The organism is Litchfieldella anticariensis FP35 = DSM 16096 (genome assembly GCF_000409775.1).
GTDB lineage: Bacteria > Pseudomonadota > Gammaproteobacteria > Pseudomonadales > Halomonadaceae > Litchfieldella > Litchfieldella anticariensis.
In genome coordinates, this window is the sequence record NZ_KE332377.1 from 1423390 (window position 1) to 1465349 (window position 41960).

The 41960-nt window shown below is 58.0% G+C and carries 42 protein-coding genes (1 of these 42 running past the window's edge); 22 read left to right on the forward strand and 20 right to left on the reverse strand.

What is annotated here, in order from left to right; translation table 11 throughout:
- Positions 1 to 833 carry the final stretch of an ATP-binding protein gene (locus L861_RS06580; protein ID WP_016415796.1) on the forward strand. The gene continues 2398 nt to the left of window position 1, outside the view, so the window shows 833 of its 3231 coding nt (coding positions 2399–3231); its start codon lies beyond the left edge, outside the window; the stop codon is at positions 831 to 833.
- A gap of 58 nt (positions 834 to 891) precedes the next feature.
- On the opposite strand, the gene L861_RS06585 is transcribed toward L861_RS06580, so the two are convergent.
- A complete protein-coding gene (locus L861_RS06585; protein WP_081645777.1) occupies positions 892 to 2553 on the reverse strand; it encodes an NAD(P)-binding protein in 1662 nt (553 codons plus the stop codon).
- Between the two features lie 328 nt (positions 2554 to 2881).
- On the opposite strand from L861_RS06585, the gene L861_RS06590 reads away from it, so the two are divergent.
- The 4 genes from L861_RS06590 (at position 2882) to L861_RS06605 (ending at position 5547) form a co-directional block, all read left to right on the forward strand.
- A complete protein-coding gene (locus tag L861_RS06590; RefSeq protein ID WP_016415798.1) occupies positions 2882 to 3547 on the forward strand; it encodes a hypothetical protein in 666 nt (221 codons plus the stop codon).
- Positions 3548 to 3566: 19 nt separating this feature from the next.
- Complete coding sequence (locus tag L861_RS06595; protein ID WP_016415799.1) at positions 3567 to 3809, forward strand: hypothetical protein; 243 nt, start codon at positions 3567 to 3569, stop codon at positions 3807 to 3809.
- A 78-nt stretch (positions 3810 to 3887) separates the two neighbouring features.
- Entirely contained in the window at positions 3888 to 4607 is a 720-nt protein-coding gene (locus L861_RS06600; protein ID WP_016415800.1) for a hypothetical protein, read from the forward strand.
- Between the two features lie 31 nt (positions 4608 to 4638).
- Positions 4639 to 5547, forward strand: a complete 909-nt coding sequence (locus L861_RS06605) for a complex I NDUFA9 subunit family protein (protein ID WP_016415801.1) — start codon at positions 4639 to 4641, stop codon at positions 5545 to 5547.
- A 4-nt stretch (positions 5548 to 5551) separates the two neighbouring features.
- Here L861_RS06605 and L861_RS06610 read toward each other — a convergent pair whose 3' ends face one another.
- On the reverse strand, positions 5552 to 6235 hold the full coding sequence (locus L861_RS06610; protein ID WP_016415802.1) for a TetR/AcrR family transcriptional regulator: 684 nt from the start codon (positions 6233 to 6235) through the stop codon (positions 5552 to 5554).
- 184 nt (positions 6236 to 6419) lie between these two features.
- Between L861_RS06610 and L861_RS06615 the strand changes: the two genes are divergently transcribed.
- Complete coding sequence (locus L861_RS06615; protein WP_016415803.1) at positions 6420 to 7454, forward strand: TAXI family TRAP transporter solute-binding subunit; 1035 nt, start codon at positions 6420 to 6422, stop codon at positions 7452 to 7454.
- A gap of 47 nt (positions 7455 to 7501) precedes the next feature.
- Here L861_RS06615 and L861_RS06620 read toward each other — a convergent pair whose 3' ends face one another.
- The gene (locus L861_RS06620; RefSeq protein WP_016415804.1) at positions 7502 to 7843 is read right to left on the reverse strand and encodes a zinc ribbon domain-containing protein YjdM; all 342 of its coding nucleotides are present in this window, start codon (positions 7841 to 7843) and stop codon (positions 7502 to 7504) included.
- A gap of 143 nt (positions 7844 to 7986) precedes the next feature.
- Between L861_RS06620 and L861_RS06625 the strand changes: the two genes are divergently transcribed.
- Positions 7987 to 8190: a putative motility protein gene (locus L861_RS06625; protein ID WP_016415805.1), complete on the forward strand. Its 204-nt coding sequence runs from the start codon at positions 7987 to 7989 to the stop codon at positions 8188 to 8190.
- 40 nt (positions 8191 to 8230) lie between these two features.
- Here L861_RS06625 and L861_RS06630 read toward each other — a convergent pair whose 3' ends face one another.
- From L861_RS06630 to L861_RS06665, 8 genes are all read right to left on the reverse strand, one after another.
- Complete coding sequence (locus tag L861_RS06630; RefSeq protein ID WP_016415806.1) at positions 8231 to 9136, reverse strand: ribose-phosphate diphosphokinase; 906 nt, start codon at positions 9134 to 9136, stop codon at positions 8231 to 8233.
- A gap of 154 nt (positions 9137 to 9290) precedes the next feature.
- Positions 9291 to 10574, reverse strand: coding sequence for a M24 family metallopeptidase (locus tag L861_RS06635; RefSeq protein WP_016415807.1), 1284 nt, complete (start codon positions 10572 to 10574; stop codon positions 9291 to 9293).
- 9 nt (positions 10575 to 10583) lie between these two features.
- Positions 10584 to 11453, reverse strand: a complete 870-nt coding sequence (locus L861_RS06640; RefSeq protein ID WP_016415808.1) for a HalD/BesD family halogenase — start codon at positions 11451 to 11453, stop codon at positions 10584 to 10586.
- Positions 11454 to 11564: 111 nt separating this feature from the next.
- Positions 11565 to 12284: an ABC transporter ATP-binding protein gene (locus tag L861_RS06645; RefSeq protein WP_016415809.1), complete on the reverse strand. Its 720-nt coding sequence runs from the start codon at positions 12282 to 12284 to the stop codon at positions 11565 to 11567.
- Positions 12281 to 13027, reverse strand: coding sequence for an ABC transporter ATP-binding protein (locus tag L861_RS06650; protein ID WP_016415810.1), 747 nt, complete (start codon positions 13025 to 13027; stop codon positions 12281 to 12283). The genes L861_RS06645 and L861_RS06650 overlap by 4 nt, the downstream gene beginning before the upstream one ends.
- A gap of 12 nt (positions 13028 to 13039) precedes the next feature.
- Positions 13040 to 14011, reverse strand: a complete 972-nt coding sequence (locus L861_RS06655) for a branched-chain amino acid ABC transporter permease (protein WP_021029130.1) — start codon at positions 14009 to 14011, stop codon at positions 13040 to 13042.
- Entirely contained in the window at positions 14001 to 14873 is an 873-nt protein-coding gene (locus tag L861_RS06660) for a branched-chain amino acid ABC transporter permease (protein ID WP_016415812.1), read from the reverse strand. Before L861_RS06660 ends, L861_RS06655 begins: the two co-directional genes overlap by 11 nt.
- Positions 14874 to 14947: 74 nt before the next feature.
- Complete coding sequence (locus L861_RS06665; RefSeq protein WP_016415813.1) at positions 14948 to 16201, reverse strand: amino acid ABC transporter substrate-binding protein; 1254 nt, start codon at positions 16199 to 16201, stop codon at positions 14948 to 14950.
- Positions 16202 to 16379: 178 nt separating this feature from the next.
- Here L861_RS06665 and L861_RS06670 point away from each other — a divergent pair, with 178 nt between their 5' ends.
- The 5 genes from L861_RS06670 (at position 16380) to L861_RS06690 (ending at position 21951) form a co-directional block, all read left to right on the forward strand.
- Complete coding sequence (locus L861_RS06670) at positions 16380 to 17264, forward strand: LysR family transcriptional regulator (protein WP_016415814.1); 885 nt, start codon at positions 16380 to 16382, stop codon at positions 17262 to 17264.
- Positions 17265 to 17325: 61 nt separating this feature from the next.
- Positions 17326 to 17763: a DUF488 domain-containing protein gene (locus L861_RS06675; RefSeq protein WP_016415815.1), complete on the forward strand. Its 438-nt coding sequence runs from the start codon at positions 17326 to 17328 to the stop codon at positions 17761 to 17763.
- A gap of 144 nt (positions 17764 to 17907) precedes the next feature.
- Complete coding sequence (locus L861_RS06680; RefSeq protein ID WP_016415816.1) at positions 17908 to 19707, forward strand: assimilatory sulfite reductase (NADPH) flavoprotein subunit; 1800 nt, start codon at positions 17908 to 17910, stop codon at positions 19705 to 19707.
- 15 nt (positions 19708 to 19722) lie between these two features.
- The gene (locus L861_RS06685; protein WP_016415817.1) at positions 19723 to 21441 is read left to right on the forward strand and encodes an NADPH-dependent assimilatory sulfite reductase hemoprotein subunit; all 1719 of its coding nucleotides are present in this window, start codon (positions 19723 to 19725) and stop codon (positions 21439 to 21441) included.
- A 45-nt stretch (positions 21442 to 21486) separates the two neighbouring features.
- Positions 21487 to 21951, forward strand: coding sequence for a flavodoxin family protein (locus L861_RS06690; RefSeq protein ID WP_016415818.1), 465 nt, complete (start codon positions 21487 to 21489; stop codon positions 21949 to 21951).
- Between the two features lie 56 nt (positions 21952 to 22007).
- On the opposite strand, the gene fadA is transcribed toward L861_RS06690, so the two are convergent.
- Both fadA and fadB read right to left on the reverse strand, forming a co-directional pair.
- On the reverse strand, positions 22008 to 23186 hold the full coding sequence (gene fadA / locus L861_RS06695) for an acetyl-CoA C-acyltransferase FadA (RefSeq protein WP_016415819.1): 1179 nt from the start codon (positions 23184 to 23186) through the stop codon (positions 22008 to 22010).
- A gap of 28 nt (positions 23187 to 23214) precedes the next feature.
- Positions 23215 to 25365: a fatty acid oxidation complex subunit alpha FadB gene (gene fadB, locus L861_RS06700; protein ID WP_016415820.1), complete on the reverse strand. Its 2151-nt coding sequence runs from the start codon at positions 25363 to 25365 to the stop codon at positions 23215 to 23217.
- A gap of 241 nt (positions 25366 to 25606) precedes the next feature.
- Between fadB and L861_RS06705 the strand changes: the two genes are divergently transcribed.
- Together L861_RS06705 and slyA are read left to right on the forward strand one after the other, a co-directional pair.
- Positions 25607 to 26830: a DUF5924 family protein gene (locus L861_RS06705; protein ID WP_021029131.1), complete on the forward strand. Its 1224-nt coding sequence runs from the start codon at positions 25607 to 25609 to the stop codon at positions 26828 to 26830.
- Between the two features lie 73 nt (positions 26831 to 26903).
- The gene (gene slyA / locus L861_RS06710) at positions 26904 to 27353 is read left to right on the forward strand and encodes a transcriptional regulator SlyA (protein ID WP_027947823.1); all 450 of its coding nucleotides are present in this window, start codon (positions 26904 to 26906) and stop codon (positions 27351 to 27353) included.
- Positions 27354 to 27361: 8 nt separating this feature from the next.
- Here the strand turns inward: slyA and L861_RS06715 are convergent, their stop codons facing one another.
- Complete coding sequence (locus L861_RS06715) at positions 27362 to 27904, reverse strand: hypothetical protein (RefSeq protein ID WP_016415823.1); 543 nt, start codon at positions 27902 to 27904, stop codon at positions 27362 to 27364.
- A gap of 119 nt (positions 27905 to 28023) precedes the next feature.
- On the opposite strand from L861_RS06715, the gene L861_RS06720 reads away from it, so the two are divergent.
- A complete protein-coding gene (locus tag L861_RS06720) occupies positions 28024 to 28482 on the forward strand; it encodes a universal stress protein (protein WP_016415824.1) in 459 nt (152 codons plus the stop codon).
- A 56-nt stretch (positions 28483 to 28538) separates the two neighbouring features.
- Here the strand turns inward: L861_RS06720 and L861_RS06725 are convergent, their stop codons facing one another.
- The gene (locus L861_RS06725) at positions 28539 to 30467 is read right to left on the reverse strand and encodes an ATP-binding cassette domain-containing protein (RefSeq protein ID WP_027947822.1); all 1929 of its coding nucleotides are present in this window, start codon (positions 30465 to 30467) and stop codon (positions 28539 to 28541) included.
- Positions 30468 to 30570: 103 nt separating this feature from the next.
- On the opposite strand from L861_RS06725, the gene L861_RS06730 reads away from it, so the two are divergent.
- Together L861_RS06730 and L861_RS06735 are read left to right on the forward strand one after the other, a co-directional pair.
- Positions 30571 to 31449, forward strand: a complete 879-nt coding sequence (locus L861_RS06730) for a TatD family hydrolase (protein ID WP_016415826.1) — start codon at positions 30571 to 30573, stop codon at positions 31447 to 31449.
- A 1-nt stretch (position 31450) separates the two neighbouring features.
- The gene (locus L861_RS06735) at positions 31451 to 31930 is read left to right on the forward strand and encodes a hypothetical protein (RefSeq protein ID WP_016415827.1); all 480 of its coding nucleotides are present in this window, start codon (positions 31451 to 31453) and stop codon (positions 31928 to 31930) included.
- A gap of 21 nt (positions 31931 to 31951) precedes the next feature.
- On the opposite strand, the gene L861_RS06740 is transcribed toward L861_RS06735, so the two are convergent.
- The gene (locus L861_RS06740) at positions 31952 to 33379 is read right to left on the reverse strand and encodes an FAD-binding oxidoreductase (protein ID WP_201766408.1); all 1428 of its coding nucleotides are present in this window, start codon (positions 33377 to 33379) and stop codon (positions 31952 to 31954) included.
- A gap of 219 nt (positions 33380 to 33598) precedes the next feature.
- Between L861_RS06740 and L861_RS06745 the strand changes: the two genes are divergently transcribed.
- Complete coding sequence (locus tag L861_RS06745) at positions 33599 to 35650, forward strand: BTAD domain-containing putative transcriptional regulator (RefSeq protein ID WP_016415829.1); 2052 nt, start codon at positions 33599 to 33601, stop codon at positions 35648 to 35650.
- A gap of 12 nt (positions 35651 to 35662) precedes the next feature.
- Here L861_RS06745 and L861_RS06750 read toward each other — a convergent pair whose 3' ends face one another.
- On the reverse strand, positions 35663 to 36220 hold the full coding sequence (locus tag L861_RS06750) for an elongation factor P hydroxylase (RefSeq protein ID WP_016415830.1): 558 nt from the start codon (positions 36218 to 36220) through the stop codon (positions 35663 to 35665).
- 164 nt (positions 36221 to 36384) lie between these two features.
- Between L861_RS06750 and L861_RS06755 the strand changes: the two genes are divergently transcribed.
- From L861_RS06755 to L861_RS06765, 3 genes are all read left to right on the forward strand, one after another.
- Positions 36385 to 37833, forward strand: coding sequence for an MATE family efflux transporter (locus L861_RS06755; RefSeq protein WP_021029132.1), 1449 nt, complete (start codon positions 36385 to 36387; stop codon positions 37831 to 37833).
- The gene (locus L861_RS06760) at positions 37805 to 38908 is read left to right on the forward strand and encodes a DUF3080 family protein (RefSeq protein WP_016415832.1); all 1104 of its coding nucleotides are present in this window, start codon (positions 37805 to 37807) and stop codon (positions 38906 to 38908) included. Before L861_RS06755 ends, L861_RS06760 begins: the two co-directional genes overlap by 29 nt.
- Before the next feature lie 68 nt (positions 38909 to 38976).
- A complete protein-coding gene (locus tag L861_RS06765; protein ID WP_016415833.1) occupies positions 38977 to 39666 on the forward strand; it encodes a hypothetical protein in 690 nt (229 codons plus the stop codon).
- A 27-nt stretch (positions 39667 to 39693) separates the two neighbouring features.
- Here L861_RS06765 and tusA read toward each other — a convergent pair whose 3' ends face one another.
- Positions 39694 to 39945 carry a sulfurtransferase TusA gene (gene tusA, locus L861_RS06770; RefSeq protein ID WP_016415834.1) on the reverse strand — a complete coding sequence of 84 codons (252 nt, stop codon included), beginning with the start codon at positions 39943 to 39945 and terminating at the stop codon, positions 39694 to 39696.
- A 55-nt stretch (positions 39946 to 40000) separates the two neighbouring features.
- On the opposite strand from tusA, the gene L861_RS06775 reads away from it, so the two are divergent.
- The gene (locus L861_RS06775; protein WP_016415835.1) at positions 40001 to 40285 is read left to right on the forward strand and encodes an antibiotic biosynthesis monooxygenase family protein; all 285 of its coding nucleotides are present in this window, start codon (positions 40001 to 40003) and stop codon (positions 40283 to 40285) included.
- Between the two features lie 6 nt (positions 40286 to 40291).
- Here the strand turns inward: L861_RS06775 and rlmM are convergent, their stop codons facing one another.
- Both rlmM and L861_RS06785 read right to left on the reverse strand, forming a co-directional pair.
- On the reverse strand, positions 40292 to 41356 hold the full coding sequence (rlmM, locus tag L861_RS06780) for a 23S rRNA (cytidine(2498)-2'-O)-methyltransferase RlmM (protein ID WP_016415836.1): 1065 nt from the start codon (positions 41354 to 41356) through the stop codon (positions 40292 to 40294).
- Between the two features lie 48 nt (positions 41357 to 41404).
- A complete protein-coding gene (locus L861_RS06785; protein ID WP_016415837.1) occupies positions 41405 to 41833 on the reverse strand; it encodes a DUF2721 domain-containing protein in 429 nt (142 codons plus the stop codon).
- Positions 41834 to 41960: the final 127 nt, after the last annotated feature.

Sequence of the window (41960 nt, forward strand, 5' to 3'; positions counted from 1 at the left end):
AAGGCCATATGCTCAGTGCCCACCGGGTCTTCGAGCGCTGCGTGGCACTCTGCCGGCAACATGGTCATGCCGACCTGGAGGCCTCCAACTTGTTCATGCTGGGAACGGTGCGCATCTATACCAACGATACTCAGGCAGCCCTGGAAGATACCCTAGTAGCTACCGAGCTGGGTGAGCGAGTCGGGAACCGTCGAGCCGAAATCGTGGCTCGCCTGACAGCTGGTTGGATCCTGCTGTCACAAGCACGCCCCGAGGCAGCATCACAGCATGTCGAGACCGGCCTGGAGCTGGCACGAGGCATGGGAGCCAATCGCTTCGAGGCATTCCTGCTGGAAAGCCAGGCACGTCTCAAATTGGTCGAGGGGCAGTTCGACGTCGCGCGCAATCTCATCCGCACCGCCTGGCAGATAGTCGAACGCCACCACCTGCACCACTTCATTGGCCCTTGGGTTCTGGGTACTCTGGCCCTGCTCGAGGAGCGCGAGAGTGAGCGGCAAGTCGCCCTCGAAAAGGGGTGGACACTACTCGATCGCGGTTGTGTGGGGCATAACGCCTATCGCTTTCTGATCACTGCCGCGGAGACCTGTCTAGTCCATGGTCAAGGGCCGGAAGCACGGCGATTCGCACAACGTCTGCGTGATTTTGTGGCCTCGGAGCCTTGTGCCTGGGCTCAGCATCATATCGAACTGATAGAACGCCATGCCGCTTGGCTGGTCTCCTCTTCGGGGGAGGATCACCGTCATCTATTGCAACAATGGCGAAAAGGTGTCGATCAAGGACTGACACTGGTCATGCCTCGGTTGGCCATGGAGCATTATGGAAGAATGGCATGAATGCCCGCATGGACATTCATGCCATCATCAAATACGCCCCTTCCAGGCATGCAGAGTGTCACTCAGTGCCCAGCAACCAGCGGCTAAGGCGTTCCGATTGCTCCAAGCACTGTTCCTGAAGGCCAGCACCACACGTCCAGCCACCGGCAAACAGTAACGGCCAGGGCGCCTCTCCCTCCCGATACGAGTGCGCGACATCGGCATTGTAGCGATCGATGTCGCGCTGGGCCTGGATACAACCAGCATCAAGCACATTGTGCTTGAAATAGGTCCATGCCTTGCGATGCAGGGCATCATCGAGTTCCGGCAATTCGCTCTTGTAGCCCGAGTTGTGAATGCCTTCCTGCATCTGCGTGCGAGTCGACTCAGGCAAGCGGTCGAGCATCTCCCGAGAAAGCCGGTCGGCGTCCAATACCTTGTCGAGCATGTCCTGCTTGGGGATGCTGTTGAGATCGTTCACCAATGAGACAAAATACTGGGGCAGCCCAGCACTGTCATAGGCAGGATTGTCCGGATCGTTCTGGTGCAGGTTGGCTACGTAGTCGATTCGGTAAGGGAAGAAGGTATCGCCGGGGTCGCGAATCTCGATGTTGTAGGTTCGCCAGATATTCTTGTTGAGTGGCAACCGGCTGGAAGCGGTATGGCAGACAGAGTAGCTGCGCGTATAACGCACCGAACCCAGAATGCTATCCAAGCGCTGTCTTATCGGTGCAAGGGTATCGCTCAATGTTACGATCCGACGCGCATCGTCGGCATGGGTGGCCATAATCACCAGATCGAAAGACGCCGACCAGCCATAGTCATCATGCAGCGTCGCCTTGCCGGGCTCGATACGCACATGCACATCGGCATTACGACGAATCGTCACCGACGGTTTCGAGCTGTCGGCCTCGACCAGATGCGCCGCCAGGGCTTCGAGCCAGCGTTGAGAGCCATACTCGAAGTAGCGTCGCCGAGGCTCACCACCCCCCTCTTGGATGCGGTAATACTGGAACGGGGCTTCCAGTGGCATGTCGCCAGGTCCTTGGTCGTCAGTGAAATACATGGCCGCGATGCGTGGGTAGTAGATCAGCGTTCTCACCGATTGCACCCGATCCGATAGTGCAGGGTCACCCCAGTCGATGGCGATTCCCAGCTCGCGAGCTGCCGCTTCCAGCATTTCACGTGGCTTGGCCACGCAGTCATCGAAATAAGCCGCCACCGTATAACTTGGCGAAATGCTATCAAGCAGATCCAGAGCGGCACGATGCACGACCTGGATCAACGGTGCCAATCGGCCGTGATCGACATGATCCAGACTGAAGGCTGGGTCGGATACCCCTTGTCGGAGATAGGTGTCATCGGTCAACGAGATACGGCCATCGCGCGTGAAGTAGCTCTCGGTATCCTGCAGAGGCTTCATATGCTCCAGATAGCCGATCTCGCGCATGACCGCCTCGAGTCTTTTGTAGGTAGTCAGGTTGACGTCGTTGACGCCCAGGTCCGCCCAGCGAAGATAGGGGACATCGACTCCCTGCTCCATGCGCCGCATGCCCAGGTCGACTACCACCGTCTCGGCATTTCCACCCAGTGACGCCTTGCGCTCGAAAAGCGTGATCTCCAGTTTCTGCGCAGCATTCTCGCCATGCTTCTTCAGACCCTCCTTCTGAAGGTAATAGGCCATCGACAGTCCTGATACCCCTGCACCTATGATTGCCACCCTGATAGGTATGTGACTCATGATCTTTCTCCCTGATATGGGTTCTCATGCCATATGGGCAGCGTTTGTCATTGGCCATGACCTGGCAAGCACAAAGCGAAAGATGATACCGAACTGATCCCTCCACTTAGGGAGGCCCAGTCTATGCAGGCAGGAAAGAAGCACTTGCTGTGACGTCCGAACTCTTTTCTGGATACCGTTCTGATCCCCTTCCTCCCTGACCCACGATGATCCGTTTCTGATGCGGAAACATGACGTTACTAATGCTGAAGTATGAATACCGATCGGATCGCCGACGGTGAGTATTCCCAGCTCCAGTCAGGAGCGATGTCATCAGGAGGTATTCGTCATGTCCACGCAATACAAGATCGATATTTCGATGAACAGCGACACCATCGACAAGCTCAAGAATGGTGGTTTCGCCCTCTACGGATTCAAGGCTGTGAAAACCGCCAGCCAGGGTGGGGCTCCCCTGGTATGGTTCCAATCCACCTCATTTCTCAGCCAGACAGAGATTACCTGGGAAGAACAGTACCAGGCCTACATCTCGACCGACGAGATCATTGCCAATGGCAAGATCCAGGCCAGTGCGAGCGCTGATATCGACCTGGAGCAGACAATGAACGTCAGTCAGAACGGCACCGTCGATGTCTATCAGGAAGGCACGCCGCACGCTATTTCGATCCTCAATCGAGGCAAAGCTCCCTGGACCTGCGGTATCTCACAGCAGACCGGCGGCAGCACCAAACCAATGTGTGCATTCCCGCTGTACGGCAACAATCTCGACGTGATCGCGCCAATCGAGAGGGTGCTGCTGATGTTCGCCAGCAACACCATCAATACCGGTACGGTCATCTACAAGGCTTACAGCTCCGGCGTACTCGTGGACCTGACCTCGTCGCAATCGCGCTCGGTGAAGTTCGATATCAATGAGGGCTGGGACTGGGGCGGTCAATCCTGGGCCAAGTCGGTACAAGCGCAAGAATCCTTGGTCCCGCTACTCATTTCATCGTAATCACATAGGAGGGTTCGTCATGCCAGAAGTCAGAATTGCTCCTGGAGCCGTACATGTCTTCCCCACAGGGCAACTGGATGAAAACCTGGAACTCGAGAACCGCCATAATGTCGCCGGTCCCGTCATGTACCAGATTGCCGTCCGTCCAGTGGTGACGATCAACATGACGCCTGACGAGGAATATCAGGTACAAGGGGTCAACGGCCAGCAATTGACCGTCACCAATAATCTACCCAATAGCCTCTATTGCCGTTGGGGCTAAAAGAGACAACGTCCATAGTAGTCGATTCGAAATGACAGGCGCCCGATCTGGGCGCCTGACTCAGCGGCGGAAACTGTCATGAGCACATCCTACCTGGAAATCATTCTCTCCGATGACACCCTAACCAAGCTCAAGTCGAGCGGTTACTCGCTCTATCTGTTTCTTCCCGTCATGAGTTCCAACAAGAGTGGCGTGCCTCTCGTATGGGAATGCCGACAGGATTATCTCGGCAATACGAAAGTCCCGATTCCCAGTCAGAACATTGGCTACATTTCCACCGATATCATCGACAAGAACCAGACTATCTCCATTGGCAGCCAGATTTCCGTTGCTTGTGGCCAGACCCTCTTGGTCAGTCCTGCGGGAACGCTATCCGCGCAAGCGAATGAACTGCCCGGAATCTATTTCACTAGTGCTTCGGCTTCACCACGTTATAGCTGTGGCCTGGCCAAGCAAGGCTCAAAAGGAGCCGTACCTTATTGTGCGTTCGATCTCTATGCGGCATTGACGGTCGCTTGTATTCCCATCAACGCTACCTTTGCATTCTTTGCCACCTCGATTTACGACGCTGGCACCTATCTCGAAACATCATTAGGTCAGGGTATCTATCTTGAAATGCCCCCCGGAGGCACTACCGCCGCCACCTTCGACCTGGATGATGGCTGGCACGCCATGACAGCTGAGCAGTCCTCGACTATCGTGCCGCAAGGGACCAAGCTGGTAGACATCCTGATCCAGCGCCCTCAGCACAACAAGCCCCTCCAACTAGCTTCGTCACACTCTCCCAGACCCAAGTAGCAGGGAGACCAGCAGCAAGGAGGTTGATGGCATGCTCAACCAGACGGTGGCGGTGTTCGGCGGTACCGGTTTCCTGGGTCGCACGATCGTGCGCGAACTGGTGCAGGCAGGAAATCACGTACGTATCGCCACACGACACCCGCACCTTCCTGCCGAAGTGGCCTCCAACAACAGTGTCGAGCTTGTGAACGTCGATATTCGAGACGAGGATAGTGTCGCCCGCGCTCTTGCCGGTACCAGTGCCGCCGTCAATGCCGTGGGCCTTTATACCGAACCAAGCCGTAACGAGACGTTCGACATCATTCACACCCAGGGTGCCGAGCGCGTCGCTCGACACTCGCGGGAAGCCGGACTCCATCACTTGGTACATATCTCAGGTATTGGTGCGAATGCCGATTCTCCCTCGAACTACATTCGTGCTCGCGCGCATGGTGAGCAGCGGGTGCACGAAGCGTTCCCCTCCGCTATCATCCTTCGCCCCAGCGTGTTGTTCGGCCCTAACGATGCCTTTCTCGGCGCACTGGTCATGCTCTCTCGTTTTCCAATAGTGCCTTTGTTCGGCCGGGGCGATACCCGTCTCCAACCAGTCTACGTGGCTGACGTGGCGCGTGCCGTATCTCGCCTACTGAACGATGACATCACGCTCGATACCCGCCTCTTCGAACTGGGCGGTGCTGGCATCTATCGTTACCGCGAGATCGTCGAGATGACCTTGATGTATCTGGGACGTCGCCGACCGTTACTCAGCGTGCCTTACCCTGTCTGGCTGACGCTCGCCAGGCTGACAGCCTGGCTGCCCTCGCCTCCCTTGACGGAAAACCAGGTCATGCTCATGCAGAAAGACAACGTAGTGGGCTCACATGTCGGCACCTTCGACGATCTGGACATCACCCCGCGTTCGCTTGAGGAAATGCTACCTTCATGCCTTGATTCCGCATGATCCTTCAGGGTTTGTCGGTAATGATCTGCGACGTTTCGTGATCTGCCGCGCCCTGCCTCCGATCAAGACACCTCCCCCAAACCCAGCGCATCAGACGGTCGCCACGCTTCAGGCGCTTGGCAAGGAAATGTCGTGTGTCCTGCTGCCGAGGCGTATCGTCTCGTGACCAGATTCGCAGGGTATCGAGAAACAAAGCAGTCAACCCGACCTCCTCCATCCGTGCCCGACGAGTGCCATAGGGAGCCTCGAGCCTGGCAGCCTCACGAAGCCACTGAATGGTGCGCGAGAGATCGAAGATCATTGGCCCCCAGGTATGCAAGTGAGGCAAATGGGCCTTGGTACGCAGCATCTGGACGGTAACCCGACGATGGGCTGCCAAAGCATCGAACCAGGCAAGCATGCAGTATTCGATGCGCTCCCTGGCGCGCCAGGTATCGAAGTCATCGGGCTTGTCAGCGAGCATCGCCCGCCACCCCCGCAAGAACCAGACATTGGCCACGGCATCGAGATCGCGATAGTGATCGAGGACGGTGGTAGCGGGAATATCGAGCTGGGCGGCCACTTCGGTCAATCTGACGGCATCCCAGCCATACTCATCGGCTTGCTGTAACGTGGCTTCGAGAATGCGATCGGCGAGCGGCTCGAAATGTCCGGCGCCATCGTGGCGGTACACGGGCGTCATGGCCATGGTCTTCCCTCCGAGTATCGCTTGATCCTGATTGGCTTGCTTCTGCTACTACCTTAGGCGTTGTCTGTCCTGCCGACGAGGGGCACGCCTCGATTCCTCCTTCGATCGTGGTCAACCGGGCTATGCTATAACCAAATATGAGTAACCAACGTTAGAGAGCCCCGCCACTCCCCCGGGAGGTATCATGACAAGTGGAAACGAAGCCAAGAATACTCACTCCACTCACGATTGGCGTCTGGCACCGATGCTGGGGGGATGGCTTTCCACCGCTCTGCTGATGTCACTGACAGCGACTGCCAACGATCATGTGGTCATCGCTACGGCAAGTACGAGCGGTGTCTACCACGTCACGGGGCGAGCCATCTGCCACCTGATGGACACTGCCTGTGAACCTCGCCCCTCGCCCGGCTCCTTTGCCAATCTCGAGGCCATACGCAAAGGTGAAGTCCCCATTGCGCTAGCCCAATCCGACTTGCAGTATTATGCCGTCGAGGGCATTGAAGGCTTTGCCGACGCTGGGCCGGACGAGTCGTTGAGAGCCCTGTTCTCGGTTCACAGCGAACCCTTTACCGTCGTCGTGCGCCGCGATGCCGGTATCGCCGATATCAACGATCTGCGCGGCAGGGCCGTCAACATCGGCAACCCTGGCTCAGGGCAACGTGGCACGATGCAAAGATTGATGGATGCCAAGGGATGGTCGCTAAGTGACTTCTCCCCGCTCAATGAGTTGCCTGCCGATCAGCAGTCACTGGAGCTATGCCATGGCCGAATCGAAGCCATGGTCTATACGGTGGGGCACCCGAATTCATCCATCGAACAGGCCATCCGGCTCTGCAGTGCCACTCTCATCGATGTAACCGGCCCTGAAATCGATACGCTGATAAGTGAATCGCCCTACTACACCAGCGCCTCGATCCCTGAAGGACTTTATGGTGACAACGTTCCCGGCGTGAAAACCTTCGGCGTACGTGCTACCGTGGTCGCCTCCGAGAACACCGATCCCGACTTGGTTTACCGCGTGGTCGCTGCTGTCTTCGATAACTTCGACGACTTCCAATCCCTCCACCCGGCCTTCTCTGTGTTGACACCAGAGCAGATGATCCACGAAGGACTATCCGCCCCCCTGCATGAAGGCGCGCTGCGTTACTACATGGAGCGGGGCTGGGCCGAAGAGGAGGAATCCTTGGAGGAAGAGACGTCGGAGCAAGAGGAAGGCTAGCGAGAATGGCGGACCACTGGCCCGCCACTTGAAAGGCAGGGTGCCAGTCAGGCTTTTTTGACGAACTCGGACTTGAGTTTCATGGCTCCGATACCATCGATCTTGCAGTCGATGTCATGGTCGCCATCCACCAGCCGTATATTCTTGACCTTGGTGCCGACCTTGACCACCAGCGACGACCCCTTGACCTTGAGATCCTTGATCACCGTAACGCTATCGCCATCGACAAGCGTATTGCCATTGGCATCACGAATGACCGCCTCACCTTCGTGCGTATCGTTACCCGCATCCTTCGACCATTCATGACCGCACTCGGGGCACACGAACTGGATACCGTCATCGTAGGTATAGGTGGAAGCACATGCCGGGCAGTTAGGCAGATCGCTCATGGGACAGAGTCCTGTGGCTGGAAACGGAAGGCAGCAAGCCTACACCGCATCAACCATTGGCACCACCTCACGACCAGGCTTTGCACTTCTTTCCCCTGGCTGGTAGGTTTGTTTCACTGATACATGAATAAGGAAGATCAAATATGGATCCAGCCGTCAATAGTGCAGTCAGTGCATCACTGGTCATGCAACAGGCGCAGACCCTCCAACAAGCTCAGATGCAAATCTTCAGGGAAGCCCTGGACACCCAACAGACCCAGGTCAACGCCCTGATGGAATCGGCAACCACCCAGTCGCGCCTAGCCAGCGAGGGCAACGTGGGCACGCAGATCAATACCTACGCCTGATCGACCCTCTCAGCCCGGCTTTATGCCGGGCTGAGCGTTCTCATGACAGCTCGGCCAGTACCTGGCCCAGCGCGTCAGCAAGCAGTGGCGCCATGGCTATGGCATTGCTGGGATGGACGATGCAGTCAGTACTCCACACCTCACCGATCCCGGCGCTCTTGATCACTTCCATGGCCTCGCCGGCAAATAATGCATGAGTGATGGCAACATCTACCGAGCTGGCCCCAGCGACGAGGAGCTGTTCAGCGGCCCGGGCGAGAGTGTGACCGGAACTTGCCACGTCATCCATCAGCACGACATGGCGGCCGGAAACGTCAATACCGGGCAATTCGATTTCCACTTGCGTGTCACCATGGCGTACTTTGCGACACACACCGTGGTCGAGACCGGTAACGGCGGCTGCATGTTCTACCCACTGGGCGGATTCAGCATCCGGCCCTATCAACAAGGCATTGTGGCGCTTCCTGGCGATTAGTTCGGCCAACCGCAGGGCACCGGAAAGTGCAATGGCATATTCAGTGGGGATCGCCTCTTCCAGACGATCGATACGATGCAGATGCGGGTCCACGGTAATCACGGCATCGAATAACTCGCCGAGAAATCCACCGACGATCGACTGGCTGACGATCTCACCAGGATGAAAAGCGATGTCCTGACGCATGTAGGCCAAGTACGGCGCTACCAGTATCAGCCGCTTTATACCCTGCTGCCGGGCATGACGAGCAATCAGCAACAGCTCCACCAGCTTGTCGTTGGGTCGGTCGAGGCTGCGATAGATCACCAGTGTCGATGGGATACGTGTTGATTCGTGGAACGGCAGCGTAAGGCGCAGTTCCTGGTCAGGGAAACGGTGATACTCGACCTGGGCGGTGTCGAGTGCAGCCACCTCGGCCAAGCGCTGGGCGGGCGCGGTCTCATCGTCAAAATGAAGCAGAACGGTCGTCATCTTTCTCACCACAGCTATCCATGCAGGGTGAGCCGGCACGGATGCCGGCTCCGTGTCACTAGAGTGACAGATGACTCCATCCTAGCAGTGTCCCGGAAAGGCGTCATTTGATTGAACGCAAGACTACGCGTGAATGGCCAGTTCGCGCGAGAGTCTACAGCTCACGCCCCAACAGGGCTTCGTTGAACGGGTAGCGCGAGAGCTTCTCGATATCGGTGTCGGTGACCAGCACTTCCTCTTCCAGTTTGACACCATCGGCGGCGCCAACCTCACCGATATAGCTTTCCACCGACATTACCATGCCCGGCTCCAATACGCCGTCCTTGGAGAAGCGATCGAAGTCCATGTGGTGCGCGATCAGTGGCGTCTCGCCGTGCATGCCCACGCCGTGGATGATCGAGGGATAGCGGCGGTCGAGGAACCGTTCGGGAATCTTCCAGGCCTTTTCAGCGATCTCGCGATAGCTCATACCAGGCGCGAGGATCGCCATGTTGTGATGTACCTGTTCATACGCCATCCGGTAGAGGCTCTGCTGATAGCCGCTAGGCTTGCCGGGGCCGACATGAAAGGTGCGCGAGAAGTCAGAGTAGTAACCGTGACAACCGATGGTATCGGTGTCGAGCGCGACCAGTTCGCCGGGACGAATCACTCGATCGCTGGCCTCATGGAACCAGGGGTTGGTACGCGGTCCGGAGGACAACAGCCGGGTTTCGATGAACTCGCCACCTTGCCGAATCACCTCACCGTAGAGAATGGCAAACAACTCATTCTCGCTGAGGCCGGGTTTGATCGCAGCCTCCACCTCGGCCACGGCGGCTTCGCTGCCTGCCATCGACTGGGCCAGACAGGCAATCTCCTCTGGGCTTTTAATCCGGCGGCAATGCAGGGTGTCCTGCATGCAATCGAACACCTCTAGCCCTTGGGCTTCCAGGGCACGGGCCAGGTTGAGCGCGCAGCGATCGAGTCCTACCTTCTTGTTGCCCTTGCCATGGGCTTCGACCAGCTCAGCGATTTCCACGCCAAAAGGGTCACTCGAGAGGTTATCGCGCTGGTTGACCGCCGACCACACCACTTTGGAGGTGCGCGCTTCATCGATGGTCTCGAGCCAGGTCGAGACATGAGCGCTGCCCGGATACTCGAACAGGATCACCGGTCCGTCCAACGGCACGTAGAGATAACGCGTGGAGTTGCGCAAAAAGTAGCCGAACATGTTGCGCGAGCCAGTGGCATAGCGCTGGTTGTAAGGGTCGAACAGTACCACCGCGGCATAGCCCTGCTCGGCCATCATTGCACGTAGCCGGGCCAGACGTCCGGCGCGCAATTGCCTGGGGTCGAAGGCAGTGGGAATGCTATCGCCGTTGCCGATGGGCGCCGAGGGTACCACCGGGATCTTGTCGGGCTCGGCGTCGGAGAGGATGTCGAAATCTACGATGCTCATGGGAATCCTTCAGTCCTGGAGATTGTCGCTTCGCCGCAGCCCTTCCTTCAGCAATTGCTCATGGATGGGTGCCATGCGGCCGAAGATACGCAGAGCACGCTCGGGGCGACCGATGAAACCTGGTTCCTTGGTGTAGGCAAAGATCACGGTATGGCGCTCCTTGTCTCCCTTCACTGGGGTTACTCGGTGCAACGAATAGCGCCCGAAAAAGATCTGCAAGTCGCCTGGCTCCAGGTCCAACGACTTGATCCGTGAACGGTCGCCATCGATGACGCGCTCGACCTCGGCATAGTTCTCTCCCTCGGGACTACGGATACCGGGTACGTATTCGAAGCACCCTCCGCCATGGGAGCGACGGGTCATCATGGTGACGATGAACTCGTTGGTATCGTAATGCCACGGGTGCTGACATCCTTCGCGCAGCACGTTGATTACCAGGCCGGCCAGCGGATCGGCGTATTCGTGAATCTCCTCCATCCCCACCACACGGGCAATGAAACGCTGGAACTCGCCATTTTCGTAAACCTGGCGAATGATAGTGTCACCTCCGATGCGGTCACCGGCGACGAAACCGTTGGTACGATCGGCGAAACGGTTCTTGGGATGCGAGGCAGGAAGGTTTGGGTCGGCATCACTGTTGTAGGGATTGGTCTCGGTCTGGTTATAGTGAGCTTCCGGGGATAGCCGCTCGGTCTCGCGCTCGAGTCGGCCCAGGGCATGTTCGGGGATGAATCGCTTGAGCACTACGCAACCACCCTCGGCGAGTTGTCGGCGACAGTCCTCGATCAAGCGTTGCCCAGTGCCGCCATCCAGGTCATGTAATGGGTAGCTTTCCAGGTCAATGAGCCCCTGCAGCGAGGTGATATGCTTGGCATGCATCGTCTTCGCTCCTAGCTAAGGAGACACTGATTGTCGAGAATGTATGGTCAGCGTAGTGAGCGAAGGACGATAATAGAAATGAATGGTTAAGATGACATGAATTGCAGGCACTCATTGATCGCCACCCATGTACAGCGACATGAGGTGTCGATCGTCCTGGATATCAGCAGCGGTCCCGGCGAACTTCTGGTGCCCTCCGGCCAGAATATAGAGACGGTCGGCAATGGGTAGCGCCTCGCGGATATTCTGTTCGATCATGACCACACCGATACCACGCTCACGCAACCCTTTCACCCGGGTCATGGTTTCACTGACAAGGGCTGGGGACAGGCCCGCGGAAGGCTCGTCCAGCAGCACAAAGGCAGGATTCGGTACCAAGGCTCGGGCGATGGCGACCATCATCTGCTCACCGCCCGACAGCGACCCAGCTGCGACATGACGTCGGCGCTGCAGGCTTGGATAATCGCCAATCAGAGTTTCGATGCGATCCTCCACCCAGGACGTGTCGCGCAAGGAGTAGCCCCCCATGCGCAGGTTCTCCATCACCGTGAAACGCGGGAAAACGCCACCGCCCTGGGGCATCATCACGATACCCCGGCGCACCACCTCATGCACCGCCAGACCGGTAAGCTCGCGATCCCCCAGGTACAGCCGCCCACTCCAGGCGGGCAGCAGTCCGGCGATGGCCTTGATCACCGTCGATTTGCCACTGCCGTTGGGGCCGAACACACAGGTGACCTCCTCCGAGCGTGCCGCCATCGACACCCCGTGGACGATTTCCTGCTTGCCATAGCCGGTCACCAGGTCTGTGACACGTAATTCCGTACTCATACCTGCCGCCCCAGATAGGCCTTCTGCACCTCGATGTTATCGGCAATCTCATCGAAGCTGCCCTCGGCGACGACCTGCCCCGCATCCATCACCACGATGCGATCGCAGATCTCGCGGACCATCTCCATGTCATGTTCGATCACCAGGAAGGTGGCACCGCTATCGCGTACCCGACGAATCGCTTCCAGCATGATGCGGCGGATATTCGGGTGGACGCCGGCGGTGGCCTCATCGAGCAGAATGACGCTCGGGTCGCGCATGCATACCCGCCCGAACTCCAAGAGTTTCTGCTGCCCACCGGACAACTCCGAGGCCAGGTTATCCGCCACATGGGAGATCTCCAACATCTCCATGGTTTCCTTGGCCCGGTGCGGCGCTCGCTTCCAGTCACCACTCTCGACGGCGGCCGCCATCAGGTTGTCATGCACGCTGATATTGTCGAACAACGAGGGAATCTGAAAGGTCCGGGCCAGTCCGGCACGCGCGATACGCCATGCCGGCTGACCGGTCACCTCTTTGCCATCGAGCCAGACCCGCCCCTCATCCATGGGCAGCATGCCGGCGATCAGATTGAACAGGGTTGACTTGCCGCTGCCATTGGGGCCGATGACGCCCACCACCTCTCGCGATGCCACCTCGAGGTCGACGCCAGCCACGGCGGTGACACCGCCGAAGTTCTTGACCAGCCCCTCGAGAACCAGCGGCGAACGGCTTATCGTCTGACGTGCGGTGTCAGCATGCATGGCATCCCCTCTTTATAGTTTGCGCAACAAGCGCCCCATCAGCCCACCACCCCGCCGACCGCCCGGCAACAGGCTGATCAGGCCGTTGGGAAGAAACAGCACGATCATGGCGATGATCAGCCCGAGGATCGGCAGGTAGATGGTGGTATCGCCAAGCTCGGACCAGATATAGCGATTGATCAGCCACAATACGGTGGCACCGAGTGCCGGCCCCCAGACCGTACCGAGGCCACCCAGCAGGACCATGACCACCATCTGGTCGGTAATTTCCGGCCCCATCACCGAGCGAGGATCGATGAAGGTGACCCAATAAGCGTAAATGCTGCCGAACAGCGAGGTAATGCCGGCGGACAGCGCGAAAGCCTGCACCTTGACCAGAGTGGTGTGTATACCCATGGCCTCGGCGGCGGGCTCGTGGTCCCGAAGCGCCTTGAGCCGAAAACCGAAGCGGGTCCGCTCAAGCAGATACCAGGTACCGAGATAGGCCAGCAGGGCGACGACAAGCATGGTGTAGTAGAAGAAGAACTCATTGAGATAGGCCGGCAGGGAGAGGCCAGCGGTGCCTCCGGTAATGTCGAGTATGATGGCCACCTGCATCAGCATCTCGGCGAATGCCCAGGTGGCGATGGCGAAGTAGGCGCCACGCAGGCGCATGGTCGGCCCGCCAATGGCCGCGGCGACACCAACGGCAACGAGAATCCCCAAGGGTAGTGTGGCAAGGAAGGGTATCCCCAGGTCTCGTTGCATGAGGATGCCAGTCACATAGGCACCGATGCCGAAAAAGGCGGAATGGCCGAAGCTGATATAACCAGCGTAGCCACCCACGATATTCCAGGCGCAAGCCAGCCCCGCCCACATCAGCACGCCGGTGACGATACGCAAAGAATAGGGATCGACGAATCCTGGCAATACGGCCAGTATGACCAACCCCACGAACGAGGCGAGGACGCCTGAGAACCGAGACCGGCTAAGCTTAGATACCACGCTGGAGAATCCCCTTTGGTGAGATGAGCAGGACCAGATAGAGGGTCGCGAAGACCACCAGCAACGAGTAGCGGGTTCCCACGTAGGTCCCCACCAAAGATTCCACCAGCCCCAGGACCAGGCCGGCCACGAGCACGCCTCCCACCGATCCCAGCCCGGCAAGCACCGCCACGAAGAAAGCAAACAACGTGTAGCGCACCCCGACTTCGGGATTCACCGAATAGATGGTGGCCAGCAGCACCCCTGCCGATGCCGTGATGCCGGTGTAGATGCCGTAGACATAGGCCGAGACGCGTTTGACATCGACTCCCATCAGCCCGGCGTGATCCCGGTTTTGCGCAACCGCCCGCACTGCCAGCCCAAAGCGGGTGCGATACAGCAGCACAAATAGTCCCAAGCCCAACAGCAATGCCATGCCGAAGGCCGACAGCCGCAACAACGGAACAGTCACCGGGCCGAGCGAGAACGAGGCGCCAGACAACACCGAGCCGACACTGCGGCTGTCGAAGGACCACAGCCAAAGTGCACCGCCACGCATCATGATGAAGATGCCGAAAGTGAAGGCCAGGGCCATGAGATCGGGACGCGCATAACGGCTGGTTCGCACATGGTAGATCAGCGGACCAAGTGCACAGCCGATCAGGGTGAAGAGCGCGAAAACGAAGAACACGCTGATGAAGGGGTCGATGCCCAGCAGACGACTAGCCCAGTAGGCAGCATAACCGCCCAGCATCACCCACCCGCCAACGGCAAAGTCGATGACGTGTAGCACACCGAAGGTCAGTTGAAACCCCACCGTCAGACAGATGAGGATGCCGCCGATCAGAATGCCGTTCAGCAGCGCCTGGAGTAGTACGTCCATCTATCGCCCTCCCCCGGGATGGCCGGCCCACCACCCGGGAAATTCGCTGGGTAGAGGGCCGGGTATGTCATCGATCAGGAGAAGGCGGGCAGCGGATAGACCAGCTCCGTCTGCGCCGCATCGCTTGGGGCCACGGGTACGACGCGTCCCTCGGTGATCTGGATGACCACCGGTACGGGCTGGATATTGTTGTGGTAATGATTGCCTTCCCGCTCGAAGGCGACCGGCCCGTAGAAGGTCTCGATATCCGTCTCCTCCAGCGCCTCCACCAACTCCAGACGCGCCTGCCGATCCCAGACCGGCGGCTTGCCGAGTCGCCGAGCGGCATCTTGCAGCACCAGGCCACTGGCCGAACAGGCCGCCTCGGTGTAGTCAGGATGGCTTCCCCAGCGGGAGTGAGACAGCTCGTCATAATCGCTGGCCGTGCCGAAAAGATCGTCACGGTAAGGCAGGTTTGGCGTCCACACGGAGATGCCAAGAACGCCATTGGCGTCGGCACCCAGTTGATCGGCGAAAGCCGCCGCAGTGACGCCGTAGTGCATGAGGATCGCCTTGGGCCGGAAATTCAGCGATTTGGCGGTATTGATGAAGTTGATCAACACCTCTTCGTGCCCTCCCACCGCCACGAGATCGGGATTGTCGGACTTGAGATTGGAAACGATCGGCGTCAGATCGGCATTGGCCGGGAACAGCTCGAAACGCGTCAGCTCGAGGCCAGCATTGTTCACGCCGTTGCGAAAGCCCTCGGCAGTCTCCTTGGAGAAAGGCTCATCGACACCGACCACACCTACCGAAGCAGCCCCAGTGGCTTCGGCAATGACACCGATGGAGCTGCCCGCCGTGTGATCCACGGCAGGGATCATGCCGAAATTGAATTGCGGTTTTTCCAGCCAGACGTTTGGCGATTCCGCCGACCCCGAGATCATCGGTACACCGTACTTGGCACAGATAGGCTGCACGGCCAACGTCACCCCGGATGTGTAGGGGCCGAATAGAACGCTGACCTCATCGCGAATGATCAAGCGCTCGGCAGCATCGGCTCCTGAAGCGGGACGCGACTGGGCATCGCCATAGAACATCTCCACCCGGTAGCGATCGCCATTGATCTCCACCCCGCCCAGCTTGTTGATTTCTTCCGCCCACAGGTCATAGCCACGCCGGGTGAGGTTACCACCGAAGCGGTTCTCCCCTGACAACGAGGTCACCACACCACAGCGAATGGTAGGTTCCTGTGCGTGAACGTGAATGGCCGGTGCACCGAAGGTCAGCGCTCCTAATCCATAGGCAGAACCCTTGAGGAAGCGCCTGCGAGAGATCTTGTCAGTCATGCCAACCTCCCCGAAAAGTCACGATTGTCTTTGTTTTGGTCACACGGGAGATGCCGGAACACGTGTTCTGAACAACATAGCAGAGATTGAATTTAGGGACGGTGGACAAAACAATCGACCCAGTTTGATAATCAGAACAAATGATTAGAGCAAAATCCATTTCAGGAGCTCATGAATCATGGATACCGATCTACTGCGAGCCTTCGTTACCGTGGCTGAGTGTGAGGGTTTCAGTGCCGCCGGTAAGGTTCTACACCGTACCCAGTCCGCGATCAGCCTGCAGATCAAACGACTGGAAGACCAGATGGGCGAGAGCCTGTTCGAACGCACCAGCCGTAGTGTGGTGCTGACGGCAGCGGGCGGTCGTTTGCTGCCCTATGCGCGGCATATCCTCAAGCTACAGGGCGAAGCCAAGCGAGTCATGGGCGCTGATCGCCAGAGTGAGTTGATCCGCCTGGGGACCTCGGAAGAGCAGGCCAGTACCTATTTGCCGGAATTGTTGCCCTATTTCGCCGAACGCTTCCCTACGGTAAGGCTGGAAGTGATCTGCAATATTAGCACTGCCTTGGTCCACGATTTTCAGGAAGGCCTGCTTGATGCAGTGCTGGCAATTCGCCACATGCCGACCCAGTCAGGCCAGCTTCTGGGCCGTGAGCCGTTGGTGTGGGTGGTCGCCACCGATAAATCACCTCTCGACTGGGAGACCTTGCCACTGGCGTTGAATCCCGAAGGCTGCATTTTCCGTGCCCATGCCTTCGCCGCCCTGGGACGAGCGGATCGAGGTTGGGACGTGCGCTATTCCAGCCAGTCCCCCACCGGGATCAACCTGCCGGTTCAAGCCGGTCTGGCATTGACGGTAAAAACACCACGCAGCGTGCCGGAAGGCTGTCGCATCGTCAGTGAAGATGAAGGACTGCCACCGCTGGGCCATGTAGAGATCGAAATGCACCGCGCCCCCGGGCACTCGAGCGAGGCCTTCACGACATTCTGCAATGCCTTGGAAACGATCGTCACCGGTACCAAATCGCTGGAATGTGTAGAATACGTTGTCAAAGAATCATAAATTTGTCTCTGGCTCGGTACGATCCAGCGAAAAGTGTATGGCCCAGCGAAGAGTATGACGCATGGCTTATGATATCCAACTCAAGCGTGTCTATAGCGAAGCAAGTGACGATGATGGTGCACGGGTGTTGGTCGATCGCTTGTGGCCGCGTGGAAAGCGACGCGAGACACTGGCATTGAGTGATTGGTACCGCGATGCCTCTCCTTCGAATACCCTGCGCCGCGACTGGCACCAGGGCAATATCAGCCGTCCGGTATTCGTCCGCCGCTATCGCTGGGAAATGGCCGATGCCAAGGACTGTCTGATTCCGCTGATGCGTCTGGCCCGCCAGGGGCGCCTGACGCTGCTTTCGGCAACCCGCGACCTGGAAGAGTCGCATCTTCCGATCCTGCGCGAAGCGATCCTCGAGGCACTGGCTGAAGAAGACCGCCAGGCTAATGGCCGCGACGTCAGTTCGCCACCTTGTTATGCCGAGCGTTTCGAGGATTCCAATAAATAACCCAAAGGAATATAAGAAGCGTTATATATAATTTTTATTTCTTTTTCGGACCCCCTAGCCTATACGCCATGTAGGTAGAGTGAATCACGCGACTCAGCTGAACGACTGCGGCTTGTCGTGTTTTTGTCGCGAGAGGAGACCTAGATGGCCCGAGGTTCCCTGCTCGACACCAATAGTCCTCTGAGTGCCGAACAGGCCAAGCGACTCAACGATGCACTGGAAGGACTCGACGCCCACCAGTTGACCTGGCTAAGCGGCTATCTTGCTGCTCTGGGAGCACACCAAGGGGAGATAGCCACCGCGCCTGTGCAACCCGAGGCGGCGGAAATCGTTGTGCTCTATGGCAGTCAGACTGGCAACGCTGAAGGTGTTGCTGAACTGGCCAGCGATCGCGCCAAAGCCAGAGGCTTCAATGTCCGTCTACTCGATATGGCCGATGCCGGCAAGAAAGCGTTCAAGGAACCGCGCAACCTGATGGTGGTGGTCAGTACCCAGGGCGATGGCGATCCACCCGACACCGCGGAAAGCTTCCATGAGCTGATGCACGGCCGCAAGGCACCCAAGCTGGATGACCGGACACGCTTTGCAGTGCTTGCTCTCGGCGACTCCAGCTACGAGCACTTCTGCCAAACCGGCAAGGAATTCGATGCACGTTTCGAGGCCTTGGGTGCCCAACGCATTCATGATCGCATCGACTGCGACGTCGACTACGAAGAGGATGCCGAACAGTGGATCGAGTCGGTACTCGACCGCTATGCCGAATTCAGCGATACGATAAGCCATGCCAGCCAAGGCTCGGCGGTGGCGGTGCCCAATGCCGCTCCCCAGACGAGCTACTCGAAGAAGCACCCCTTCCATGCCGAAGTGCTCGACTCGATCGTGCTCAATGGGCGCGGTTCCGACAAAGAGACGCATCATATCGAGCTATCATTAGAAGGCTCCGGGTTGAGCTTCGAGCCGGGCGACGCCATCGGTGTCGTACCACAGAACGATCCCGCCTATGTCGACGAACTGCTCGACAAGCTAAGCTTGGACGCCGAAGCCCCCCTGGGTGAGGATCGAAGCCTGCGCGATGCCCTGCTCACGGAGTTCGAGGTCACTACCTTGACCCGTCCATTCCTCGAACACTGGACCGAGGTGTCGGATGCTGCCGAGCTGCGCCGATTGATGGACCAGGAGCCGCGTGACGAGCTGCGCGACTGGGTCGAGGGTCGCCATATCATTGACGTGATAGAACATTTTCCGGTGAAGAAGATCGATGCCCACACCTTCACCCAAGCATTGCGCAAGCTACCGCCCCGCCTTTACTCCATTGCCTCGAGCTACGAGGCGGCAGCTGATGAAGTACACCTGACGGTAGGCATCGTACGATACGAAGCCCATGGTCGTGCGCGCGGTGGGGTGGCGACGACCTATCTCGCCGATCGCGTGCAGCCGGGGGACACGGTGCCAATCTACGTCGACCGCAACAAGAACTTCAAGCTGCCACATGACGATGACACGCCAATCATCATGGTCGGTCCGGGAACCGGTATCGCCCCTTTCCGAGCCTTCCTGCAGGAGCGCGAGGAGCGTGGCGCCAAAGGTCGCAACTGGCTGTTCTTCGGCGACCGCCGCTTCCGCTGCGACTTTCTCTATCAGGCTGAAATGCTGCAATGGCGCAAACAGGGTCTATTAACCCATCTGGAGGTAGCGTTCTCTCGCGATCAACAGGAGAAGATCTACGTTCAACACCGCATGCGTGAACACGCCGCCGAACTTTATGCCTGGTTGCAAGAAGGAGCGCACTTCTATGTCTGTGGCGATGGCGAACGCATGGCGGCGGATGTACATGGTGCCCTGCTCGATGTAATCCGTTCAGAAGGAAAGTTTGGTGAAGAAGGCGCCAAGGAGTATTTGCGCGAACTGCAACAAGCCAAGCGTTACCAACGCGACGTGTATTGAGTCGGAGGTATCAGCATGGGCGATATTATCCAGAAGCTTCGCGATATCTCATTCGATGAGTTGCATTCTAACGAACGCCTGAAGGTAGAAAGCGATTACCTGCGCGGCACTCTGGAACAGAGCATGGCTGATCGCGCCAGCGGTGGCGTCAGCGAAGATGATACTCAGTTGACCAAGTTCCACGGCTTCTATCAGCAGGACGATCGCGACCTACGCAGCGAACGGCGTCACCAGAAACTCGAGCCGCTGTATTCGTTCATGGTCCGGTTAAGAATACCCGGCGGTCTGCTGTCGCCGCGACAGTGGTTGAGCCTGGACGATATCGCGACTCGCTATGCCAATGACACACTGCGCATCACAACGCGCCAGACGTTCCAGTACCACGGGGTGCTCAAGGAGAACTTGCGCGCACACCTCAGGGTCATCAACGACGCGATGCTAGACACCATCGCCGCCTGCGGCGATGTTAACCGTAACGTGATCTGCACCGCCAACGCACACCGCTCGAAAGTCCATCATCAGGTCTTCGAACTGGCACATGAGATCAGTGCCCAGTTGATGCCCCGCTCACGCGCCTATCACGAGATCTTTCTCGGTGAGGAGCGTGTCGCAGGCGGCGAGGAGGAGCAGGAACCGCTCTATACCAAGCATTACCTGCCGCGCAAGTTCAAGATCGCACTGGCCATTCCACCCGATAATGACGTCGATGTGTTCGCGCACGATATCGGCTTCATCGCTGATAGCGAAGGAGGCGAGTTACGCGGTTTCAGTGTGTGCATAGGCGGCGGCATGGGCATGACCCACGGCGAACCGGCCACCTTCCCGCGGCTGAGTGATGTGGTCGGTTTCTGCACGCCGGATCAGGTCATCGAGGTTGCCGAAGCCATCATGCTGGTGCAGCGCGATCATGGCGATCGCCACGATCGCAAGCATGCACGCACCAAATACACGATCGAGGATCACGGTGTCGAGTGGTTCCGCGAAGAGGTCGAGCGGCGCCTGGGATATGCCTTCGGCGAGCCACACGAGTTCCATTTCGACAGCAACGGCGACCGCTACGGATGGTATCAGGGCGACGACGGCGCCTGGAACTACGGTTTGTTTATAGAGAACGGTCGCATCGCCGACTTCGACAACGGCATGAAGCTGCTCTCCGGCATGCGCGAAATTGTCCGCATCCATGAAGGCGACATCGCCCTGACCACCAATCAGAACCTGATCATCACCGGTGTTGCCGACGACAAGCGTGACGAGATCGAGGCTCTGATCGACAAGTACTGCATGTCCAAGGATGTTTCAGCACTGCGCCGCGAGTCGATGGCCTGTGTCGCCTTCCCTACCTGTGGACTGGCCATGGCGGAAAGCGAGCGCTATCTACCGTCGCTGATCGACAAGCTGGAGCAGGCGATGTGCAAGGCTGGCCTGGCCGACGATGCCATCGTGGTGCGCATAACCGGCTGCCCCAATGGTTGTGCCCGTCCCTACCTGGCCGAGATCGGCTTCGTAGGCAAGGCACTGGGGCGCTACAACCTCTATCTCGGCGGCAGCTTTACCGGTGAACGGCTCAACAAGCTGTATCGTGAGAACATCGACGAAGCCACGATCATGAAAGAGCTCACCCCGCTGCTCAAGCACTATGCCAAGGAGCGTGACGAGGGTGAGCACTTCGGCGACTTCGTGATTCGCCAGGGAGTGATCAAGGAGACCACCGCAGGGCGCAATTTCCATGACTAGACACTGGGAATTTCAAACGGCATCGACACCTGGCACCATAAGCGCATGAACAAGCGACTTCTGATCGTGGCCCATGCGCCCTCGCCCAATACCCTGAAGCTGCGCGAGGCCGCCGCGCGCGGTGCCCACCACCCGGATATCGAGGCCGTCGACGTCACAGTCAAAGCGCCATTGGACGCAGGGCCAAATGATATCCGCGCCTGCGACGCCATCCTGCTCGGCACCACCGAGAACCTCGGCTATATGAGCGGAGCGCTGAAAGACTTCTTCGACCGCAGCTACTATCCGGTCCTGGAAGAGAAACAGGGTCTACCCTGCGCGCTATACATCCGCGCCGGCCGCGATGGCACCGGTACCCGTCGTGCGGTGGAGAGCATCGTCACCGGCCTGCGCTGGCACTGGGTCCAGGAGCCATTGACGCTGCGTGGTGAATGGCAAGAAGCGTTCGTCGATCAGGTCGAAGAGCTGGGGATGTACATGGCGGCGGCCTTGGATAGCGGCGTGATCTAAATGCAAAACGGCACCCGATGTGGATGCCGTTTCAGTTCCAGGTGAGAGTGCCCGACTTACTTGAGGCGCTCGAAAACCGTCGCTACCCCCTGCCCCATACCAATACACATGGTGGCCAGACCCAGGGTGGTATCCTGCTGCTGCATCACGTTGAGCAGCGTGGTGCAGATGCGCGCTCCGGAGCAGCCCAACGGATGGCCAAGAGCGATGGCGCCGCCATTGAGGTTGACCTTCTCATCCAAGGCATCAAGAAAGCCGAGATCCTTGAGCACTGGAATCGACTGGGCGGCGAAGGCCTCGTTGAGCTCCACGGTTTGAATGTCACCTGAAGCCAAGCCTGCGGCCTTGAGCGCTTGCTTGGTAGCCGGTACTGGGCCATAGCCCATGATCGAGGCGTCACAGCCAGCCACCCCGGTGGAGACGACCTTGGCAATCGGCTCGACACCCAGTGCCCGGGCGCGTTCGTAGCTCATCACCGCCATGCCGGCGGCCCCTACGGAGAGCGCCGAGGAAGTGCCCGCGGTCACCGTACCACCGCGAGGATCGAATGCCGGCTTGAGCTCGGCCATCTTTTCCAGGCTGGCATCGGCACGCACCACTTCGTCATGCTCGACCAACACACGGAAGCCACGGTCGTCATGTCCTTCGACTCCCACGATCTCGTTGTCGAAATAGCCCTGTTCATTGGCGGCATAGGCACGCTGGTGCGAGCGTACCCCGAACTTGTCCTGCTCCTCGCGGGACACGCCGTGCATCTTGCCCAGCAACTCAGCGGTCAGCCCCATCATCATCGCCGCCTTGGCGGCATACTTGCTGGCCGCCGGGTTGACATCGACACCATGGGTCATGGGTACATGTTCCATGTGCTCGACGCCACCGATGATGTAGAAGTCGCCCATCCCGGCCTTGATGTTGGCAGCGGCAATGTGCAACGCGGTCATTGACGAACCACACAGGCGATTCACGGTCTGGGCCGGCACGCTACGCGGAATACCTGTCATGATCGCTGCATTGCGGGCGATGTTCATCGCCTGTTCCAGGGTCTGGTTGACACAACCCCAGATCACGTCATCGACCTCGTTGGGATCGAGATTGGCATTGCGATCGAACAATGCCTGCATCACCGATGCCGACAGGTTCTCGGCACGCACATTGCGAAAAGCACCATTCTTGGCCTTGGCCATGGCGGTCCGTACCCCGTCGACCACCACGATATCTCTCGGATTCAAACTCATCTGCTGACTCTCCTTAACACGTGGTGATTCAGGCGTAGAAACACTCGCCGGCCTTGGCCATCTGGCGCAGCTTGTCAGTGGGCGCGTAGAGCGGTCCCAATTCGTCAGCGAGGCGATCCGCCAAGTCGACGAATTCGGCAACGCCCGTGGCATCGATGTAGCGCAGCGCTCCACCGCGGAACGGCGGGAAGCCAATGCCATAGATCATTGCCATGTCGGCCTCGGCAGGACTATCGACGATGCCATCCTCGAGACAACGCACGGTCTCCAAGCACAGCGGTACCATCATTCGAGCAATGATCTCCTCGTCGGAGAAATCCTGTTCCTTTGCGACCACACTCTTGACCAGCTCGTAGGCTTGGTCATCGCTGACCTTCTTCGGCTTTCCTTTCTTGTCTTCCTCGTAGGCATAGAAGCCCTTGCCGTTCTTCTGTCCCAGGCGATCGTTGTCGGCCATTACCTGGATGGCGGTCTTATCTTCGCGAGCCATACGCTCGGGAAAGCCCTCAGCCATTACTTCATTGGCATGTACCGCGGTATCCATGCCAACAACATCAAGTAGATAGGCAGGCCCCATCGGCCAACCGAACCGCTCCATCACCTTGTCGACACGCTGGAAGTCGGCGCCATGCTCAATCAGCAAGCTAAAGCCACCGAAATAGGGGAACAAGACGCGGTTGACCAGGAATCCGGGGCAATCGTTGACCACAATCGGTGTCTTGCCCATGGCGCGGGCATAAGCCACGGTAGCCCCGACCGCAGCATCACTGGTCTTCTCTCCGCGGATGACCTCGACCAGCGGCATGCGGTGCACTGGATTGAAGAAGTGCATGCCGCAGAAGTTCTCGGGACGTTTGAGATTCTGCGCCAAGCGGTTGATCGAGATGGTCGAGGTGTTGGAGGTCAGAATGGTGTCCTCGCCAACCATCTCTTCTACTTCGGTGAGCACTGCATCCTTGACCTTGGGATTCTCGACCACCGCCTCGACCACCAGGTCGACGTGACCGAAATCACCGTAGGAAAGCGTGGGACGGATATTCGAAAGGCGCTCCGCCATTTCTCCGGTATCCAGCTTGCCGCGCTCGACCTGCTTGGCAAACAGTTTGCGCGCCTCTTTGAGACCGAGTTCCAACGCCTCCTCCTTGATGTCCTTCATCAAGATCGGCGTGCCCTTCGAGGCGCTCTGATAGGCGATACCGCCCCCCATGATGCCAGCCCCCAGCACTGCGGCCTGGGTGACGTTGCTGGCTTGCTTTTCGTAACGGCTGGCTTTCTTCTTGACTACCTGATCATTGAGGAACAGCCCCACCAGATTGAAGCAGACATCCGTCTTGGCCATCTGGGCGAAGGCCTTGGCTTCGATGGCCTGAGCACGCTCGCGCCCTTCGCCTGCCCCCCTCTGAATGACCTTGATGGCTTCGATGGGCGCCGGGTAGTGCGGACCAGCCTTACCCGCCACATAGCCTTTGGCAGTTTCGAAGGCCATCATCTGTTCGATGGGGTTGAGGTGTAACGGCCCCATTTTCTCTTCGCGTCGTCTCTGATAATCCAGTTCGCCGGCATTGGCCCGTGTCAGGATATCGAGCGCAGCAGCTTCAAGTTGGTCGCCCGGCACCACGACATCCACAGCCCCCATCTTCAGAGCATCTTGCGCCTTGTTCTCGCTACCGCCAGCGATCCATTCCACGGCGTTGTCGGCACCGATCAAGCGCGGCAAGCGAACGCAACCACCCCAACCTGGCACGATCCCCAGTTTGGTCTCGGGCAGGCCGATACGCGCCTTGTCGCTCATCACCCGGAAATCAGTGGTCAACGTCACTTCGCAACCGCCCCCCAATGCCAAGCCATTGATGGCAGACACCGTCGGGAACGGAAGGTCTTCGATGGCATTGAAGATGGCGTGGACCTTCTGGTTCATCTCGATCAGAAAATCTTCCCCCTTATCGAACAGACCATGGAACTCCGTGATATCGGCACCAACGATGAACACCTCCTTGGCACTGGCAATGATCAGCCCCTTGATACCGTTCTCGTCCTGCAGCGCCTTGACCGCTTCATCCAGTTCCCCGACCACGCTGCTGGAGAGCTTGTTGATGGACTCATCCTTCAAGTCGAAGGTGAGCGTCGCGATACCATCGCCATTGGTCGCCACCGAGATGGCATTGCCTTGATAGATCATCCACGAATCTCCACACAGGGTTGGACGTTGGAGGATTGCCAATTTTCATACGGCCGTTTGATTGCCAGATAGCTTGGTCTACCTTACCCGCGGCGTCAAGCCCACCCGCTTTAGTCGAACGTCGAAGGATATCGTCGATAGCATATGGCGACACTCGGTGTCGCTCTTCCACGACTCCCTGTGCTCGCGTTCACTTGTTAGGATGCGCATTCTCGCTACCCTTCAGAGATAGCTCCGCAATATGACGAAGCCTTCATCTTCGCCGTCCTCCGATGTTCTCACCGAAGAGACTCTCAACGCAGAGACTCACGGCGATCGACCTCGTTCCCCCCGACTGTGGGCACTGCAATGCCTGGCTGCACGGCTAGTAGAGCGCATCCGCCCTTACATGTGGGTTTGGCCTCCGATTGCCTTCGGTACCGGGGTGGCAAGTTTTTTCCTGGTCGACCGTCAGCAAGGACTTGGGGCCATCCTGGCGCTGGGCATGCTGCTGACCTGGGTACTGCTGCTCTCTGAAAGCCTGATTGGACGTCTTCTGGCACAACGGGGTTATAGCACCTTGCCGCGCGGGGTAACGACCTTCATCGCTCAGATGGTTCATCAGGAAACGTTGTTCTTCTGTCTGCCTTTCCTGCTCGCGACCACGGTGTGGACCAGTGGCCAGGCATTGTTCACGCTGCTGATCGCGGCCCTGGCGTTGCTCTCGATACTCGACCCGCTCTACTTCAAGCTCGCCGAGCGCCATCGTTGGGTATATTTTGCTTTCCACGCCCAATGCGTATTCGTCGTGATACTGGTTACCCTGCCGGTCATGTTGCACCTGACCACCAGCGAGAGCTTGCGCTATGCCGTGCTGACCATGGCCATTTTCAGCCTGCCTAGCCTGCTGCATTTGGTCAGGCCTCAGCGGCTCAGGAGTTGGTTGATGATGTTCGGCCTGTTGGCCTTGCTGGCCAGTCTGGCCTGGGCTGGCCGAACTTGGGTGCCCCCAGCCAATCTATGGATCAACGGAAGCGCTCTCTCGCCGCAATTCGATACCCGGACCCGTACGCCGCAAGGCAGTGTCTTGTTGCAAGCCAATGCATTGCATCGCACCGGCCTATATGCCTATACGGCCATTCGCGCCCCACGCGGCTTAGACGAGAAGATCTATCATGAGTGGCGCCATGAAGGAGAACTAGTGGACCGCATCCCCCTTGTCATTCATGGTGGACGAGAGGAGGGGTATCGCGCTTGGACTCACAAGCAAAATTTCCCGGAGGCACCTGGCGGCCGTTGGCGCATCGATGTCATGACGGCTTCCGGTCAACGCATTGGAGTGATGCGATTCACCGTCGCTGAAAAGGCCGGTGCAGCGGCGGTTGCCAATGGTACTATTTCCCCGCCACCTGGCTTGCCAGGGCTGGATATACGGCGGCTAATCCCGAGTCAGTCACCCGATCAACGAACGAAAGATAGGGAATGAGTCAAAACAGGCGCTTGCAATACACGGGGAGGGTTCGGACAATCCTGTCATCAGCCTGCAAATGCGAAATGCCATGCATCAGAATATCGGTTTCAAGTTGTCTCGCCTGCCACGCCTGTGGCGAGCAATACTCGACAAGCGTCTGGCTCCCCTCGAGTTGACCCAGACACGCTGGATCACGCTCTATCACCTGTGGCAACTAGGTGATGGCCAGGCTCAATGTGATCTGGCTCGTGCCATCGGTGTGGAAGCGCCATCTCTGGTACGCACCCTGGATCAACTTGCGGAGCAAGGATTGATCGAACGCTGCCCCTGTGATCATGACCGTCGAAGCAAGCGTATCGTTCTGACGCCGCAGGCCACGCCGCTTCTCCAACACATCGATGCCGTGGTCACCCAGGCCCGGCAGGAAATGCTTGCCGGACTAAGTGACGAGGATATCGCCAAGCTCGACGAATTGCTGACACGCATTGAACAAAATGGTCTAGAAATCCAAGCCCGCGAGGATGTGGACACTGAATGACCAGGTCATCAACGCTGAGTGTCGTCGGGGTCTCCAACTCTGAGTTGCCGTAACGTAGGCCGATCCGGGCGTCCTTCCAGTGCACCACGGAGAAACGCGAAATCATCCAGATACCGAGCGAAATGATCTCCGCCCTGGGATTCGCCCCACCAAAGTGTCAGCGCTTCGCGATCGGACTCGACCACCACGGCGTCCTGCGGCAATCGCGCCAGCAATTCACTCAGGCGTTGGTCGACATCCGGAGGCAGGGGACGCAGAGGTTCGATACGCCAGCGCCAACCAGGCTGGAATTCCTTGAGGCTCTCGCCAGTCTCCTCATTTCTCACCAGCAAGAATCGAGGCCCTGACCGCTGTGGCGAATATGGCCATCGGTAGCATGGCATGAGTGTCGACACATTGTGCAACGGAGGCTTTTCCAGCTTGACTCTGACGCCAGCATTGACGGCAGTATCACGCAGTTTTCCTAGACGCCGTTGGGATGCACTGGGGCGCAGCCACATCATCGGCGAGATAACCAGCAGCATCAGGCCAATGATAATCAACCACTTCATGGATATCCCTCCGGGTATTGGAAACAGACGCTAAAACGTTGATATAGATCGTTGTCGTGATACGTAAGCCGGCCTAGAGTGGAGACATCCACTAGTTAACTTGATGCCGGGGGCCTCCCATGAGCAACGAATACCGCCATATCCTGGTCGCTGTCGATCTGACCAAGGATTCCCACAAAGTACTGGAGCGTGCGCTGCCCATCGCCGAGCGCAACCATGCCAAGCTCTCGATCATGCATACGCTGGAACCCTTGGGCTTCGCCTATGGAGGCGATATTCCCATGGATCTGACCAGCATTCAGGACCAACTCGACGACCATGCCAAGCAACGCCTGGCCGAGATCGCCGATCCCCATAATGTATCTCGCGAGAACCAGCATGTTGTGGTGGGCATGCCAGATACCGAGATCCACCGCTTTGCCGAGGAGCATGATGTCGACCTGATCGTGGTCGGCTCTCATGGCCGCCATGGTTTTGCCCTGCTGCTAGGCTCCACGTCCACTGGTGTATTACACGGCGCGCAATGCGATGTGCTGGCGGTACGCGTCGGCAAGGATGGCGAGGAGAGCGACGAGTAACGCCACTTTTCCATGGTTCCACTTGGGAAGCGTTGAATCATGGGTCAACGCTTCCCTCATTCCCCCGCCGCCATGGACTCTAACTCCATCCAACGCTCCATGGCCGCGTCGAGTTCCGCTTGCTTGGCACTCATTGCCTCCAGCGTCGCTGTGACCTTGTCAGCATCCTGCTGATAGAAAGCCGGATCGCTCACCATAGCTTCAAAGTCAGCGACTTCGGCCTCCAGTATTTCAATTGTCGCTGGCAGATGATCCAATTCACGCTGCAACTTATAGGATAACTTGACTGGCTTGGTACGTCTTTCCTGATCCGACGCCGCAGGCTTCCTTTCGGGGGATAAGATTGCCGTCTTGGCCTGACCGGACACCTGGCGCGCGTCGAATTCCCAGGGCGCCGGAGGCAGCTTTCCGCCTTGGCGTAGCCAGTCCTGATAACCGCCAACGTATTCGCGCACTCTCCCCTCACCCTCGAAAGCCAGTACACCGGTGACCACGTTATCCATGAAGGCACGATCGTGGGATACCAATAGCAAGGTGCCGTCGAAATTCAGCAACAGTTCCTCGAGTAACTCGAGGGTCTCGATGTCCAGGTCGTTGGTCGGTTCGTCGAGTACCAATACGTTAGCCGGCTGAGTGAACAACTTCGCCAACAGCAAGCGATTGGACTCCCCTCCTGACAACGCCTTGACAGGCTGACGCGCGCGCTCGGGAGTAAACAGGAAGTCCTGCAGATAACTAATGACATGCTTGTCCTTGCCACCTACCGTCACGCGATCGCTTCCTTGCGCCACGTTGTCGTAGACGGTTTTCTCCGGCTCGAGGCCAGCACGAAGCTGGTCGAAATAGGCCACCCGTAGATTGGTTCCCAGCCTGACCTTGCCTTCGGTAGGGGTAAGCTCCCCCAATAGGATCTTGAGCAGAGTGGTTTTACCAGCACCGTTACGACCGATCAGGCCGATTCGATCACCACGCTGAATTTCCAAACTCAAATCACGGATCACCCAATCGTCACCAAAGCGTTGACTGACCTCGGAGAGTTCCACCACTCGCTTGCCACTGCGCTCACCACTATCGACAGCCAGATTCGCTCTACCCTGGCGCTCACGACGCTGGCTGCGTTCGGCACGCATCTTTTGTAGCGCGCGGACTCGCCCTTCATTGCGGGTTCGTCGGGCTTTGATTCCCTGACGAATCCAGGCCTCTTCCTGGGCGAGTTTCTTGTCGAACTCGGAGTTCTCGCGAGCTTCGATTTCGAGTTCGTGGGTTTTCTGCTCCTGATACTTATCATAGTCACCCGGATAGCGTCCCAAGCGTCCACGATCAAGTTCCAGTATGGCGGTAGCCAGACGCGACAGGAATGCACGGTCGTGAGTAATGAACAACACCGCTCCATTGAACGCCAGCAGCTGCTCCTCGAGCCAGGTGATGGTATCGATATCCAGATGGTTGGTTGGCTCATCGAGCAACAGCAAGTCGGGTTCAGCCACCAAGGCACGAGCCAGTGCCACACGGCGGCGCCACCCACCGGAAAGCGACTCCATGGGATCGTCGGCGGGCAATCCCAGACGCGTGAGGATGGTGTCGATACGTTGATGGAATGACCAACCATCAATGGCTTCCAATTGGGTCTGCAGACGTTCCATGCGCTGCATGTCGGGTTCTACGGCCTGCACCAGATGGTGATACTCGGCGAGCAGCGCTCCGGCCTCGGGTAATCCGCCGGCCACCACATCGAAAATGGTCTCGCCCGACGCTGTGGGTAAATCCTGCTCCAATACGCCGATCTTCAACCCTGGTGCACGCCAGATACTCCCACCATCGGCTTGTACCTCTCCGGCCACTAGTTTGAGCAACGTCGACTTGCCGGTGCCGTTACGCCCCACCAGCGCCAAGCGCTCACCCTTTTCCAGTACCAGATCGGCACCATCGAGCAGCACATGCGGGCCATAGGCCAATTGCAACTGTTCCAGACGTAACAAGGTCACGCTCATACCTCACACAAACCGTCGAAAGCCCCTAGTGTAACGCATGGCCGAGCCTAGGTGGCCTTGGGTACAATAGGCAAATTCTTCGGACAGGAGCCCCATCTTGACCACCAATCCGACCGCGACCTTCGACGATGCGCTTCCCGAGGCACTGCGGTTTCATTCGCCAGCACCCTTGGTGGATATCGGCGCCAACCTGACACATGAGAGCTTCGCTCGCGACCTGGAGGCAGTCATCCAGCGTGCAAGGGCAGCCAATGTCACCACCATGATCCTCACCGGCACCGACCAAGCTCATGCCGAGCAAGCCGTATCACTCGCACATCGCTATCCAGACCTGTACGCCACGGCTGGAATACACCCTCATGACGCCAGTCAGTGGAATGCAGGGCTCGAGCGTGCCATGCGCGACCTGCATCAAGAGCCCAAGGTAGTCGCCGTTGGCGAATGCGGACTGGACTTCAATCGTAATTTCTCCTCCCCAGCCGATCAGGAGCGCGCTTTCGAAGCACAGCTAGGCTTGGCCGTGGAATCAGGACTGCCATTGTTCATTCACGAACGCGATGCCGGCCGGCGGATGTTGGAAATCCTCCGAGCCTGGCGCGACGACATCGAACAAGCGGTCATTCACTGTTTCACTGGTGATCGAGAGACATTGTACGGCTATCTGGATCTCGACCTGCATATCGGCCTTACCGGCTGGTTATGCGATGAAAGGCGTGGCCATCATCTACGCGAGCGAGTCGGCGAAATCCCGCTGTCACGGCTAATGGTGGAAACCGATTGTCCATACCTGCTACCACGAAATTTGCCTGCCAAACTCAAGGGAAGACGCCACGAACCGGCGCTGCTGCCCTGGATCGTGCGTGAGATCGCCCATTGGCGTGGCATCACCGAGACCGAACTTGCCACCGCCACCACGGCTACAGCTCGCGCCTTCTTCCGCTTGCCTGCCACCGTTTACCTTGCCGAGGACTCCTGACATGGCCGACTTTCCTGGCTTCATCGCTATAGAAACCGGAGAGGATGGTGGACTGCCGCTCGCCATCGCCTGGGCACTGTCTGATGGGCGGATCAAGCATACCCTGATTCAGCCGGACAGCGACTGGCTCGACAATGAGCTGGTTTCACTGGGCGATTACAGTCTGGAGGAGCTCGATAGCTTAGGGGTGAGCCCACTCGACGTGATCCGGGAGCTTGAGAACGATCATTTTAGCGACACCCTCTACACGGCAGGCGTGAGCGATGACGAAGCCGCTCTTTGCCGGCTGTTCGATGTTTTCGGTCTCGATCCCTTCGTCGAACTGGCGCCGGCCGATTCCCTCTACCCTGATCTGTCTCCCGGCGACTGGTCGCGCGCTCGCGGGGAATTGTTCGGCGAATTGGGACTGGAACCGTTACGACCGGAACAGGAAGTGCAGGTGATGCTGATGCTGCATCAACGGCTCAGCGGGGATGCCTGATACCAGGTTCCCCGCCCTGCCTCATACCATGTTGTGACTGGATGGCACGATATTCTGGTTCAAGCGGAACAGGTTCGTCGGATCGTATCGAGTCTTGATCTCAGCCAGTCGATCATAGTTCTGCCGGTAATTGGCATGCACCCGATCGGCGTCATCACTGGACATGAAGTTCACATATCCCCCCTCCTCGGAATAAGGCTGAAGCGCTTGGGAGTAGGCACGCCCCCAGGCAATGTTTCGCTCGCTGTCAGTGGGATCCGGCCAGCTCGGGCCAAGCACGGTCGCAAAAGACGCATCCCGATAGGCAAACGCTGTGGCGTCGGGCGCGACGCGCTGACATGCCCCATCAATGGGAAACAGCAGCGTCGCGCTTTGGGGGCATGGGATCCTAGCGCCATAGTCGATATGCACGTCGATCGCCTCATTGGAAAGATGCCGGGTGAAACGGCCCTTCCAATAGTGATAGAGCCCGGCTGGTAGCAATTCATCGAACAGGGTATTGATTACCGGATACGGCATGCGTTGGACATACTGTCCCAGAACGGGGCCGAGTTGGCTGAGCCGCTCGCGTATTGCCTCGTCCTCGCCCCCTGGGCCGCTCCAGCAAGTCAGCACCACGACTACCGGCTGACCATGCCATGATTCGGGCAAAAACGGCAGCGGTGGACCAAGCGTGATGCCAAGAAGCGCCCCCAGTGCTTCGGGAGCCTCGGCAATCAAGGCCCGATAACGGCGAATGACCTCTGCATCGAGCGGATAGAAGGTCGGCCCGCCGAGGATATCGGCCACGTCATACAGGCGGTATTCGAACGACGTGACCACACCGAAGTTGCCGCCGCCGCCGCGGATGGCCCAGAACAGGTCCTCGTTGTAACTTTCGCTACACGTCAGGAAGCGGCCATCGGCCGTGATTACGTCAGCCGATAGAAGGTTGTCACAAGACAGCCCACAACTTCGCGCTAGATAACCAAGACCACCTCCAAGGGTCAGACCGGCGATACCGGTGGTGGAGACAATCCCACCGGTCGTCGCCATGCCAAAGGCGGCGGTGGCATGATTGAGGTCAGCCCAGGTACAGCCACCCTCAGCACGAACACTATGACGTTCTGGATCGACCCGGATACCACGCATCCTTTCCAGAGAAAGCACCAGACCGCCATCACAGGTTCCGAAGCCGGGAACGCTATGACCACCACCTCGAACCGACAGCAGAAGATTGTGCTGTCTCGCAAAGGCCACGCAGGACATCACATCCGCGACGTCGGAAGCCTGGACGATCAGCGCTGGGCGACGATCATGGATCGCATTGTAGACCTGGCGAGCCGCGTCGTATTGGGCGTCTGCCGGGAGAATCAGTTCTCCGTGTAAACGCTCTCCAAGTGACCGAATCATGTCAGCGGTGAATAGACGCTCTTCGCTAGATTCCGTTTGTTTCCTCATCTCTGTCATGGCTATGTCCTCATCGTTGATGCTCACCATTGCCCAGTCGCGTCAGTCACTCATGTGACCGATCCCTGCATGGGTTCAGCGGATTGGCTGAAGACGGGATTTGGGTTTTCTACTTAGAGATAGCCGGTGGTCGTCCCAGAGGCGTGACACAGATGTGACATTCGGTATTTAGCAGTACGTGGCATCACCGCATAGGCTGTATTCAGGAGGTACACTGACATGACGCTCCTGCACATCTCGCTGTTGGGTGAGTTCGCCTGCCATACCGCCGAAGGACAGCCACTCGCCTTCCCAACCCGCAAGGTCGATGCATTGCTTGCCTATTTGGCGGCGAGCCCGTTTCGGCGGCATCCACGTAGCCTGCTGGCGGGATTACTGTGGGAAGACATGTCAGAATCCCGAGCGCGCACCAATCTTCGCCAGACACTATCGCGCCTGCAGCACACGTTTCCGGAAGGAATACGGGGAAGCCTGATTGTCAACGCGCAGGAAGTGGGACTAAAAATAAGCGCTGCCGAGGTGGACCTCGAGGCGTTCGAGCGACTGCTCGCTGGTGGCACCCCCGAGACCCTGGAACGTGCACTTGCGCTGTATCGCGGCCCTTTCCTGGAGGGTATGGCCGAGTGCAGTGACGCCTTCGAAGACTGGCTGATGGCACAACGCCGAAGACTGGACGAGCAATTGCAACAACTGATGCATCGACTGCTCGATCATTATGTGCTCACCGGCGCCATCGATCCCGGGATCCAGCTTGCCTTGAGGCTGCTGGAGAATGACCCTTTGGATGAAGGGGTTCAACGTACCCTTATTCGCCTCTATCTCTACCAGGACCGGATCGGGGCAGCACTCGAGCAGTATCGATGTTGTAGAGAGCGGCTCGCCGACGAACTTGGCATCGCTCCGGCCCCAGAGACCGAACGACTGAAAGATGAATTGCTGGCACTCTTGCCTCGCTACCCTGGCGATGAGAACGACTTGCCACGCGAGAGTGACGATTTGCCTGAGTGTCCCCAGGTAATCGAAGCCGCTGCCACTGCTCGAACCCGCCGCCGATTGGAGTCTTCCGGCCGCCCTTCACTCGCTGTCCTGGCCTTCGTACCACTAGAAGATGCCAATCTCCATCATCACCTCGGTGACGGACTGGCGGAAGACATCGCGACCGAACTTGGCCGCTTCCGAGAACTCGATGTGATCGCCCCGTCGAGTGCTTTGGTATACCGCCATACCCACGCTACACCAGAGCAAGTCGGTAGCGAACTCGGCGTGGACTATATCCTCGAGGGACACCTGCGATGCCAGGGGGAACGTCTGCGACTCACCGCACGACTGCTGACCACATCACGCGCGCATCAAGTCTGGGCTGAGCGCTATGATTGCCAGCTCAATGAACTCTTCGAGGTTCAGGACGATATGGTCTGCCATATCGTCGGCAGCCTAGCCGGGCGGATCGAGGACGATCGTCTGGCACAAGCCCGCCGGAAACCGCCCCAGGACTGGCAAGTCTACGATCTTTGGTTGCGCGGTTGGCATGCCTTGCGTCGCTCCAACCTACCGGACATCCGCGAGGCACGGCGCTATTTCCAGCAGGCACTCGCCAGGGATCCGCAGTTTGCCCGAGCTTATGTCGGGCTTGCTCTCGCCCATCTCAACGAGTGGGCCTGTTACTCCTGGAATCATTGGGTGTTCCTGCAGCAGGAGGCATTGGAGCTCGGACGCAAGGCGGTCGCCCTGGATGCGCACGATCACCGTGCTCACTGCATGCTGGGGCTGGCCGAACTTTACGGCCGCCATTACGAGGCAGCGAACCGTGAGCTGTCTCTGGCACTGACGCTCAACCCGAACGATGCTGACGTGCTCGCCCACGCCTCCTTTGCTCTGGCATTGGCTGGTGACCCCGAGCGAGGGGTGGAAGCAGCCCGCAAGGCGTTGCGCCTCGCACCATATCGACCGGAATGGTATGCCGGCATGGCTGGGATCGCTTTCTTCAGTGCCCACCTGTACGGCGAGGCCATCGAGACCATGGCATCGGCTCCTCAGGCCTTCTGCAACACACCAGCCTTCATTGCCGCATCCTATGCCCATCTCGGCCATCCGGAACAAGGCGCGAGCCATCGGGACACCGTCTATCGCCATTATCACTATCAGTTGGCGCGCGGCACGTTCCCCGAGCACACTGGCTGCCTCGACTGGCTAATGGCTCTTGACCCTTATCGACGTACCGACGATGCAGAGCACTACCTGGAAGGGTTGCGCAAGGCAGGTTTCGAGTAACGGGGTGGTAAATCACTGATCGGGCCATTCATCGAGTTGATGGCATCCCACCGCCAGTGCTTCCTGCAGACTCGCGCCATTCTGGTAGAAGGTTTTCAGCGCCATACGGAAGGCAGCTGCTCGCCGCGGTAGTCCATCACGTTCGTAACATGCCGCCCGCTGTTCGACACGCAAGCGAAACCCTTCGCGATCGACTTCGACATCGCCCAGATTGTCGACGCTGACGTTGAACTTCATATCGCAAGCCCTTGAAAACAACAACTCAAGTGCCTGCGGAGCCACCTCCACAGACTCGAAGTCTCGCTGTTGTATGGCGTCGCGCCCATCGGGCAAATACCAATAACCGTAATCTTCCAACTCCCGTCGCCTGGTTCCTGCAATGCACCAGTGGCTGATTTCATGCAACGCACTGGCGAAAAACCCTCGTGCAAAAATCACCCGATGGTAAGGACAATTCGTATCGGCGGGACGGTACAGTGGTTCGTCTCCTCCTCGCACCAGCCGTGTCTGAAAGCGATCGAAAAAGAGACCATCGAATAACACGATGAGATCATCGAAATGGTGGGGCAAAACGTCTCCTGTGAGTCCAAAGGCGCCTGGCAACGGGCCGCCATTATAAGCGCTCTCCCTACGAGCGAAAATCATCGGCAATTGCTAGACTATGGCGTCTGCCCAAATGGTCAGGAGACAGCCCCGGGAAGGGCTGGTTCACGTCTCGGTTTGGAGTGTTCACATTGTCTTCGTTGCTCTCTTCTTGTCTTTCACGCAGCCGCAAGGAGACACGGCTGCTGGTCCGTCTTGGGTTGCCGATCTGTGGCGCTCAGCTCGCACAGGCGGGAATGGGTGCCACCGATGTCATCATGACCGGACGGCTGAGCGCCACGGATCTAGCCGCCGTATCCGTCGGCTCCAGCTTGTGGATGCCACTGATGCTGTTCATGACCGGCACTCTGATGGGTCTGACACCGATCGTGGCACAGCTGTTGGGGGGTGGGCAGACCCAACGCATTCGCCCCAACGTACATCAGGCCTTGTGGGTAGCGCTGGTTCTGGGAATCATTGCTGCACTATTGCTGTGGACTACGGTGATGCCGATCTTTCGGCTGATGGGGGTACCGCAGGGTGTCGCCACGCTCTCTGCGAGCTATCTTGCGGCCGTTGCTTTCGGGATGCCAGGCGTCGCCATGTTCCAAGCACTACGAGCCTTTTCCGACGGCATGAACCACACTCGTCCCTCACTGTGGATCAGCCTGATCGGACTGGGCGTCAATATTCCCAGCAATTTCGTATTGATTTATGGCGGTGCCGGCCTGACCGGACTGTTCGGTACCTGGTTACCGGAACCGCTGCAATCGCTGCCAGCGCTAGGAGCCTTGGGTTGCGGTATCGCCACAGCGCTATCGATGTGGGTAATGAGTCTCACCATGTTGATCTATACCCAACGTAGTCATGCCTATGATCCAGTAGAACTGTGGCACTCACCCACCCCACCGCGCCGCGCCATGATCGCTGAATTACTCTACGTCGGTCTCCCGATTGGTGTGGCCATTTTCGTCGAAGTCACGCTCTTCACCTTGATTGCGCTATTCATCGCCAGTCTTGGTGAAATTACCGTGGCCGCTCACCAGGTGGCGCTGAACTTCACCTCGATCCTTTTCATGCTCCCGCTGTCGCTAGGTATGGCATTGACGGTCAGGGTCGGCAATACCCTAGGCGCTGGCCGAACACAGGATGCGCGCTTCGTGGCCTGGAACGGCATGGCGGTATGTCTGCTGGCCGCCCTGCTCAACGATTTGATTCTGTGGTTGGCCTCGGAACCAGTGGTTGCGCTCTACACTCATAATATTGAAGTGCAGCAATTGGCTATGTCGTTGATCGGGTTGGCAATGATCTATCAGATTTCAGACTCCTTGCAAGTCAACATGGCCGGCGCCCTACGAGGCTACAAAGATACTCGGATCATCATGGCCATCACGCTGATCTCTTATTGGCTGGTTGGTCTGGGGGGCGGCCATTGGCTAGGCATGGTTGGCATTCCCGCACTATTCGGCCCGCTGGGCGTACATGGCTACTGGATCGGCCTGATCGCTGGCCTTACGCTGGCAGCACTGCTGCTGGGCATTCGCTTGCACAGGATCAGCAAGGCGGTGAGCGATGGACGACTGGCGACTCCCCACAGCTAATGGCAGAGGCATCAATCGCCGGCTCAGCGGCAGCATCCTTGCCTGTCTCACATTACTTGCCGGTTGCGACCGCGAGTCCCCTGGCGATGCTCTGCTAGTCGACTATCAGCACCGCTTGGCCGATGCACTCGATACTGAACGCCCGCCCTCAGAACAGCCCGCCAACATCGGCGCCTTCCCTGACCAGGATGAGCGGTTGTTCGACATTCCTGAGACCCGCGAAAGCCTTCTCGACATCTATGCCTTGCGGGAATGTCAGATCACCTCCCTGATAGCCAAGCGAAACAATCAACTGGGCCGAGTCGCGACTCCCAGCCAACGTTGGCTTTATGAGCTCGAGTTATGGCAACGCCTATATCAATGCTGGCATTCTGAAGTGCCGGAGTCCTTGGCGGCACGTGATCGTCAGCGTCTGCATCGCCTGCTGGAAACCAAAACCGAGCAATTGCCACGAGCCAGTTGGAATGCCCTATTCGCCTCCAGCGAGTGGGTCGATAACTTCTCCCGTGCCAGCGCTCCCCTGGCACCGGACGAGCAGATTCCACTAGACGAGTCATTGGCAGCGCTGAACTACCTGCGACTTGGTGCGGAGCATCAGTTCGATCCCAACTGGCGAGTCGACTCTTCGACATTGGAGAGCCACTTGCAGACATTGCAGCGAGAGCCCTTGACAGCACGCATCCTGCGCTCACTCATGCTCATCAGCTTGCGCCTGAAAGAGGCCAATACCATGCTGAATACTTCACTCGATGTGTCTGGCTGCCTTGAGGACCAAACCGATGTCAATATCGCTCCACTGAGAGGAGACCTTCAGCAACACTACAGGACAGAAATTCATCCTTACCTGGAGAAGCTCAGGTATACAGCGCGCACTTGGCTGGAAGCAGTCAATGCACTACTGAAAGCCCACGACGTGTCGCGACCGGCTGTCGCAGATTACCAATATGCCTGGCTATCGTTGGACAACCCGCAGGCTCCATGGCCACGATTTCAGCAAGCGATACAGACGCATTCTCAATACTGGCGTCACATCAAGCAGGAATGCGACCCATCACTGAAAGATGGTGGGGCTTAACTTTCCACGCCTGACTGTGCTAATAGTGAAGCAAGGCGATGCCGTTACAACGCGCAAGGAGGGTAATCATGGGTAACCCACTATCCCCCCGTTCTGCTCAGGTCATCGACCTGGATACCGTGCGACAACGGCAGTTCGCCAAGCGTCGGCTGGTACGACTAGCCCCCGAATTGGATGGCCTCGAGATGCTCTATCATCTCGCCTCCGATCCGGAGACGCTCTATGGCATGCCATTGTTGGCTTGGGGCTTGAGAGAAGACGGTGAGATCGTTGGCCTGGTCCCCTGGATGGAGGCGCTGACCCCCTGCCACCAGCTCGACGATCCTGAATATGGCCATTTCGTTGGTTACCGTGATCCGGAAACCGAAGAAGTTTTCCACAGCGCACCGGACCACAAGGTGTTCGAGCTCGAGCACGCCGCTGCCTATTTCGACTACGAAGACACCTCAGAGCCAACTCTGATCCAACAGATACCGGACACTCAAGGTACCCATGCCTTATGCATGGATGGCGATGACGCCCCCTGGCAGTTAAAGCAAGTTTTCGGCTGGCGTCTTTACAGCAACGGTGAGATAGAGTCCCTGCTAGTCGATGAGAATCGCATCGAGTCGACTCCGGTACTGGCGGGAGATGCCTGCCTGTACCCCGGGCATAGTCGCCACCAAGTGGTGTATTTCTTTCAGCGAGTCATCGCCAATCGCATCAAGCAAGAAGATCCTGCCACCCTTGAGGCTCTGGCCTTGATGGTGGCACGTTGACGTCGCATGGAATACCAGGAGGTGAGCTCAGCCCAAGCGAATGAAGTACCAATAGACGCCCTCAGACTCGGACTGATGTATCAGGTCGTGCCCAAGGAAGCTGCAGAACTTGGGGATATCACGTGTCGTGGCGGGATCCGTGGCGATGACCTTGAGTATCTCGCCATGGTGCATGTCCCGCACTCGATTATGCATCAGCATGATGGGCTCCGGACAATAGAGACCAGTGGTGTCCAGTTCAACATCATGGACCGGAGCATCGTCAGTCGGATGAGGCATTGCTTTTCTCGGTTACCTTCGAATGGATGAGCCAGTAGGTTAATGGAGCAGTGACATGATCAAGATCCTCATCGAACGCCATATCATGCCCGGGCTGGAAGCCGAGTACGAACAAGCCGCTCGGGAGGCCATGAGAGCCTCGATCAACGCACGCGGCTTCATTGCCGGTGAAAGCTTGTGTGAACGTCATCATCCCGAACGCCGCCTGTTGATCACTCAATGGCGCGACCTGAGCGCCTGGAAGGACTGGGAGCACAGCCCTGAAAGAGAACGCGTCATGCAACATGTCTTGCCACTCCTTACGGAGGAAGAGGACATCCGGGTTTTTGAACATCACTGACAGGCTTCATGCCAACAAGCGCACGTGCACCGTCACTTCTTCTCGATCATGATACAAGTGCCGGCAGCGAATCTCAGCTGCCACACGAGCCTCGCGCAGTTGCTGGTCGAGACATGACAGACAACGTTCCACTTCTTGCCAACGCTGCTTCATCGGTAGCTTGAGGTTGAATACCGCTTCGCGACACCAGCGCCGCAATAACCAACGCTCGACCATTTCTACCACCCGCATCGGCTTGTCGACGATATCGCACACCAGCCAGTCGAGTCGATTGGGGGGTTCCCAGACAAATCCATCCTCGCGCAGATGCTCCACCTGCCCTGTGGCCATCAAGGCCTTGTCCATGGGGCCGTTATCGATGGCATAGACATACATTCCCTTGCGCACCAGTTGATAGGTCCACCCCCCAGGTGCTGCCCCCAGATCCGCTGCCTGCATTCCTTCGCTCAAACGCGTGGGCCAAGCGTCGCGAGGCACGAAGACATGCCAGGCCTCCTCAAGTTTGAGGGTGGAGCGGCTCGGTGCCTCTCGCGGCGCGCGCAAGCGGAGAATCCCTCCAGGCTGTTCGCTACGATTGCCAGGAAAACTCATACCCAACTGCACAGAATCCCCATTCGTCCAGAACAAGTGGAGACGCCGCTTGCCAGCTTTACGGCGCAAGGCGCCACACTTCTTGAGCGCCGATGGTAGAGAACGCTCCAGTGCCTTGATCAAACCACTGAGTGCCTTGCCATCATTGGTATCCGGCGTTTCCTGCCATATGGACTCGAAGCTCCAACCGCTTTCGAGGACTTGCGACACAATCGGTGAAATGCGGTCGTCCCTGGAAATTCCCACGAGAGGCGGCAAAGCTACCAGGCTTTGTCTGGCAAACACCAAGGTGTCGAGAGGAATCTCACGATGCAAGGCATTGGCTGGTTTCCCTGGCAGTATGAAGCGTACATAGCCACTGTTGGTCTCAGCTTGAAGGGAGCCATTCCAACCGATCAAGGATGCCTTATCGGTAACCTCGGCACCTAGGTCGTGCTCGAAGCCGGGACGGCAATAGAACAGCAGTTCGTGAGGGATCATGGAGTCTCCTGTCGAGGGCTGGACAGTCTAGCGAGATCGTCCCGAGACTCACAAGTGCGATTCACGGGATTTCTTGCCAGCCTTACCCCGTTGCAGCGCCTCGATATCCTGCAACTGTACATTCAGTGCATTGGTGGAGATCATCACTTCCCACAGCGAGAATACCAGCGAGGTCGACAAACTGAGCAGGCTGATTCCGAACAGAAGCATTCCGAACAGCTCCAGGGAGAGGAACAACGCGAACATCGACAAGGTACAGAGCAGGAAACTCAACACGCCAGCCACCTGCATGCGTTTCGTCAAGGTGATGCGTTTACGCAGCAGCAGAATCTGGCGCGTGGTGACATCGTGATGATTGTCGCGCTCCTCATCAGCCAGCTTGCGAATCAATTGCGCCAAGGTCAGGAAGCGGTTGGTATAGGCCAGCAAAAGCAATGAAATGGCCGGAAACAACAAGGCGGGCGTTGTCAGCGTCACAAGGTACCCCAAGCATATTTTAGACTTAAGTCGTATTATACGTGACTCTCATCATGACAACGAATCCCTTTCCAACGCTTGGAAAGTTAACACCCCAGACACAATAAATCTTCGGCCCAACGCAAAA

Bases quoted from the DNA above. Each gene is read 5' to 3' on its own strand.
- L861_RS06585 (WP_081645777.1), bottom strand. From the start codon at position 2,553: ATGAGTCACATACCTATCAGGGTGGCAATCATAGGTGCAGGGGTATCA.
- L861_RS06590 (WP_016415798.1), top strand. From the start codon at position 2,882: ATGTCCACGCAATACAAGATCGATATTTCGATGAACAGCGACACCATC.
- L861_RS06595 (WP_016415799.1), top strand. From the start codon at position 3,567: ATGCCAGAAGTCAGAATTGCTCCTGGAGCCGTACATGTCTTCCCCACA.
- L861_RS06600 (WP_016415800.1), top strand. From the start codon at position 3,888: ATGAGCACATCCTACCTGGAAATCATTCTCTCCGATGACACCCTAACC.
- L861_RS06605 (WP_016415801.1), top strand. From the start codon at position 4,639: ATGCTCAACCAGACGGTGGCGGTGTTCGGCGGTACCGGTTTCCTGGGT.
- L861_RS06610 (WP_016415802.1), bottom strand. From the start codon at position 6,235: ATGGCCATGACGCCCGTGTACCGCCACGATGGCGCCGGACATTTCGAG.
- L861_RS06615 (WP_016415803.1), top strand. From the start codon at position 6,420: ATGACAAGTGGAAACGAAGCCAAGAATACTCACTCCACTCACGATTGG.
- L861_RS06620 (WP_016415804.1), bottom strand. From the start codon at position 7,843: ATGAGCGATCTGCCTAACTGCCCGGCATGTGCTTCCACCTATACCTAC.
- L861_RS06625 (WP_016415805.1), top strand. From the start codon at position 7,987: ATGGATCCAGCCGTCAATAGTGCAGTCAGTGCATCACTGGTCATGCAA.
- L861_RS06630 (WP_016415806.1), bottom strand. From the start codon at position 9,136: ATGACGACCGTTCTGCTTCATTTTGACGATGAGACCGCGCCCGCCCAG.
- L861_RS06635 (WP_016415807.1), bottom strand. From the start codon at position 10,574: ATGAGCATCGTAGATTTCGACATCCTCTCCGACGCCGAGCCCGACAAG.
- L861_RS06640 (WP_016415808.1), bottom strand. From the start codon at position 11,453: ATGCATGCCAAGCATATCACCTCGCTGCAGGGGCTCATTGACCTGGAA.
- L861_RS06645 (WP_016415809.1), bottom strand. From the start codon at position 12,284: ATGAGTACGGAATTACGTGTCACAGACCTGGTGACCGGCTATGGCAAG.
- L861_RS06650 (WP_016415810.1), bottom strand. From the start codon at position 13,027: ATGCATGCTGACACCGCACGTCAGACGATAAGCCGTTCGCCGCTGGTT.
- L861_RS06660 (WP_016415812.1), bottom strand. From the start codon at position 14,873: ATGGACGTACTACTCCAGGCGCTGCTGAACGGCATTCTGATCGGCGGC.
- L861_RS06665 (WP_016415813.1), bottom strand. From the start codon at position 16,201: ATGACTGACAAGATCTCTCGCAGGCGCTTCCTCAAGGGTTCTGCCTAT.
- L861_RS06670 (WP_016415814.1), top strand. From the start codon at position 16,380: ATGGATACCGATCTACTGCGAGCCTTCGTTACCGTGGCTGAGTGTGAG.
- L861_RS06675 (WP_016415815.1), top strand. From the start codon at position 17,326: ATGGCTTATGATATCCAACTCAAGCGTGTCTATAGCGAAGCAAGTGAC.
- L861_RS06680 (WP_016415816.1), top strand. From the start codon at position 17,908: ATGGCCCGAGGTTCCCTGCTCGACACCAATAGTCCTCTGAGTGCCGAA.
- L861_RS06685 (WP_016415817.1), top strand. From the start codon at position 19,723: ATGGGCGATATTATCCAGAAGCTTCGCGATATCTCATTCGATGAGTTG.
- L861_RS06690 (WP_016415818.1), top strand. From the start codon at position 21,487: ATGAACAAGCGACTTCTGATCGTGGCCCATGCGCCCTCGCCCAATACC.
- fadA (WP_016415819.1), bottom strand. From the start codon at position 23,186: ATGAGTTTGAATCCGAGAGATATCGTGGTGGTCGACGGGGTACGGACC.
- fadB (WP_016415820.1), bottom strand. From the start codon at position 25,365: ATGATCTATCAAGGCAATGCCATCTCGGTGGCGACCAATGGCGATGGT.
- L861_RS06705 (WP_021029131.1), top strand. From the start codon at position 25,607: ATGACGAAGCCTTCATCTTCGCCGTCCTCCGATGTTCTCACCGAAGAG.
- slyA (WP_027947823.1), top strand. From the start codon at position 26,904: ATGCATCAGAATATCGGTTTCAAGTTGTCTCGCCTGCCACGCCTGTGG.
- L861_RS06715 (WP_016415823.1), bottom strand. From the start codon at position 27,904: ATGAAGTGGTTGATTATCATTGGCCTGATGCTGCTGGTTATCTCGCCG.
- L861_RS06720 (WP_016415824.1), top strand. From the start codon at position 28,024: ATGAGCAACGAATACCGCCATATCCTGGTCGCTGTCGATCTGACCAAG.
- L861_RS06735 (WP_016415827.1), top strand. From the start codon at position 31,451: ATGGCCGACTTTCCTGGCTTCATCGCTATAGAAACCGGAGAGGATGGT.
- L861_RS06740 (WP_201766408.1), bottom strand. From the start codon at position 33,379: ATGACAGAGATGAGGAAACAAACGGAATCTAGCGAAGAGCGTCTATTC.
- L861_RS06745 (WP_016415829.1), top strand. From the start codon at position 33,599: ATGACGCTCCTGCACATCTCGCTGTTGGGTGAGTTCGCCTGCCATACC.
- L861_RS06760 (WP_016415832.1), top strand. From the start codon at position 37,805: ATGGACGACTGGCGACTCCCCACAGCTAATGGCAGAGGCATCAATCGC.
- L861_RS06765 (WP_016415833.1), top strand. From the start codon at position 38,977: ATGGGTAACCCACTATCCCCCCGTTCTGCTCAGGTCATCGACCTGGAT.
- tusA (WP_016415834.1), bottom strand. From the start codon at position 39,945: ATGCCTCATCCGACTGACGATGCTCCGGTCCATGATGTTGAACTGGAC.
- L861_RS06775 (WP_016415835.1), top strand. From the start codon at position 40,001: ATGATCAAGATCCTCATCGAACGCCATATCATGCCCGGGCTGGAAGCC.
- rlmM (WP_016415836.1), bottom strand. From the start codon at position 41,356: ATGATCCCTCACGAACTGCTGTTCTATTGCCGTCCCGGCTTCGAGCAC.